The sequence below is a fragment of the Acidovorax sp. AC410 genome (genome assembly GCF_979253235.1).
The window spans coordinates 1831278-1885942 of the sequence record NZ_CEEDCG010000001.1 but is presented as its reverse complement, the minus strand read 5'-3'; the positions used below and the strand labels follow the sequence as shown (position 1 = coordinate 1885942).

The following is a 54665-nucleotide window of genomic DNA, read 5'->3' as shown; positions in this document are numbered from 1 at the left end:
GCCCCACCTGCTCGTGGTGCTCGATGACCACTGGGGCCCGCTGTCCGCCGCGCCACTGGCCATGGCTGCATCACTTCCCCCGCTGTGGCTGCATGTGGTGTCGGTCAGCAAGTTCCTTGGGCCCGATGTGCGCGTGGCGCTGGCCACGGGCAGCCCTGCCCTGCTGCAATCCATGCAGGCGCAGCAGGCCCTGGGGCCGCGCTGGGTCAGCCGCATCCTGCAAGGCCTGGCGGCCAGCCTGTGGCGGCAGATGCGCGACGGCAGCGCGCTGGTGCAGGCCGGCGGCTCGTACGCCGCACGGCGCCAGGGCCTGGTGCAGGCCCTGGCCGCGCAGCAGATCACCGTGGCGCCCGGCGAGGGCCTGCACCTGTGGTTGCCCGTGGCCGATGAGGCCGCCGTCGTGCAGTCCATGGCCTCGCGCGGCTGGGCCGTGCAGGCCGGCGGCCCGCTGCGCCTGGCCAGTGCGCCGGCCGTGCGCGTGAGCCTGGGCGGCTGCAAGCCCACGGACATGCCGCGCCTGGCGGCCGACCTCGCGCAGGCGCTGCGCGCGCCGGGGCGTGTGGTGTTCTGAAGCGCTGTCATCCAGTCCGGCGGCGGCGCTTCTAGAATCGCGCCCATCTTCACAAACCACACCGGAGACCACCCCATGCCCTACATGCTGCTCATCATGGAACCCCCAGGCCAGCGCGCCGAGCGTGGCCTCGCGGCCGGCCAGGAAGTCTATGCGCGCATGCAGCGCTTCGGCGCCGGCCTGCAGGCCCGCGGCCTGCTGCTGGGCGGCGAATCGCTGGCCAACGACACCGAGGGCGTGCGCCTGCAGGTGCGCGAAGGCCAGCCGCGCCTGGTGGACGGCCCCTTCGCCGAGACCAAGGAAATGGTCGGTGGCTTCTTCCTCGTGGACTGCGCCACGCGCGAAGAGGCCCTGGCCATCGCGCGAGAATGCCCGGCGGCCGAGTGGGCCACCATCGAGGTGCGCGCCGTCGCCCCCTGCTACGACGGCGCGACAGGCTAGGACAACCCCCTGAGTCGCTTCGCGCCTCGGTGCGTCCGCCGGAGGCGGCCGCTCTTCGTTGCCGTCCAAACCTGCGCAGGCAGGCTTGGAGCCGCGGCACTCAGCCCCTTCTCTCGAATGGCTGCGCCATTCGGGAAGGGGGACACCGCCAGCGCGGCGCGGCGGCCCTTGCGCGGCGGTCCTGGTGTGAAGCAGCACGTGCTCGACGAATGGCGGACGACTCAGCCGCACCTCTGAGCATGGCAGCTTGGACTTGTGCTCAGTCCTCGCCCTTCTCCTTGGCCTGGGCCGCGTAGACCAGGCCGATGCGCCGGTACATCCAGCGCCAGGCGAACACGTAGAGCATCACCACCAGGCAGGCCACGCCCAGCCCAGGCCTGAACGGCGTGGAGAACACAAAGCGCCAGGCCCAGTAGAGCTCCGAAAAGCCCATCAGCGCGAAGGTGCCCAGGCCCACCCAGGGACCTTCGGCGCGCCAGGCACCCACGGACACGAAGGCATGGGCGACCAGTGCTGCCAGGCCCAGCACCAGGTTGTTCACCATGGCCAGGAAGGGCCGCACCTCGAACCAGCCCGCCAGGCCCTTGAGCGTGGGCGTGTCGTCGGACTTGGCGCCCAGCATGGTCTTCACGATGAAGGCGGTGAAGAGGCCCTTTTGCTGCAGCCGGCCCGCGGCGGTCTGCTGGCTGCTGACCACCGAATCGACGAGCTTGCGCGTCAGCCAGTCGCTGGCCGATGACGAACCGCTGCCCGAGCCGTCTTCGTCCTCGTCGGGCGGCAGCTGCTTGATGGCATCCGGCACCTGCGTGCGCAGCGCCTCGGGCACATGCTCGATGGCACTGCTGCTGCGCCGCACAGCATGGGCGCACACGGTGAGCGTGCGCCAGGCTTCGGGCACGTATTCCAGGCGCCAGCCGCCGTCCTTCACATGTTCGATGCAGGCCTCTTCGCTCAGCATGGCCGGCGGTATCTGCTCGAACTGCTTGACGTTCTGGCGCAGCGCAAAGGCGTAGAGCGACGGCGTCATCAGCCGGCGTGGCACGAAGCGCACGGTGTCCTCGTCGGACTCCAGGGCTGCGTTCACCATGTCATGGGTGATGCGCTCGCGTGGAATTTTCGCCAGCGTGCGCGGGTGCAAATACAGTTGCTCCACCAGCGCGCCGTCATCGGCAGCGCCTGCATGCTCCTGCACCAGCGCCTGCAGCCAACGGGTGTCTTCGTCGTCGTTCCACTGCGCGCTGTACGGTGACTGCAGGGACAGCACGGTCGATGCCTCCAGCGCTGCCTCCGCTTCACGCCCGAGCTGCATGTAGGCGCTGGCCAGCACATAGTTCGCGTGCTGCTCGTAGCGCATCTGCGGCAAGCCCAGCTTCGCGTCGGCGATGGCGCCCTCGTAGTCCTCGGCCCAGAGCTTCACCCAGGCGCGGTAGCCGTGCCAGTGGCTGCCCTCGCGCGGCTCGCCATCCCTGCGCGCCTCGGCCAGATCGTCCTCGATCAGTTGCGTGGTGACGGCCAGGCGCAGGGCCTCGGGCACGTGCGGGAACACGTCCGAGCGGTCCTTGAGCGCGGCCACGCACACCGGCACGCTGCGCAGTGGCTCGGGCATCTTCTCGAGCGACAGGCCGTTGACACGCGCCGACACCAGGCACAGCGCGGGCGTGACCATCTCCGGCGGAATGACCTCGATCAGGGTGCCATAGTCGTGCCGCACGGCGCGTGCGGCCAGCTCCGGTGTGATCTTGCTTTTGTCGATGTAGCTGATGTTGTAGATGTCGGCCTTGAGCGCCGCCTTCTCCACCTCATCGGTGCGCAGCCAGTGCGCCAGGTCGCGCAGGGGGGCCTTGGCGCGCACGGCCTTGAGTGCCAGCTCCGGCGTGAGCAGGCAGCCCCACACATCGCACAGGCTGTTGTGGTCCCAGCTGGTGGGGATGCGGCTGTTGCGCTCGTCGCGCCAGTCCCATTCGTGGCGGTCGGCATAGAGCCCGCGCGCCAGCGCCAGGCCCTCGGCGGTCATGCACTCGGGCGGTATGCTCGCGGCCTGGTCCACGCCCCGGCGGATCAGGGCCTCCAGCCGCGCCGGCGTCTGGTACCGGCCGGGCACCCAGGCCAGCGCCTCCACGTCGCTGGCCAATGCCGCGTCCACCATCGCATCGTCGAGCCAGGGTGCGGGCACATGGGCAATGGCATAGCGGTCGCTGGCCACGGCCTGCAGCCATTCCTCGCGCGTCTGGGGCTTGGGGCGCTCCACGGGCGAACGCTCGTCCCCCTCTGCATCGCTCTCCTCATCGGCGCCATCGCTGTGCTGCGCTGCCAGGCTGTGTCGCGCACGCTGTGCGGTCTCCAGGGCGTCGAGGCTCGGAGCCACCATCAGCCACAGCTCCCACCAGGCATCGCCATCGCCGGAATCGGACGTCTTGTACAGCGTGAGCCACTGCTCGCGCGATTCGTGCACGGCCCCGGTATCGCCGGGCAGGGCCTGCGCCAGCGGCACCGCCCAGGCCTGCGTGCGTTCACTGCCGTGCCAGGGCGCTGCATGTTCGGGGTCCGGGTCGGCAGGGCCGTAGCGGGCCACCAGTGCCTGCAGCATCGCCTCGCGGGCCTGGTTCACCGCGCCGCTGAGCTCCGAGCACAGGAACTCGTAGGGCCCGTTGTGCTCCTCGCTGATGTAGGTGCGCATCACACGCCGCACCACCACCGCGCGGCTCGCCTGCACGGTGTCCTCGTCTTCTCCCTCGTCCTCATCGTCGTCGTCGTCTTCCTCGGCAGAGGATTCACGCTCAAGCGTTTCGCCCGCGGCCAGCCGGTGCAGCCGGGCCTCGCCATCGGCCAGCAGGGTTTCGACCAGGGGAAGGATGCCGTCCAGGGTATCGATGCCCTCAAGGTGGTCGGTGATGGGCGGCAGGAAGAAGGGATGCGGCGGGCGGCAGTTGCCGTCCTGCGCCTCGCTGCGCCACAGCGCCAGGCCCTGGGCATCGAGCAGCGTGGCGTGCTGGCCGTCGTACTGGGCGCGCCAGACGGCGGCACCGCCCTTGTCGAGGTAGGCGATCTCTCCATCGCGGGTGAGAAACGGCACCAGCGGGGTATCGTTCATCTCCTCCACCAGCCAACCATCGCCGTTGGTCAGGGGCTCGAGCAGGGGCTCTGCCAGGGTGACCACGCGGCCATCGGGGTGCAGCAGGCCCCAGGCGGCGGGTTGCTCTGCGCCACCCTTTGGGGCACGGGATCCGGACGTTCGCACCACCGCAAAGCGGCCCTCCGAGCGGAAATGGCTGCCATACACCAGCGGTGGTGTCTCCAGGGCCTTGCCATCCGCGCGCAAGAATCCGGCGCCGTTGTAGTCGCTGCACACCATGCCCGCGACCATGTGCTTGGACAGGTGCCTCTCACCCTTGATCACGACCCGGCCCTGGGCGTCCAGGTAGCCATGGCCGTTGTCCCAGGAGTTGGGTTCGTCGAAGTAGGCCAGCCCTGCCTGGTTGAACGCCTGGATGCTCGGGTAGCGCGGCTCCAGCACCCACCGCCCGCGCGCATCGATCAGGCCATAGGTTTCCCCGTCCAGCGATGCGGCGGTGGCGGGCTGCTCACCAAAAGGCAGTGCACGCTTGTACCGAGGCTCGATCACCCACTGGCCCTTGCCATCGACAAAGCCGTGGCCGAGCTGGTTCGTTCCCTTGATCTTGTGCGCCGCCCGCGACAGGCCGCCCGCGCCGAATGGGCTGAGTTCGCGAAAACTCTCCTCGCAGGTGAATTTTCCTTCCCGGTCGATGATGCGCCAGGCATTCTCGCCCACCAGCACCGCGCACAGCCCGCGGCGAAACGGCCGGGCGTCTTCAAAGGCCGGCGCGATCACCATTTCCCCCGCCAGGTTCACGAAGCCCCAGCGCCCGTTCTGGCAGAAGCGCGCCATGCCATCTTCCGAGAAGTCGCGGGCGTTTTCCAGGGTGGGTTGCACGCGCCAGTGGCCCTCGGCGTCGATGTAGCCCCATCGGCCGTCGCCCGCCATCGCGGCGGCGATGTGGCCGCCGTTGCCATCGGCGTTGAAGCGCATGATGGCGCGCAATCCCCCGGGCGGGGCGATGGCCCGGCCCGGGTGCATGATGAGCAGGGCGAAGGTCTCGCCGTCGGGTGACAGCGGGACGCTGGCAATCCAGGGTGCGGCAGCAGTGGTGTTCTTGTTCATGGTTTCCGGTTCCTCCGCGCTGGATCGTAAGGGCGGGCGATGGACCTCCCGGCCAGCGATCCCCCGCGTCGGGGAAAAGCCGGGCATTTGTCACGCTTTGCACCGACAGCCGTGTGCCTGGCGCGTGCGCGTGTGTATCAATCTGTCAGTGGACTGGTGTACCGAGTTCAGGTTCTGAGGGCCGCAGCCGCCCTGCGCACCGCCTCCATGAACTTCTGCGCCGCCGGGGTCGGCAGGGCACCCTTGCGGGTGATGGCGCTGATGGTCAGCGCGGGCAGGCGGGTCTGCACGGGGATGGCGCGGATGCCGTGGCGCGCCAGCTCCCGGTCCAGCGCCGGGCGCGCGAACACGCTGATCAGGTCGCCCCGGCCCACCAGCGCGCGCGTGATCTCCATCGAGCGGCTGACCACGATGCGCTCGGGCGCGGGCACGCCGCTGCCGGCGAACAGGTCTTCGACCATGGCCCGGTCCCAGCCCACCCATTCCTCGTGCTGCAGTGCGGCCAGGCTGCGCGCCCGGGCGCGCGGGTGGCCCACCCGTGCGCAGATGGCCAGCGGCGTGGACAGCAGCTCTTCGCAATCGAACTCGGGGCCGGTGCGCTCCACGCGGTGCTGTACCAGGGCCAGGTCCAGCAGGCCCTCGCGCAGCGCGGGCAGCACCAGGGGCGCCAGGCCTTCGCTGAACTCCAGCGCGGTGGCCGGCAGCTCGGCGCGGAACAGCGCCAGCGCCTGCGGCAGCAGCGCCATCGCCGGCACGGACGACACCGCCACGCGCACACAACCGAGCTGGCCATCGCGCATCTGGCGCAGCTCGTCGCGTGCGCGCTCGGCCTCCTGCTCCAGCAGGCGCGCGCGGCGCTCGAAGGCCAGGCCGTATTCGGTCGGGGTGACACCGTGGGCACTGCGCACGAACAGCGGCACCGCCAGGTGCTCCTCCAGCTCGCGGATCGCGCGCGAGATCGCCGGCTGGGTGATGTGCAGCGCATTCGCCGCCTGGCGGATGCTGTGCAGCTCCACCACGGCGAGAAAGGCCTTGAGCTGGTGCGGTTTCATGGAAGCCTCTGGTGCGCAGGGTGATGCATTCTGGTTTTCACAACAACGAAATTGTGACTGTTCGCGGCATGGGCTTGGTACTAGAGTTGCCCGTCGTTGTCCAACCCGAAGGTCCTTTCCATGAAACACCGGCTTCTGCCGCTGGCCGCGCTGCTCGCCAGCCTGGCCCTGTCCGCCCACGCCCAGACGGCGGCATCGCCCCTGGCCCAGCGCGTGCTCGCCCTGTCCGATGCGGCCGAGCCCCAGGTCATCGCCTGGCGCCGCCATATCCACCAGCACCCCGAGCTGTCCTACGAAGAGGTCCAGACCGCTGCCTACGTGGCGGCGGCATTGGCCAAGATGCCGGGCATCGAAATCCAGACCGGCATCGCCAAGACCGGCATCAAGGCCGTGCTGCGCGGTGGCAAGCCGGGCCCCGTGGTGGCCCTGCGTGCCGACATGGACGCCCTGCCCGTGCAGGAGCGCAACGACCTGCCCTTCAAGTCCACCGCGCGCGCCCAGTGGCGCGGCAACGAGACGCCGGTCTCGCACGCCTGCGGGCACGACACGCATGTGGCCATGCTGCTGGGCGCGGCGCAGGCCCTGTCCGCCGTGCGCAGCGAACTCGCGGGCACCGTGGTCTTTTTGTTCCAGCCGGCCGAGGAACTGGGCCCGGGCCCCGTGCCCAGCGGTGCCAAGGCCATGATGGAGGCCAAGGTGCTCGACAACCCCAAGGTCGACGTCGTGATGGGCCAGCACATCAGCGCGCGTGCGCCGGGCAACACCCTGGCCTACCGCGCCGGCAGCTTCATGGCCAGCGGCGATGTCTTCAACATCAAGCTCCAGGGCAAGGGCGGCCACGGCTCCTCGCCCTGGACGGCCAAGGACCCCACGCTGACCGCGGCCGAGATCGTGCTCGCGCTGCAGGGCATCATCAGCCAGCAGATCGACCCGCTCGATGGCCCCACCGTGGTCACCGTCGGCCTGCTGCAAAGCGGCAACCGCGTGAACATCCTGCCCGACACGGCCGAGATCGGCGGCACCGTGCGCTCGCTGTCGGCGCGCAACCAGAAGGTCGCGCACGACAGCATCCGCCTCAAGGCCCAGAAGATCGCCGAGAGCGCGGGCCTCACCGCCGAGGTCACCATCGACACCGGCTACGAGGTGGTGGTCAGCGATCCGAAAATCACCGCCGCCCTGGCCCCGGCCTTCGCGGCAGCGGCCGTCGGCGTCGACAAGGCCCGCGAGGTGCCACCCTCCATGGGCTCGGAGGACTTCGGCTCCTTCGGCGGCAGCGGCGTGCCCGTGGTGTTCTGGAACCTGTATGCCTCGCCGTTTGGCGACAAGTCGGGCGCACCCAACCACTCGTCCGAATTCGTGATCGACGAGAAGGCCTTGCGCATCGGCGTGCGCGCGCTCACCAGCGCCACCTTGGCCTATATGGCGCAGAACCCCGCGGCCAGGCGCTGACCGCTGCGCCTTCCTTGGCAAACAGCCATGCCGTGCCCGGCATGGGCTGTTTTCATTGGGGGATCGAAATTTTCTAGGTACAAACCCTGATTTTTCGGAATCCGTGTCGATTCCGGGGGTGCCTGTCCGTCGTGGAGGATGAGTGCAGGGAATTTCCATTCCCCTGCACAGCGACTTCCACCCACAGGAGATCTGCCATGCGATTCATGATTCTGGTCAAGGCCAGCCCCGAGAGCGAAGCCGGCGTGCTGCCCGGCGAGGACATGCTGGCCGTGATGGGCGCCTACCACGAGGAGCTGTCGCGCGCCGGCGTGCTGCTCGATGGCATGGGCCTCAAGGCCAGCGCCCAGGGCTGGCGCGTGTACTACGGCAGCGGTGGCCAGCGCACGGTGGTCGATGGGCCTTTCACCGAGACCAAGGAACTGATCGCCGGCTACACGCTGATCCAGGTGCGCTCGCGCGACGAGGCCATGGAGTGGGCGCGCCGCTTTCCCAACCCGCGCGGCGAGGGGCTGGCGGCCGAGATCGAGGTGCGCCCGGTCTTCGAGCTCGACGACTTCGCCCAGGGTGAAGGCGTGCAGCGCTTTCGCGACATTGAGGCCGCACGCGGCTGAACCCGATTTCCCCCGACCACCCAAGGAATCACCATGATCAAGACCATCGCCCTCATCGTGCTGGCCGCCCTGGCCCTGCTGCTGGCCTATGCGGCCACGCGCCCCGACAGCTTTCGCGTGGAGCGCAGCCGCGTGATCGAGGCCCCGCCCGAGCGCGTATTCGGCCTGATCCAGGACCTGCGCCAGTTCAACACCTGGAACCCCTACGAGCGCAAGGACCCCGGTGCCAAGGGCGAGTACAGCGCCGCCACTGCCGGCCCCGGCGCGCGCTATGCCTGGCAGGGCGACAAGGTGGGCACGGGCAGCATGGAGATCACCGAGGCCACGGCCCCAGCCCATGTGGGCATGAAGCTCGATTTCGTCGCCCCGTTCGAGGCCCACAACCGCGTGGACTTCACGCTCAAGCCCGAGGGCGGCAACGCCCCGGCCACCCGCGTCACCTGGGCCATGCACGGCCCCGTGCCCTACCTGGCGAAGATCATGCACCTGTTCTTCAACATGGACCGCATGGTCGGCAAGGACTTCGAGGACGGCCTCACCTTCCTCGCGGCCGAGGCCGCCAAGTGATCCTGCCCGGCTTTCGCATCACCCCCTGTTTTCCCCGTCCGTTATCCCTTATCGTTTCATCCACTCAGGAGACCGCCATGCAACACCAGATGATCTTCGTCAACCTGCCCATCCAGGACATGGGTCGCTCGCAAGCCTTCTTCCGCGCGCTGGGCTATGACTTCAACCCGCAGTTCACCAACGAGCAGGGTGCCTGCCTGGTGCTCGGCGAGAACCTCTTCGTGATGCTGCTCGTCGAGGAGTTCTACAAGACCTTCACCGACAAGGCCGTGGCCGATGCGCGGAAGACCTCCGAGGTGCTGGTCTGCCTGTCAGCCCAGAGCCGCGAGGAGATCGACACCCTGGTGGCCAAGGCCGTGGCCGCCGGCGCCACGTCACCGCGCGCACCGCAGGACCATGGCTTCATGTACGCCCATGGCTTCGACGACCTCGATGGCCACACCTGGGAGTTCGCCTACATGGTCGACGCCAGCAAGGCACTCGGCTGACCATGGCTGCGCCCAGCCCCGATGCCCTGCACCGCACCATCGAATCGGTATGGCGCATCGAGGCGGCCCGCATCATCGCCCGCGTGGCGCGCATGACGCGCGACGTGGGCCGGGCCGAGGAGCTGGCGCAGGATGCGCTGGTGGCTGCCCTGGAGCACTGGCCCTCCAGCGGCCTGCCTGACAACCCCGCCGCCTGGCTCATGACCACCGCCCGCAACCGTGCCCTGGACCACCTGCGCCAGCAGGCCATGCAGGCGCGCGAGCACGAGGCCCTGGGCCATGACATGGAAGCACTCGAAGCCCAGTACACGCCGGACTTCGTCGACGCCCTGGACGCGGCGCGCCAGGACGACATCGGCGACGACCTGCTGCGCCTGGTCTTCACTGCCTGCCACCCTGTGCTCTCCACCGAGGCGCGCGTGGCGCTCACGTTGCGGCTGCTGGGCGGCCTGTCCACCGTGGAGATCGCACGCGCCTTCCTCGTGCCCGAGGCCACCGTGGCCCAGCGCATCGTGCGCGCCAAGCGCAGCCTCACGGCCGCGCACGTGCCCTTCGAGGTGCCCGGCGCGGCGGAGCGCGCGCCGCGCCTGGCCTCGGTGCTCGAAGTCATCTACCTCATCTTCAACGAAGGCTATGCCGCCACCGCAGGCGACGACTGGATGCGCCCTGCCCTGTGCGGCGAAGCCCAGCGCCTGGTGCGCGTGCTCGCCGGCCTTACGCCCGACGAGCCCGAGGTGCAGGGCCTGGTGGCGCTGCTGGAGATCCAGGCCTCGCGCCTGCCCGCGCGCACCGATGCCGAGGGCCGCCCCGTGCTGCTTCTGGACCAGGACCGCTCGCGCTGGGACCCCCTGCTGGTGCGCCGCGGCCTGGCCGCGCTCGACCGGGCCGAGCAACTGGCCCGCGCCGGCCACCCCTGGGGGCCCTACGCGCTGCAGGGCGCCATCGCGGCCTGCCATGCGCGTGCGCGCCGCGCCGAAGACACCGACTGGCAGCACATCGTGGCGCTGTACGACGCGCTGCTGCAGGTGGCTCCCTCGCCCGTCGTGGCGCTGAACCGGGCCGTGGCCGTGGGCATGGCCGACGGCCCCGCCGCCGCTCTGCTGCTGGTCGATGCACTGGGCGCTGACCCCGCCCTGCGCGACTACCACTGGCTGCCCAGCGTGCGCGGCGACTTGCTGGCCAAGCTGGGCCGCAATGGCGAGGCGCGTGCGCAGTTCGAGCTGGCCGCTACCCTCACCCGCAACGCGCAGGAGCAGGCCCTGCTGCGGGCCCGCGCTGCGGACTGCGGCGCGTGAAAAGACGGGAGTGACAGGGTGCAGCTTTTGCCGTAACGTGCGGCCGTCCACGGAGTGATCGCCATGCAGTTCCCGTCCACGCCCCCGTTCCCGCTCGAAGGCGGTTGCGATTGCCACCATGTGCGCTACCGCATGGAAACGGCACCCCTGTTCGTGCATTGCTGCCACTGCCGCTGGTGCCAGCGCGGAAGCGGCGCCTCCTTCGCCCTCAACGCCATGATCGAGGCCGACCGCATCCGCCTGCTGGGCGGCCCGCCGGTGCTGGTCGACACCCCGTCGGAAAGCGGCCTGGGCCAGAAGATCGCGCGCTGCCCGCACTGCCATGTGGCCGTGTGGAGCCACTATGCGGGTGCGGGCCCGCTGGTGTCCTTCGTGCGCGTGGGCACGCTCGATGCGCCCGACCACCTGCCGCCCGACATCCACATCTTCACGGCTTCCAAACAGCCGTGGGTGGTGCTGCCGGCGGGTGCCATGGCGGTGCCCGAGTACTACGAGCGCGAGGACCATTGGCCACCCGAAAGCCTGGCGCGCCGCCAGGTGCTGCTGCCCAGGATCGCGGCCTACCGGGCGTCGATGGGCTTCGACCCTTTGTAAGCAGTCAAGACCGTGGCGGGGGGCTTTTGCGCTTCTTGCGCGGCAGGTCCCGCAGGGAAGGGTGTACCGAAGGCTTGGGCGGCGCACCCAGTGCCGCACGCGCCAGCGCATCGGCCTCGCCATTGCGGTGGCGTGCAATCCACTGCATTTGTACCTGATCGAAGCTTTTCAGCAGGGTGCGTGCAGCGGCGTACAGGGGTTCCAGGCGCTCAATGGGGGGATTGGCAACTGCGCCGAGCTGCTCCACCAGGACGGCGCTGTCACTGTAGACCTGCAATGTGGTGGCGCCTTGGGCCCGGGCTTCGTTTAGCGCCATCACCAGCGCACCCAGTTCGGCCTCGTTGTTGCAGCCGGTGGTGTGCGTCGCCTGCGACAGGGCGTGGCGCGTGCCGTCGGGCGCCACCAGCACGGCGCCCAGGCCCATGCGGCCGGGGTTGGGTATGGCGCTGCCATCGCAGTGGATCACCCAGGCCGCCGGGGCCAACCCGTCCATGGAATCGGCGGAAAAGGGCTTATTCAGGCTGGCGGTAGAAGGCTTCCACCGTGCCCTTGAGCTTGATCATCAGCGGCTGGCCCTTGCGGTCCAGCGTCTTGCCGGCGGGCACCTTCACCCAGCCTTCGCTGACGCAGTATTCCTGCACGTCAGAGCGGTCCTTGCCGTTGAAGCGGATGCCGATGTCGTGCTCGAACACGGCCGCGACATGGTGCGGGCTGCGCGGGTCGACGGACAGGTGGTCGGGCAGCGGTGGGGCTTGGGTGGTATCGGTCATGGGAAAAATGGTGTGGATCGGTTCAAGAAGGCAACCGCGCATTTTCGGTGATTCGCCGCATGCCCGTGCCAGCAAACAAGGGTTGCGGGCAGGGAGATCGGTCAGCAGGGCACCGGCGCCGCAGGCTTGGCATGCTGCGCGAGCAGCTTGCCGATCCCGGGCTTGGCGCAGCGCTGCAGCGCCATCAAGAGCGCATGGCCGGGCTCGGCCACGCCCCAGCGCTGGCGCAGGTCGTGCTGCATGCGCGCCAGCAACTCGGCGGCCATCTCGGCATCGGCCAGGGCCCGGTGGGCCTGGCCGGTGCGCGGCAGGCCGTGGTAGTCCACCAGCGTGCCGAGCTTGTGGCTCGGCGCCTCGGGGTACAGCCGGCGCGAGAGCAGCACCGTGCAGGCGAACGCGTGCGGCGCGGCCACGCCGGCCAGCGCCAGCTCCGCCTGCCAGAACTTGCTGTCGAACGCGGCGTTGTGCGCCACCATGGGCGCATTGCCCACGAAGCGGGCGGCGTCCTGCATCACGCCGGCGGCCTCGGGCGCGGCATTCACCATGGCATTGGTGATGCCCGTGAGCTGGGTGATGAAGGCAGGGATCCAGGCGCCGGTCTTCATCAGGCTCTGGAAGCGGTCCACCACTCGGCCGTTCTCCAGCAGCACGATGGCCACCTCGGTCGCACGGGCGCCCTGGCCGGGCGAGACACCCGTGGTTTCGAAGTCGATGACGGCAATGGGAGGCATGGATTGTCTGTGGGGCGGGCGAGGGCTGTGGTGCTTCATACGGATTTGCATTCAATCGTATAGCTAGGCGGACCAACGAAGTTAGACGGTTGAAGGCAAATCCGTACCAGTTGTCCATTGCGCTGCTCCACCCGCGACGCATGAAACTGGCGCGGCCAAGGCCAGTGCCCCCGCGCAAGGGCCGCCCCGCCGCGCTGGGGGCGTCCCCCTCCCAGATTGCGAAGCAATATGAGAGAGGGGTGAAGGCGCGAAGCGACTCAGGGGGTGTTTCATTTCAAGGGCTGTCATTGTGCGCGGCCGCGTGTTCGGCCGCTGACAGCACCACCGGTACCGCCACGGGCGCACCGGTCTTGGCGTCGAAGAACGGCGATTTCCGGTAGGCGCCCGTGAGCAGCGCCTTGGCGACGAAGCCCAGCATGCGCCCAATGCCCGCCAGCTCGCCCGAGCTGCCGAAACCGGGCGAACCCAGCGCACTCTGGACCTGGGTGCGCATGGTCATCGGGCCGAAGCTGTCGTCCAGCGAGGCGCCGCGCAGGCTGGTGTGGACCAGGCCGGTGAACCCCACGCGCCGGTCGGCCATGGTGTTGCCGATGGGCGTGTTGCAGCACGCGGCGTACCAGCGCAGCATGCCCTTGTCTGTCAGGCGCAGGCAGGCCAGCGACTCCTGGCCCTGGGTGAAGGTGACGTTCGCTGCAGGCACCTGGATGACCTCGGAGCCGCCGAACGCGTCCAGCACTTCGGCCTGTGCCCCCAGGTGCCGCGCAAACGCCCGGCAGTCGCTGCAGTAGCAGACGCAACGGGTGGCAGGGGCCGTGGGCTGGACGAGTCCGCGGACCTGTCCGCAGCGGCATTGGAGGGGGTGGCTGGTGGGCATGGCGAGGGAGTCCCGGGCTGGCGCACGGACCGTCCCGTGCGGGGGTGCAGGATAAACCAGGGCACGGTGCCCATCGCCCCAGCGGTGTCCGTGGGATTGCCGGTGTGCGGGCGGCCGTGGCCTACACTGCGCGACCCTTTTCATCGCAGCGACGCAGACCATGAAGAAGAACAGCGCCCCACCTGCCTGGCTCCCGGCCGCATTGGACTACCTGCCGCAGTGGCTCGGTTTCCAGCTCGAACGCTATCGCCAGCCCGGCTGCTCCGTGGCCATCGCGCGCGGGGGCGTGCCGTTGGCTGAGTTCGCCCTGGGCGTGGCCGATATGCGCACTGGCAAACCCTTGACTGCGCGGCACCGCCTGCGTATCGCCTCCCACTCCAAAACCTTCACCGCCGCGGGCGTGATGCTGCTGCGGGAACAGGGAAAGCTCGGTCTCGACGATCCCATTGGCCGGTACGTGACGGGCCTGCACAAGGACCTGGCGCGAGCGCGCATTGCTGAGCTGCTGTCGCATGGCGCCGGGATCACGCGCGACGGGCCGGACGCGGGCCAGTTCCTGGACCGGCGGCCGTTTCTCTCCCGCGAGGAGCTGCTGGCCGACCTGCGTGACAAGCCTCCATTGGAAGCGGGCGTGCAGCTCAAGTACTCCAACCACGGCTATGGGCTGCTGGGGTTGATGATGGAAGAAGTCACCGGCTGCGCGTACCCGGTGTGGATGGCGCAGCACGTGATCGCCGCCGCAGGCCTGGGCGAAACGGTGCCGGACATGCCTTGCCTGCCCCGAAAGGCGCCGATGGCCGTGGGCCACAGTGCCGAGCTTCCCTTCGGCCAGCGCCTGGTGGTGCCGGGAGACAACGTCTGCGATGCGATAGCGCCGGCGGGCGGCTTCGCCTCTACCGCATCCGATGTGGCACGCTTTTTTTCGCAGCTTGCGCCGGACAGTGCCGACAGCATCCTGTCTGCCGCCAGCCGGCGTGAGATGGCGCAGCGCCGCTGGCGCGACCCCTGCAGCGTATTCGAGGCGCACTATGGCCTGGGCACCATGCTGAGCGCGCCAGGGCCCAAGGAGTGGGCGGGGCACACCGGCGGCCTGCAGGGCTTCATTTCGCGTACCGCGCGTTTCACGGCCTTGGACCTCACGGTGACCGTGCTGACCAACGCACAGGATGGCATGGCCCACGAGTGGGTGGACGGCATTGCCAGCGTTCTTTCGGCGTTCCAGCAACACGGTGCTCCTGGCCGCAAGGAAGCCTCCTGGGCGGGCCGCTGGTGGAGCATGTGGGGCGCGGCCGACCTGGTGCCCATGGGCCAGGTGGTGTGCCAGGTGGCGCCTGCCATGCCGGTGCCGTTCAACACTGCCACCACGGAACTTGCCATCACCGGCAAGGATGCAGGGGTGATCCGCAAGACCTCGGGCTACAACAGCCCCGGCCAGACCGTGCGCCGTGTGCGCGATGCCAAGGGCGCGCCCGCCGAACTGTGGATGGGCGGCAGCAAGCTGGTGCCCAAAGATGTCCTGTTGGCAGAGGCGGCGCGTCGCTATCCCCAGGCCAGCAGCAACCCGCGCAAGGCCAGGGGTTGAGGAACCAGCTCAATCAGGCGGTGTAGGTGTAGTCCACCGGCACGGTGCGCTCGTAGACCGTCTGGCTGGCGGCGTTCTTCATCACCAGCCGCAGGCTGCCCAGCTGGCCCGGGTCGATCACGGTGAAGTGCCTGGGCACGACCCCCGTGCCGGTCTGCCTGCCCGTGGTGCCCTCGTAGGTCATGTTGGCCTCTGTCTCGGGGATGGCCCAGATGTCCAGGCCCTCCTCGGTGTTGATCGCATAGGCGATGTCCACGCCGATGCGGGTGCCGGCCTTCACCACGGCCGGCGAGGGGATGGACAGGGTGATGCCGGTGATCTCCGACCCCTTGCCGTCGTTCATCCACTCTTCGTCGACCTCGGTCTGCTCGTAGGTGAAGTCCACTGCCAGCGCCTGGTTGAAGACTTCCACGAAGTCCTGGTTCTTGGCCACGATGAACAGCTCGCGCACGCTGCCCGCTTGCGTCAGGTGCACCGAACGGCTGATCCGGCCCGTGCCGGGCTCCATGCGGTCGTGCGAACCCTCGTAGACCGAGTCGTAGGTGGTGTCGAGGATCTTTACCCAGACATACAGCGGCTCGCGGGGCGCCGAGTAGCGGTAGTCCAGCGCCACGGTGATGGGGGTGTTGGCCTGCAGCACGCTGCCTGAGGGCGGGTCGATGCGCACGGCGGTGATCTTCAGGTCGGTGCGGGTGTTGTCCTGGCGCCTGGCGCGCCGCACAAAGTAGACGACCAGCCCGATGGCCACCAGTCCTGCGATGGTTATGTAGACGTTTTCCACGGTGAATTTCCCCCCAGGTACCGCACCTTGCTGTTGGTATGGATGGGGCGGTGCGTGGTGCCCCGGGGGCAAATTATGGTGGCGCGCGGCCGGGGGTCAACAGCGGGGGTGTGCGAGGAAGAAGCGCAGCATCTCCTCGGTGGCCGACACGCCCCGGGGATCGGTATGGCTGCCGCGCGCATCGCCGCCGGCCCAGGCGTGGCCGCCACCGTGCAGCACCCAGTGCTCTGCCAGCGTGGTGCCGCCGCTCTGGTACAGGGTGCGCGTATAGCCCTGGCCGTGGGCCGACCGGCCGGTGGTCACGGCAGGGAGTACCTCGCCCTCGGCGGCGTCCAGCGCCGCCTCCACCAGTTGCTCGCCATTGCGCGCATGCACGGTGGCATCGGCATCGCCGTGCAAGACGATCAGGGGCAGCGCCGTGCCCAGCTGGATGACGGGGGGCGTAGTCGTCGCGAACGGGCTGGTGCTGGCGGCCTTGGCGCCGGTCTTCATCGCCGACAGCGCCGCCATCACGTTCTGCGCCGCGCCGGCCGACAGGCCCGAATGCACGCCCACGGCGGCAAACAGCTCGGGGTATTCGCGCGCCAGCAGGGCCGCCATGGCACCACCGGCCGAGAGGCCCGCCACATAGACGCGGTTGTCGTCCACCGGGTAGCGCGCCATCACCTCGCGCACCATGGCCACCAGCGTGGCCGGCTCGCCGCCGCCGCGCCGCTGGTCCTGCGGCCGGAACCAGTTCCAGCAGGCCTTGGGGTTGGCGCTGCCGGACTGGGCGGGATAGAGCACCAGGGCATGGGCCCGTGCCGCCGCGCCGTTCATGCCCGTGCCGGTGGCGAAGTCCTCGGGGTCCTGGGTGCAGCCATGCAGCATGAGCACCAGGGGCATGGGGGCACCGCTGTCGGCCCCGGGCGGCACATACAGGTAGTAGTGGTCCTGCGGGGCGCCGGCCAGTGCGAAGGCCACCCTTGTGAAGCTGTCGGGCGCCTGCGTGGCAGGGTGCCGGGCGCTCGCAGGGCCCGTGGCCGGGGAAGGCTGGGCGCGGGCGGGCGTGTCCTCCTCCAGGTCGATCACCACGGCGTCTTCGACATCGGCCTGCGCAAAGCCATTGCGCCAGCCTGTGCCGGATGGTGTGGACGCAGGCATGCCTCCCCGGCCTTCGCGCAAGGTGCCGGTGGCACCGGCATGGGGCGCTGTGGCGCCTGCCGCGCCCGCGGTGGCGGGTATTCCGCCCAGGGCCTGCTGGATGGCGCGGGTGGCATCGGCCAGCTGGCCTTTGCGCACCAGGTCGGTGGCAGTGCCGAGGAGTTGCTTGAGATTGTGGTTCCAGTCCATGGGAAGGTCCTTGGGGTGAGCTGGTAGGGCGTGCGCCGTTCATGGCACGGCCGCCCCTGGGCGGCTGGTGCCGTCGGTTTTTGTCTCGGAATGCCGCCGCTCGAAAGGGCCGGTCTGGAATGGAAAAGGAAAGAAATCGCCGTTGTGGTGCGCTGGGCACCCCGCCACGGTAGGCGCTTGTCTCAGCCGATGCGTCCCGCCAGCGCCGCCTTGACGGCCGGGCTGGCGTGGAACGCCCCGAGCACGGTGACCGAGGCGATCGTCGCCTGCGCCAGCGCGGGCGGCACGTCGTCTTCGATGCTGGCCAGGCCCAGCACGCGGATCTCCAGCCTCTGGCCCGCGGCCTGCACGGCCTCCAGGTCGGTGCGGCCAAAGCGCTGCAGTCCCAGCACGAGCATCTTGCGTGCCACCACCTGGCGCACCTCCTCGTTCTGGGTGCTCAGCTGGTTGCGGATGGCGGTGCGGATGAAATCCGTGCGGTTGGCGTAGAAGCCCTCCGATACGAGCAGATCGATGTGCCCCAGGTCCACATAGCCGAGGTTGATGGTGATTTTTTCCGAATCGGGGACCTTGCTGCGCAAGGCCAGGGAGGTGGTGGAAGTGGGGTTCATAGTGCCTTTTGGCCGTCTTGTGCCATCCATATGGATGGTAAATGGATGGTGAATCGGCGTTTTCAAGGGTCGGCCATCAAAAAGAAAGAGCCCAAGGGGCCCTTTCTGGTGCGTGGCGGCCGTGCGCGGGGTCAGCCCGCGCCGCGACTCCCGCCACCGCTGCTGCTGCCCGCGCCGCCTTGGCGCGACTGGCCCTGGTTGCCGCTGCCCAGGTGGGTGTCGCGGTCGCCACGGCTTTCGGGCGTGCGGCGACCCTGGTTGATCTGCGTGGTCTTGTCGCCTGCGCTGTTGTGGGCGTTGGCCACCTTGCCGCTGCCGTCGCTGGCGGCATTCAGGTCGTCGTCGGTCTGGTTTTCCTTGCTGCTCATGGCAATCTCCTGTGGTGCGGAAGTGAACGGTGCGCCCGACGGGAAGCGGGGCGCACCAGTGGGAGGCGCTGCCTCAGGACAGCGTCAGTTCCTTGTGCTCGCCCAGGTCGCGCGGCTGCTCGCCCGTGATGGCGGCCTTGGCCATCTTGAACAGCTGCACCATCTTGCTTTCCTTGACGTCCCAGTACTCGGCGTGGCCCAGGCGCACGGCCAGCAGCGCCAGGTTGGGGTCGGTGTGGCCCGCAGGGAACCAGGCCTTGGCCATGGGCGACCACAGGGCTTCCTTCTGGGCCATGTCTTCCACGAAAGTGGCCTGGCCCGACAGGGACACATAGCTGTCATCGCCCGGGTCGGCATACGACACGTTCACCTGGCCATCGGTCAGCAGGCGGCCGTAGAGCTCGCCATTGCGCGGGATGAAGAAGTACAGCAGCGACTGCTCGTCGATGCTGCGGTTCTGCGTGGTCAGCGGGTGTGCGTGCAGCATGCCGTTGGCATGGCGGTGCGTGAGCATGCCGAATTTGATGTCCTTGATCAGCTTCCACAGCGTCTCGCGGGCAGGGGTGTCGTGTTCCATGGGGGTGCCTCCGGCAGATGGTGAATGGGTAAAAATTCACTGTAGGCGGCATGGCGCGTGGCGGGCGTCGTCCCCCGGCCCGGCTTGGGGAGGGCATTGTCTGACAGCAGCGCCTCGCAGTGCTCTGCCTCAGCCGGAATCGATCACGCCTTCTTCAGGAACTCCGACTTCAGCAACATGCTGCCCAGGTCCGTCGTGCAGTCCACGTTGTGACCATCGGCGCCGTCGACCAGGCGGATGCCCTTGATCTTGGTGCCCTTCTTGAGGGTGGATGACGAGCCCTTGACCTTGAGGTCCTTTACCAGGATGACGGCGTCGCCCTGGGCCAGCGGATTGCCATGGGCATCGCGCACGGTGCCGTCACCCCCGGCCTCGTCGGCTTCTGCCGCTTCGGCCACCATGGGCCATTCAAAACTGCAGTCGGGGCAGGCATGGCTGCCGTTGCCATCGGGGTAGGTGTTCTCCAGGCCGCATTGGGGGCAGGCGGGGATGGCGCGGGTCATGGAAGGCTTTCTGTCTTTTCTGGAGAGAGGGTCGGAGCCGCATGGCGGCAAAGGGGGGCGCTGCTCAGCGCGGCTTGCGCTGCTCCAACGCAAACGGCGGCAAGCCCTTGAGCAGGCGCTGCCCGTACGAGGTGTTCATGAGCCGCTTGTCGTAGCAGTACACATGCGCCTGGTCTTCCTCGGTGCGGATGGCGCGGCCCACCCACTGGGCCAGGCGGATCGCGGTGGCGGGCACCACCAGCTCGCTGAAGGGGTCGCGCCCTACCGCGCGCAGCCATTCGGCACGGGCTTCGCCCACCGGGTCGTCGGGCGGGGCGAAGGGCAGCTTGGTGATGAACACCGACTCGCACAGCCGCCCCGGCAGGTCCAGCCCCTCGCCAAAGGACTGCATGCCGAAGATGACCGAGGGCTGCCCCTCGGCCACGCGCTCGCGGTGGCGCTTGAGCAGCTGCGTGCGCGGCAGTGCGTTCTGCACCAGCACCACGCTGCGCATGGCGGTGGGCAGGGCCTCCACGGCCTGGCGCATCTGCTCGCGCGAGGTGAACAGCACCAGCGCGCCGTATTCCACATTGGCGATGTCGTAGAGCAGCGCGTCCACCATCTCCGCCGTGAAGGCGGCAGCGTTCTTGGGGTCGGCATGGGTCTCGGCCGCGATCAGCGTGCCTTGGGCGGCGTAGTCGAAGGGGCTTGGCACCTCCAGCGTGGTGGCCGCCGCATCGCCGTGCAGGCCCGACTCGCGCATGAAGAACTCGAAGTGCCCGCAGCTGGTGAGCGTGGCCGAGGTCAGCACCGCGCCGCGCACCGCGCTCCACAGGTGGTTGCGCAGCGTGGTGCCGGGCAGTATGGGGCTGGCATGCGCCTTGACCACGATGAAATCGCCCTCCACCTCCAGCGTGAACCACTTGGCCGCCGGCACCGCGCCCTCGGGCGCGTCCTGCAGCAGCAGTTGGGCGGTGGCGTGCAGCTCTTCCAGGCGTGGCGCCAGCATGCCGATCTGCGCGTACAGGGTGGACAGGCGGCGTGCCTCGTCGGGCTTGTCGCGCATCTCGGCGCGCAGGGACTTGGAGATGGCGCGCAGCGCTTCGAGAAAACCGTCGGCGCTGGCGGCCAGCAGGCCCAGCGGTGCGATCAGCGGTTCGGGCAGCACACCGCGCGGTACGCGCACGCGCGCCGGACCCCAGGCGTCCTTCTGGCTCTTGAGGGCCGTGCCGTACACGTCCATCACGATGCGCGCCAGGTCCTGCAGTGTCTGGCGCAGCTGGCCCGAGTGCTTGGGGATATCGGCGATCTCCTCCACTTCGAGCAGCGCGCCAATGCGCAGGCCCCGGCTGGCCAGGCGCTCGATCCAGGTCACGCGGCTCAGGTCCATGCTGCAGGCGAACTGGTCCAGCGCCGTTGCAGGCAGGTGGTGCGCCTCGTCCAGCACCAAGAGGCAGTTGTCCAGCTCGGGCAGCACGCGTGCGCCCAGGGAGGACAGCAGGAGGTCGTGGTTGGCGACGATCACCTGCGCCCCCACCAGCTCCTTGCGCTTGTCGTAGTAGGTGCATTGGCTGAAGGCCGGGCAGTGCTTGCCGGTGCAGGATGCACCCTCGGCCGCCACGGCGCTCCATACCTCGGGCTCGGGCGGCGTGTCCAGGCTGTCGCGGTCTCCGTCCCACCCGCCCTTGCCCAGGGTCTGCGACATGGCCGAGTAGAACTGGATGCGCGCCTCGGTCTCCTGGCGCGGGCGTTTGGCGCGGGCGGCGGCCTCTTCCTCGGCGAACAGGTCGTCCTCCATGGCCTCCTCGGCCTCCCCGGTGCCGGCCAGGCGGTCGAGCTTGAGCTTGCACACATAGCGGCCACGCCCCTTGGCCAGCGCGAACTTGAAGGGCTGGGGCAGCAGCTTGGCCAGTGCGGGCAGGTCCTTGTTCACCAGCTGCTCCTGCAGCGCCACCGTGGCGGTGGATATCAGCACCCGCGTGCCGCGCGACAGCGCCATGGCAATCGCCGGCGCGCAGTAGGCCAGAGACTTGCCCACGCCGGTGCCGGCCTGGATCACGGCAATCGACCGGGTGGGCGCGGCCTCGCCCGCTTCCTCGTCCACCTTGCCCAGCGTGGCGTGGCTGAAGGTGTGCGCCACCTGCTCGGCCATGCGCCGTTGCCCGCCGCGGCTGCGAAACCCCGGCGTGGCCTGCACCACCGCGTCGAACGACTGCAGGGCCGCCTGGGCCCACTCTGTTGAAGACATAAGGACGAGAGTGTGGCATATGGTTGGGCATACAGTGTTTTGCGTGCCTCTCATCCTGTCATGCACATGGGAAATGGGCCTACACCGCCCCGTGCCGGGCGCTCCTACGATGGGCTGCGACCCACTTGCGCCGCTGTGGCGCCCAAGGAAGAACCCATGCCCACGACCGCCGATCCCCGCACGACCGAAGCCTCGGTGGACACCACCAGGCGCCAGACCGCGGCCACCCCTACCCGCGGCGACGCCGACCCGGCCAACCCCGCCCAGGAAGAAAACCCCAAGCTGCCGCACGAGCGTGACCAGTCGGTCGACATGACCCACGGCAAGCCCGACGCACAGGTACAACAGGCCTACCGCGACGTGCAGCGCGGCCTGCAGGACACGGACCGCGGCCCCCCGGCCGACAAGGCCTACCAGAAGCAGAAATAGCACAGCGCGGCGCCTGCTGCGCCGCCAGGCCGGTGCATCGGCGCAACACCTGGGAACCGCCCGCCACGGGCGGCGCGTTGCGGCGTGGCAATCAATGGTTGCCAGCGCAACCCATTCCCCTATACTGAAAAACACTGAAACGGCACCCCCGCGCGAAAGTCGGGTCCGCAAAGCCACCGGTCTACCGGCACCGAGACCTGCCTCGGGCCCAGGACAGCGGGGCTGCCACGTTGTATCCAGGGTTGCTCAGGGGAGCCGCCGTCTCAGTGGTCGTCACACCCAACCGAGAGGCCGCCCCAGCGATGCAACACCGCCCAGGTCCCGCACTCGCCGTTTCTGCTCCTGTTCTTCCTGCATCGAGCGCGGGCCGGGCCATCCATGGCCGCCTTCACGGGCGCCATCCTGCTGCACAGGGGGCTTGACGGTATGGGCGACGGGCTGGTCATCGGTACCCAGGACATTGCGCAGAAAGACCAACTGGTGCTGCGCGCGCTGGTGCGCCTGCTCGAAGGCGGGGTGAACATCCGCGCGCGCTTCAGCGAGCAGCTGGCCGAGTGCAATGTGGTCTTCGTTCCCGGCCACTGGCCTTACCGCTTCCATGCCCCCTGCATCACGGTGCGCGTGCTCGACCCCGACGACACCGGAGCGGCGCTGGAGCAGACGGCCGACCTCACCGTGGCTACGCCGCTGCGCATGACGAACGTCATCGCCGTGCTGCAGTCGGCCACCCAGCGGGTGCATGGCGCATCGCAGTTTGATCCGGTCAAGGGCCAGCGCGCCCTGTTCGAGCTGCTCGGCGAGCGCACCCGCACGGCCGAGCGCCGCCGCGCCGTGGTGCCCATGAGCGCGGGCCAGCAGATCGTGTTCGACTTCGTGCAACAGCTGGTGCATACCTCCATGCCGATGGAGGTGTTGCTCTCGGGCGCCTATACCCTGGGCGAGCCGCACCGGGTCAGCCCGGTGGAGGAAGAGCTCATCCGCTCCGTGCCCGCCCACAGCCTGCGCCACCTGCTGTGGAGCCTGGCCATGCGGCTGGCGCAGACCGGTGCCAGCGCCCCGCTGCGCCCCGGCCACTACCGGCTGCTGCGCTGGCCCGATGCGATCGGCCTCACGGCCGCAGGCCACCCGCGTCTGGCGGCGTTGCTGACCAGCCGGGCCCTGAGCTACGAGCAGGTCTGCGCCAAGAGCGGCGTGCCCGAGGCCACCGTGCGCTGGTTCCTCGAAGCCTGCCTGGCGCTGGGCCTGGCGGTGGACGAGGGCAGCGCCGAGGCGGCGACGGCCGCCCCCGCCCATGGGGCCACCGCGAAGCCTTCCCATCCACCGGCCGCAGCCACCCCACCGGGCTGGCTCGGCAACCTGCGTGAACGGCTCAAGCTATGGTGATGCCCACCCCTGCCCCTGCCGTGACTGCGGGCACCTCGCGCGACCTCAAGATCGTCTTCACGGGGCCCATGGGCGCCGGCAAGACCACGGCGATCCGCGCCATCAGCGATGGCGAGGTCCTCTCCACCGACGTGCCCATCACCGGCGGAGCCGAGCTCTCCATGCCCGGCAAGACCATGACCACCGTGGGGCTCGACTACGGCGAATGCCGCCTGGGCGACCAGTGGGTGCTCAAGCTCTTCGGCACGCCCGGGCAGGAGCGCTTTCGCTTCATGTGGGACATCCTGGGGGCCGGCGCCTTCGGCCTGATCGTGCTGGCCGACAACTCGCAGCCCGACCCCGTGGGCGAGGTCGCGCGCTACCTCACGGCCTTTGCGCCCCACGTGCCGGCGCGGCGCACCGTGGTCGGCGTGGGCCGGCTCGACACCCACCCTTCGCCCAGCGTCGCCGACTACTGCGAGCAGTTGGGCGCTCTTGGATACAACCCCCCGGTGCTGGAGGTGGACGTGCGGCGCGATGCCGACGTGCGCCTCCTGCTGTCGGTCCTGGTGAGCATGGCGGAGATCGAACATGAGTAGCAGCAGCAACCTCAGCGGCACCCCGGGCCTGGTGCCTGTCGCCACGTCCTTGCGCCTGGTCACCATCGCGCAACTGGCCGGGCTGCTCGGTGAACTGCAGCGCGGCACCCCCGGCATCCTGAGCGCCACGCTGGCCAGCGCCGACGGCTTCACGGTGGCCTCCACGCTCTCGGACAGCCAGGACGCCGACAAGCTCTCGGCCATGTCCGGCTCGCTCAGCGCGCTGGCCGGCGCCATGACGCGCGAGGCCGGCCACAGCGCGCCCGAGCGGCTGATCCTCGAATCGGGCAGCGGCCACATCGTCTCGATGAACGTGCCCGTGCCCTCGGGCGACCTGGTGCTCACTGTGGTCACCAACGAATCCTCGCTGCTGGGCAAGCTGCTCTGGAGCTGCCGCAACACCGCCGACCAGGTGCTTGCCGCCTGCGCCGCAGCGCCGCAGCCGGGCTGATCCCTCTTTTTGCCGTTCCCGTTCCCTTGTTCCACCACCACCGGAGACCCCGCCATGGCATTCACCCCCAAAGAACTCCTGAACCAGCTGATGCAGACCGAGGGTGCCCTGTGCGCCGCGCTGGTGGACTACAACAGCGGCATGCTGCTCGAATCCGTGGGCAGCGGCCTGGACCTGGAGCTGGCCGCCGCGGGCAACACCGAGGTTGTGCGCGCCAAGATGAAGACCATGAAGTCGCTGGGCATGCAGGGCGCCATTGAGGACATCCTGATCACGCTGACCCAGCAGTACCACATCATCCGCCCTGTGGAAAAGCACGACGGCCTGTTCATCTACTACGTGCTCGACCGCAGCCGCGCCAACCTGGCCATGGCCCGCCGCAAGGTGCTCGAAGCCGAGGCGCAGACCGCCATCTGATCGGTTCAGGGAGCCCCAAACCAAAGGGGCATCTGCGGCAATGCTTCCTCCAGCGAGCCCAGCACGGCCAGGCAGGCCTGCGCCACCTCGGGTGCGGGCTGCAGCAGGTCCGGCACCACCACCAGGCCCATGCCCGCAGCCAGCGCGGCGCAGGCGCCGTTGTGGCTGTCCTCGAAGGCCAGGCACTGTGCCGGCGCCACGCCCAGGCCCTGGGCGGCCAGCAGGTACAGCGCCGGGTCGGGCTTGCCGCGCAGCACCTCGTTGCCGCCGGCCACGGCCGCGAAGTGTGGCAGCACGCCCACGCGCGCCAGGCGCTGCGCGATCTCGTCGGTGCGCGACGATGAGGCCACCGCACACGGAATGCCTGCGGCCTGCAAGTGCGCGAGCAGCGCTGCCGCACCGGGCTTGAGCGGGAACAGCAGCTCCTTGCCCTCCCCTTCCTCCAGCGCGGCCCGCACCGCCACCATGGCCTGCTCGAACGGCGCCACCCCGCCCAGGTGGGCCTGCAGGATGGCGTGCGAGTCCTGCGCGGCCTTGCCCACCACCTGCAGGTAGTCGCTCTCGCGCAGCACCACGCCCAGCGCCAGGGCCGCCTCGGTCCAGGCGCGCAGGGTCGCGCGCTCGGAATCGACGAGCAGGCCGTCCATGTCGAAGATGGCGGCGGTGAAGGGCGGGCGGGGCATGCCGGTCAGCCCCGCTGCTGCAAGGCCCGCTCGATGCGATTGCGCTGCACCGTGGTCTTGGGCACCTTGAAGGGGAACCAGCTGCGCACGTCCTCTTCGAGGCCGATGCCGTGCATGTAGTTGTAGATCGCCTTCTTGAGCGCGCCGCCCAGCGCGTCGTGGTCCACGCCCGTGGGGTCGTGAAAGCCGATGTCGTTCTTGGCAAAGCTCACCGGTGGCAGGGGCTGCAGCGTCACGCCGTACTCCTCGGGCGCCTTGCCCACGGGCGAATGCACGGTGCAGGCAAAGCGGTGGAAGAAGCCGCTCTGGATGCAGCCGTTGGCGAACAGCTGGCGCACGTACTCCAGCGCATCCACCGTGTCCTGCACCGTCTGCGTCGGAAAGCCGTACATCAGGTAGGCATGCACCAGGATGCCCGCGTCGGTGAAGGCCCGCGTGACGCGCGCCACCTGGTCCACCGAGACGCCCTTCTTCATCAGGTCCAGCAGCCGGTCCGACGCCACTTCGAGCCCGCCCGAGACGGCGATGCAGCCGCTGTCGGCCAGCAGCCCGGCCAGTTCGGGCGTGAAGGTCTTCTCGAAGCGGATGTTGCCCCACCACGAGATGCCCGCGTTGCGCGCGATCAGCTCGGTGGCCAGGGTCTTGAGCGCCTTGGGTGGCGCGGCCTCGTCCACGAAGTGGAAACCCGTCTGCCCCGTCTCGCGCACGATGGACTCGATGCGGTCGGCCAGCACCGCAGCCGAGGCGCCCTCGTAGCGGCTGATGTAGTCCAGGCTCACATCGCAGAAGCTGCACTTCTTCCAGTAGCAGCCATGGGCCACGGTGAGCTTGTTCCAGCGCCCGTCGCTCCACAGCCGGTGCATGGGGTTGAGCATGTCCAGGAGCGACAGGTACTTGTCCAGCGGCAGCCCGTCCCAGGTGGGCGTGCCCACCTCGGCGAAGGCGATGTCCGCCTCCTGCATGTTGATATAGCGCACGGCCTGCGTGTCCGCATCGCGCACGAAGGTGCGCACCAGGCGCTGGCGCCCGCGCTGGCCCTGCACGTGCTCCAGCAAGGCCAGCAGCGGGCGCTCGCCCGCGTCCAGCGACACGTAGTCGAAGTAGTCGAACACGCGCGGCTCGGTCAGGTCGCGCAGCTCGGTGTTCACGAAGCCGCCGCCCAGCACGGTGACGATGTGCGGGTGCGCCGCCTTGATCGCCTGCGCAATGCGAAACGCCGCGTACACCGCCCCTGGGAAGGGCACCGACAGCAGTACCACCGTGGGCGCATGGCGCTCCACCGCGGCCAGGGCCAGCGTGCGCAGGGTCTCGTCCACCAGGTTCATCGGCCCGGCCAGGGCCGCAGCCAGTGGGTCGAACGTGGGCTGGCTGCCGGCCAGCGACTCGGCATAGCGCACGAACTCGAAGCGCGGATCCACCGCGTCGCGCAGCACGTCGGCCAGGTCGTTCAGGTACAGCGTGGCCAGGTGCTTGGCGCGGTCGTGCAGGCCCAGGGCGCCGAAGGCCCAGCCCAGCGGGTCGCCACCCTCGTCGTCCACGTACACGTCGAGCGTGGCGAAGCGCGGCCCCTCGGGCAGGAAGTTGCGGCCCACGATGCGGTGCGCCAGCGTGGTGTCGCGCCCCTGCAGGAAGGCGATGGTGGGTGCGATGGTCGCCAGGTAGCGGTCGCGCTGCGCCGCAAAGGCCTGCACCGCCGGGCTGTGCTTCTTGGCCGGCAGCGCAGCCACCTTGGCTGCCACGGCGCGCAGCCCTTCGGGCGAGAGCAGCTGCAGCACCAGGGCCAGCGCCAGGTCCTCCTGCACCGCCGTGATCTCGCGCGAGCGCAGGAACCCGGTGAGGTAGGCCGTCGATGGGTAGGGCGTGTTCAGCTGCGTCATCGGCGGGATGACGGACAGGACGCGGAGCGGTGGGGCGGACATGGTGGGGGCGGCCAGGGCGATGCAGTGCCGCCTCATGGGGAATCGTGGAAGTACCCGATTATCCCGCCAGGCCCTTAACCTTGGGGGGCACCAGACTCCCCCGGGGTATTACATCGGCTGGGGCGGCACCACCGCCGCATCCGGCGTGCCCGCCAGGTAGTTGTTCTTTACCCGCACATAGTGCTCGGCGGAATAGCGCAGGTAGGCGATTTCCTTGTCGGTCAGCGCACGCTGGCGCACTGCGGGCCGGCCGATGTAGAGGTAGCCGCTCTCCAGCACCTTGCCGGGCGACACCAGGCTGCCGGCGCCCAGCATCACGCGGTCGCCGATGACCGCGTCGTCCATCACTATGGAACCCATGCCGATCAGGCATTCGTCCCCTATCTGGCAGCCATGCAATATCACCGCGTGGCCGATGGTCACATGGCTGCCGATGATGAGCGGCGAGCCCTCGGGCTTGCTGGCATTGCGGTGCGAGACATGGCCCATGCTCAGGTCCTGCACGTTGCTGGCCTCACCCACCACGATGCGGTTCACGTCGCCGCGCAGCACGGCGTTGCACCAGACCGAGGCGTCCTTGCCGAGGGTGACGTCGCCGATCACCTGGGCCGAGTCATGGAGGAAGACGCCGGTGCCGAGCACGGGCGCGGTGTCGAGGTAGGGAGCAGTGGGCATGGTTTTCGGGGGCTCAGGATTGCAAAGCGCCGAGCGTAGTGCAAAGTCAGTCTCGGCCGTTCAGGTGCGCTGCGATCAGGGGCGCTACCTGCGCTGCATGCCGGTTGGCGAGGTCGTGCGCGCCGCCAGGCACCACGTGCAGCCGGCTCTGGGGCAGCAGAGCCTGCAGGCGCCGGCCCACGCCTACGGGGCTGATGGGGTCGGCATCGCCCCACAGCAGCAGCGTGGGCGGCGCCAAGGTGGCCAGGGCGGCGCTCAGGTCCTCGCGGTAGTCGGCGAACCAGGGCGGCACCGTGGGGTGGGCCTGGGCGAAGGCCGGCCGCCAGTCCTGCGCGCCATGGGCGGCCATGTCCACGCCGCCCGAGGTGGCGGTGAGCACCAGGTGCGTGACCTGCCCGGGGCGCCGCAGCGCGGCCTGGACGGCCACGATGCCGCCCATCGACTGGGCGACGAGTGCCGTGGGCCGGTCGATGGCGTCCACCACCCGCGCCACCAGGTCCTCCATCCCACGCACGCCGGGGTCGGCCGGCACCGGGCCAAAGCCCGGCCAGCCCATCAGCCGGCGGGTGGCCGGGTGGTCCAGCAGGCCCGACACGGGTTGCCAGAACTGCGGGTCACCCCCGACGCCCGGGAGAAAGAGAATCTGGGAGGGTTGTTGCTGCGCTTCCATGGTCCGGCAGCATACGCCGCGCGCGCCAATTGATCAGCCCGGCGCGGCCACCGCGTAGAAGCCCAGGAACATGTCCACCGCATCCTCCAGCACCTGCTGGCGCAGCGCGGGCGCCAGCGGCGGCTGCCCCATGGCCAGTTGCGGCCAGAAGGCGAAGGACTTGACCAGGCCGTGCAGCTGGTGCGCGGCGTACTGCGGGTCCACCCCGGCGCGCAGGCGGCCATGCTGCTGGGCGGCGCGCAGCCACTGGGGCAGGCCCTCTTCCTTCTCGGACAGGCGGTCCACCAGCGCACGGGCGCGTTCGGGCGTGTGCATCAGCTCGGCCATGGCCACGCGCGACAGGTCGATGAAGCTCGTGTCGTCCAGCATCTGCATCTTCTGCTCCAGCACCGCCAGCAGCTGCGCGCGCAGCGGGCCGGCCGCGTCGTAGTGGATCTCGGCCTGCGCATGGCTGCGCTCCCACATCTGGGCGAGGATGGCCTCGAACAGCTCATCCTTGCTCGGGAAGTGGTTGTACACCGTGCGCTTGGAGACATCGGCCGCCGCGGCCACCCGGTCCATGCTCGTGCCGGCAAAACCGTTCTCGCGGAACTCCGCGATCGCGGCCTGCACGATGGCCTCGCGCTTGCGGTCGGTCAGGCGGGTGGGGGCGGTCAGGGCTGCAGACGGGGCTATCGGGCTCATAGGCGAAATTTTACACCGGGTAGTTTACTTTTTTTAAAACAACACTACACTGTGCAGTGCACTTTTCAGAAAAGGCAGTCCCCATGTTCCGCCGCGTGCCCCGCATCCTCCTCCTCCTCACCGCAATCACCGCCATGGCCTACAGCATCATTTCCTGTGCCACCCTGCCCTCGGGTTCGTACGAGCAGTCGCCCCAGTACGTGGACGGCAAGTTCCGCAACGTCGCGCCGCGCCAGGCCCCAGGCTTCTTCAAGACCGTGGCCATCTTCTGGCGCTTTGCCACCGACAAGCCGGCCAACACCGTGCCCGCCAAGCCCATCGAGGTCAAGCCGCTGACCCAGGCCGACGTGCTGGCAGCGCCCGACCAGAGCCTGTGGCGCCTGGGCCATTCGACCATGCTGCTCAAGCTCGACGGCAAGTTCTGGCTCACCGACCCGGTGTTCTCCGAGCGTGCCTCGCCCTTCCAGTTCCTGGGGCCCAAGCGCTTTCACGCGCCGCCGCTCACCATCGATGAGCTGCCGCCCATCACCGGCGTGGTGCTCTCGCACGACCACTACGACCACCTGGACTTCGACGCCATCCAGAAGCTCGCGCCCAAGGTCGAGCATTTCCTCACCCCGCTGGGCGTGGGCGACCGCCTCATCGCCTGGGGCGTGCCCGCCGCCAAGGTGCAGCAGTTCGACTGGTGGCAGGGCACCAGCGTGGGCGGCGTGAAGTTCGTCGCCACCCCGGCCCAGCACTTCTCGGGCCGCAGCCTGTCGGACGGCAACCGCACGCTGTGGGCCTCCTGGGTCATCATGGCCGGCGACACGCGCATCTTCTTCAGCGGCGACACCGGCTACTTCGACGGCTTCAAGGCCATCGGCGAGCGCTACGGCCCCTTCGACCTGACCATGGTCGAAACCGGTGCCTACGACGCCCAGTGGCCCGACGTGCACATGCAGCCCGAAGAAAGCCTGCAGGCCCACCGCGACGTGAAGGGCCGCCACATGATGCCCATCCACAACGGCACCTTCGACTTGGCCCTGCACCCCTGGCACGAGCCCTTCGATCGCATCACCCAACTGGCCGCGGCCGGCAACGTGCCCCTGGTGGCGCCGGTGATGGGCGAGCGCCTGGACATCCGCAACCCCGCCCCGTCGCAAGGCTGGTGGAAAAGCGCGCAGTGATCAGGCGCCTGGCAGGCGCTGGGCGAGCTTGCCCACGATGCGGGCTGCTGACTTGATCTCCGGCACATCAAAGCCCGCGTAGCCAAACAGCCAGCCCCGCCGCTGCGACTCCATCGCATAGCGCGACAGCGGCGCCAGCATCACCCCCGCCGCCTGGGCCTGGCGGCACAGGGTTTCGTCGTCGCTGCCGGGCGCGCGTTCGCACAGCAGGTGCATGCCGCGGTCGCTCGCGGCCAGCTGCAGCGCGCCGTCGCTGGCATCGGCCAGCGCATCGCGCAGGGCCTGCTGGCGCGCCTGGTAGAGCTCGCGCATCTGGCGCAGGTGGCGCAGCAGGTGGCCCTCGGCAATGAACTGCGCCAGCACTGCCTGCGCATCGCCGGGCGCATGCCGGTCGGTGATGGCACGCGCCATGGCAAAAGGCTGCACCAGCGCCGGCGGCGCCACGATGAAGCCCAGGCGCAGCCCCGGGTGCAGCGTCTTGGAGAAGGTGCCCACGTACAGCACCCGCTCCGAACCCGGCAGGCTGCACAGCGCCGGTACCCGCTGCGCGCCGTACTGGAACTCGCCGTCGTAGTCGTCCTCCACCACCCAGGCATCGTGTGTGCGCGCCCACTGCAGCAGCGCCTGGCGCCGCGCCAGGCCCATGCGCACGCCCGTGGGGTACTGGTGCGTGGGCGTCACCACCGCCATGTGCGCGCCGGGCCAGCGCTCGGTGGCCTCGGCAATGCAGGCGCCCTCACCGTCCATGGCCATGGGCCGGGCCCGCACGCCGTGGCCCAGCAGCGCGGCGCGTATGCCGGGGTAGCCGGGGTCTTCCACCAGCACCTCGTCATCCACGTCCAGCAGCAGCCGTGCGATCAGGTCGATGGCCTGCTGCGAGCCCGAGCACACCACCACCTGCGCCGCATCGCAGCGGATGCCGCGCGATGCCCACAGCCACTGTGCCACCGCCTCGCGCAGCTGCGGGTCACCGGCCGGGTCCAGGTACTGCGCGCGCGCCGCGCGCTGGCCGGGGCCGGCTTGGCGCGCCAGGCGGTCCCACACCGCGTACGGAAACGTGTCCACCTCGGGTGCCCCCATGCGAAAGGCCCGCGCCACCGCCACCGGCGGGTTCCAGCGCGCCGCCGTGTCGGCGATCAGCTGCCCGCGCCGCGACAGGCCGCGTGGCGGCGCCACCAGTTGCTGGCTGCGGGTGGTGCCCCCGGCCGCCTGCGAGACATAGGTGCCATCGCCCACGCGCGCCTCCACATAGCCCTCGGCCTGCAGGCGCTGCACGGCCCACAGCACCGTGTTGCGCGACACGCCCAGCGCCGCGGCATGCTCGCGCGATGGCGGCAGCCGCGTACCCGCGCGCAGGCTGCCCTGCTCGATGGCGCCGCGCAGGCGCTCGTAGACCTGCTGGCGCAGCGTGGTGCTGAGTGTCGGATTGGCTCTGGCAATCGGCATGAATTGGCCCCCTGGATGTGGTAACACTGCCATAAACTGAGGAACCATTGTAGGCACCCCCCACGAGAAAGCACCCCCATGGCAGAGCACTACGCCACCATCACCTGGCAACGCGGCAGCGACGATTTCCTCGACAAGCGCTACCACCGCGCCCACACCTGGCAGTTCGACGGCGGTGCCAGCGTGGCCGCATCGTCCTCGCCGCATGTCGTGCCCGTGCCCTACTCCGATGCGACCGCGGTCGACCCCGAGGAGGCCTACGTCGCGTCGTTGTCGAGCTGCCACATGCTGTGGTTCATGGACTTCGCCAGCCGCGCGGGCTATCGGCTCGACAGCTACAGCGATGCGGCGGTGGGCACCATGGCCAAGAACGAGGCCGGCCAGCTCGTCGTCACCCATGTGCAGCTCAAGCCGGTCACCCGCTTCGATGCGGCCCACGCACCCAGCGCCGAGCAGCTGGGTGACCTGCACCACAAGGCCCACACCTCGTGCTTCCTGGCCAACTCGGTCAAGACGCAGATCGACTGCGCGCCCGTGTTGCAACTGAGCGAAGGGGGCTGAGCCATGGCCAATGCCAACCGCCAGTTCCGCGTGGCCGATGCCGCCGTGCTGCAGTCCCTGGTGCGTGCCCAGCCCCTGGCCACGCTGGTCATCACGCACCAAGGCGCCCTGCACGCCAACCATGTGCCGCTGTACCTCGACCCCACGCGCGGCGAGCACGGCACGCTGGTCGGCCACGTGGCGCGCGCCAACAGCGTATGGCCGCTGCTGGCGCAGACCGCAGTGGCCATCTTCCACGGGCCGCAGGCCTACATCTCGCCCACCTGGTACCCCTCCAAGGCCATTGACGGCAAGCAGGTGCCCACCTGGAACTACGCCACGGTGCACGCACACGGCACGCTCACCGCCCTCAAGGACGACCCGGCCACGCTGCGCGCCATCCTGCACACGCTGAGCGAGGCGCACGAAGCGCACCGCGCCGAGCCCTGGCGCCTGGACGATGCGCCCCCGGCGTACATCGAGCAGATGATGCGCGCCATCGTCGGCATCGAGCTCGCGGTGGAGCGCTGGGAGGGCGTGTGGAAGGTCAGCCAGAACCGCACCGAGACGGACCGCGCAGGCGTGGTGGCCGGCCTCACGGCCGAAGGCACGCCTGCGGCGCTGGAGATGGCGGCGCTGGTGCAGCAGGGCGCACCCGCCTGATTCCTCTCTAGGCGTCGAGCATCTCCACGCGCAGCGTGGTCACCGGCCCGGCCACCGCCGGGTGCGCCGCCAGCGCATGCACGGCCAGGTCCACCGTGGCCTGGGCCACCGCATCGGTCAGCACCAGCACCTGGGCGCCACTGCCAGGGGGCAATGCCTTGTCTGCTGCCAGCGCCACCTGCGCCACCGGCACCTGCTGGGCGGCCAGCCAGGCGCCCACAGCGCCGATGTCCTGCGCCAGGTGCACGGGCACGCGCAGGTAGTGGCGCGTGTGCACAGCGGCGCGCGGCAGCACGGCCAGGTGTTCGTCCACCGCATGGGCGTGAAAGCCCAGGTGCGGCACGCGCTGCGCGGCGTGGGTGCCATCGAGCCGCGCCACGTCCACCAGGTCGGCAATCACGGCCGATGCCGTCTGCTCCGACCCGGCCCCCGCGCCGTAGTACATCGTCACCCCGGCCGCATCGCCCTTGACCAGGATGCCGTTCATCGACCCGTTGACATGCGCCAGCAGGTGCGTGGCCGGCACCAGTGCAGGCTGCACGCGCAGTTCCACGCCATCCGACCGTTTTCGCGCCACGCCGAGCAGCTTGATGCGGTAGCCCAGCTGTTCGGCACACGCCACGTCCAGCCCCTGCAGCGCGGTGATGCCCTCCACCTGCGCATCGGCAAAGCGCACCGGCATGCCGAAGGCATTGGCCGCCAGCAGCGTGATCTTGTGCGCTGCGTCCACGCCCTCGATGTCGAAGGCCGGGTCGGCCTCGGCATAGCCCAGGGCCTGCGCCTGTTCCAGCGCCTCTGCAAACCCCAGGCCCTCGTCGCGCATCTTGCTCAGGATGAAATTGGTGGTGCCGTTGATGATGCCCGCCACCCACTCGATGTGGTTGGCCGTGAGGCCCTCGCGCAGCGCCTTGATGATGGGGATGCTCACGGCCACCGCGCCCTCGTAGGCCAGCGCCACGCCATGCTGGCGCGCGGCGGCAAACAGCTCATTGCCATGCACCGCCAGCAGTGCCTTGTTGGCCGTCACCACGTGCTTGCCCGCCGCCATGGCCGCCAGCAGCCACTCGCGCGCGGGGCCGGTGCCGCCCGCGGCCTCCACCACCACGTCCACGTCGGGGTGGGTGGCGACCTGCATCGGGTCGTTGGTCAGCGCCACGCCCGTGCCCACCACGCCGGCCGCGCGCGCCAGGTTGCGCGCGGCCACCACCACCACCTCGATGCCGCGCCCCGCACGCCCGGCAATGGTGGCCTGGTTGCGCGCCAGCACGCGGAAGGTGCCCGCACCCACGGTGCCAATGCCGATCATGCCCACGCGCAGGGGGCGGGTGGCAGCCGGCATGGCCATGGCGCTGGCAATGCGGTCGTGCTGCTGGGGCGCTAGGGACTGAACGGGATCGCGGTACATAGGACTTCCTTCTCCGGGTTGCTGGCTGCCAGGCAGCCAAAAAACAAACAAAACAAAAACCCAGCTGCCAGAGCTGGGTTTCATTCGTTCATTCCGGGGAGGAGGGGAGAGCGATCACCAGGTGGCTGCCGAAACGGCCACCTGCGCGTGCTCAGGTGGCCGCGGGGGTAATGGTGGTAATCATTCGTGCACCCATCGCCCGCGTGAACGCAGGCAGCATCATGCAGGTGCCCATGGGGGCAGCGGCAGCACGTGCGGTGTGGATGGAGGTGTACGACATGGCTGCCAGTGTAGCGGATTGGGCGTGGGGGCCGTCAAGGGGGGTGTGGCGCACGCACTGTGCAATACCGCTACGCCCCGCGTTCCGCCTCGGGCCACAGCTTCGGAAAGTAAAAGCGCAGCGCGTGCTGCGGCACGCCAAAACGCAGCTTGCCGTGTGGCGAATCGGTCTCCAGCAGGCCGCGCTGCAGCAGTGCGCTGATCTGCGTGGTGGCCATGCGCTCGCCCAGCCCCAGCATCGCCTTGAAGTCCCGGCGCTCCAGGGCCCCCTGCGTCACGAACAGGTAGTGCAATGCGCGCAAGGACTCGGTGCGAACCCCCTGTTTGACCACATGCTCCTCGAAGCCCAGGCAGGCCGCGATGCGGTCCTGCATGTCCTGTGGCGCCAGCAGGCCGGTCATCAGCTGCACCTGTTCCGCGCACTGGGCCAGCACATAGCCGATCCACGCCTCCAGGCCGCGGGCATCGGTGGCCGCAGCCAGGTGGGCGCGGTAGGCATCCTGGCTGCGCGCGAACCCGCGCAGCGGCGACCACAGGCCATTGGTCAGGCCCAGGTGCCCCAGCACCAGATGGGTGTGCAGCCCGGCCACGCGGCCACTGCCCTCGCGGAACGGCTGTATCCCCAGCAGGCGCTGGTGCGACGCGGCCATGGCCAGCACCGGCATGCCGCCCCCGTGGACGCCGCCGTAGAAATGGCCCCACTGCTCCAGCAACGCTCGTACTTTTGCGGGCCCGGATTGCAGCGCACCGGGCCGCAGCGTGGCGCCCCCTTTCAAGGCCCGGTCCGCTTCGGGCAGGCGCGCGTACACATCCTGGTGGATGTCGCACACCATCTGGGGCGACCACACCGTTTTGGCATCCCACGCGGGCCACCGCATTTCCAGCTGGGCCTCGGTGGCCATGTGCGCCAGCGCCAGCCGCTGGCGCCCGGCCTTTTCCGGATCGGCGGCCCGCTCGCCGCGCAGGGCCTGCTCGATCTCCAGCGGCTGCATTTTCAGACCCTCGAACTTTTGGGCGTAGTACGCATTCATCGCCCGCAGCAATCCGCGCAGCCCGCCCAGGGCCCCGGGCTGGCACAGGCCCGACAGCCGGTCGGCCCCGCGGACCAGGCCATGCGCCTGCTCCAGCAAGGGGCCCAATCGGCGCGTTGCTGGCAGCAGGGGTTGCATCTGTGAAGGGTGGGTGTACTGCGAAAAATATTGCGACTTCAAAAGCATCGCCAAGTCTATGACTTGAAAAGGCTTTCTTCAGGAAATGCGACCCATTTTGCGCATCTCGTCGCGGTATTTTTTTCGCAGTTCACTGCGCAGACTGTGGTAGTGGTCCAGGGTCGGTGCGCACCATGCGTATCGCATCGAACGGGCAGCGCACCGCACACAGCGCGCAGCCCGTGCAGCCCGCCTCGTCGTGCAGCGTGGAGCGCTTGGGGCCCCAGGGTTGCGGCCCCTGCACCTGCAGCGACAGCACATGCGGCGGGCACACGCCTATGCACCAGCCGCAGCCAGTGCAGCGGTCGGTGTCGATGGCCGGTAGGGCCTTGCGTGCAGTCATGTGGGGCAGTGTGCGCCCGGCGTGCCCACCCTGCAAGGCTCGCGGTACAGTGCCCCCATGAATGAAGAAACCATCACCCGCCACCTGTTGATCACCGGCCATGTGCAGGGCGTGAGCTACCGTTGGTCCATGGTCCAGGCCGCCGAGCGCCTGGGCGTGCAGGGCTGGGTGCGCAACCGCAGCGATGGCCGGGTGGAGGCCTGCGCCTGGGGCACCCCGCAGGCCGTGCAGGCCCTCGTCGACTGGGCGCACCAGGGGCCCGCGCAGGCGCAGGTGGATCGCGTGGTGGTGGGCAACGTGCCCGATGGCGGCGAAGCGCCGCAGGGCTTCACGCAGCGCGAAACCGTGTAGGCCTCAGGCGCGCAGGCCGAGCTGCTTGATCAGCTCCATGGCCCCTGCCGGCGCCCGCTCCTTCGCGCCGTTGATGAAGTACACGAACACGTCGCGCGGGCGCTCGCCGCCGGTCCAGCTGCGCACGCCCTGGGCCCACTGTGCAATCGCCTCAGGCGTGTAGCCGGTGGGCACGTCGGCCTGGCTGCGCATCAGCCGCAGGTAGGCAAAATCGGCCGCGCCATCGGCAATGGCCGGGAATTTTTCCGAATCGGTATGCACCGGCACACAGCCGTACCGGCGCGCCAGTGCGATGAAGGCCGGCGTGGCAAAGCTCTCGTGCCGCACGTCCAGCACATGGCGCAGCTTGCGGCCATCCACGGCCTTGGGCAGCAGGGCCAGAAAGGCCTCGAAATCCCCCGGCTCGAACTGCTTGGTGGGCATGAACTGCCAGACGATGGGGCCGAGCTTGTCCTTGAGCTCGGAGATACCGCTGTCGACAAAGCGGCTGATCGAATCGCCCGCCTCCGCCAGCACGCGCCGGTTGGTCGCAAAGCGGTTGGCCTTGAGCGAGAACATGAAGCCCTCGGGCGTGTCGCCATGCCACTTGGCAAAGGTCGGCGGCTTGAAGGTGCTGTAGTAGGTGCCGTTGACCTCGATGGCCGTGAGCTGGCGGCTGGCGTAGTGCAGCTCCTTGGCGTGCGACAGGCCGGCGGGGTAGAAGTTGTCGCGCCAGGGCTCGAAGGTCCAGCCCCCGATGCCGATGCGGATGTGCTGCTGCTGCTTGCTGTTGCTGCTGTCTGTCATGGCGTTCCCTGTCACGAGTCAATCCACGGAAAGGGCACTGTACCAGCGTGGCCTGGCGGCAGCGCTACCCCGGCAGCTCGACCCGCGCTTCCAGCCCCTCGCCGCCATCCTCGCGCGGCGCCAGCACCAGGCGCCCGCCCAGCGCCTGCGCCAGCTCGTTCGCAATGGCCAGGCCCAGGCCCGTGCCGCCGGTGCCGCGGTTGCGCGAATCCTCCAGCCGCACATAGGGCTGCAGCACGGTGGCCAGGTCCGCCTGGGGTATGCCCGGGCCGCGGTCCAGCACGCGTACGCACCAGGGGCCCTGTGTTCCGGCTTCCACCGCCAGCTCGGCACTGCCCGCGAACTTGAGCGCGTTGTCCACCAGGTTGCACAGCAGCCGGCGCAGCGCCTGTGGGCGCGTGTCGCAGATGCCGTCCACCGCGAGCAGCACGCGCACCGGCATGCCCGCGTCGGCGTAGTCCATGGCCAAGCTTTCCACCAGCGCGCGCAGGTCCACGCGCTGCAGCGGCTCGCGCACGGCCTGGGGCGAGCGCGCGTAGGCAATGCCCTCCTCCACCAGCGACTGCATCTCCGCCAGGTCGGCGTGCAGCCGGTCGCGCAGGGCCGTGTCGTCCAGCAGGTCGGCGCGCAACCGCAGGCGCGTGATGGGGGTCTGCAGGTCGTGCGACACCGCCGCCAGGATCTGCATGCGCTCCTGCAGGTGCGCCTGTATGCGCTGCTGCATGCGGTTGAAGGCCGCGGCGGCGCGCACCACCTCGCGCGGGCCGTCCTCGGCCAGGGGGTTGGCCGGCTGCGCGGGGCCCAGCGCGTCGGCGGCGTCGGCCAGGGTGTTCAGCGGGCGCGTGGCCGCGCGCACGGCCCAGGCACACAGGCCCACCAGCACCACCAGTTGCAGCGCCAGCGCCGCCAGCACCCAGCGCGACACCTGCAGCCGGGGCTCATCCATGTCCACCGCCAGCGGCGTGCCGTCGGCCAGGCGCAGCTGCAGCCGCAGCTCGGTGCCGGGCACGCCGGGGTCCACCACCTGCACCGTGCGCCCCGGCGGGAGCGCGGCGGCCACGGCGCCCGCCACCATCACGGCCAGGGCCGACTGGCTGGCAGGCACCGGCAGCGGCTCGGCCAGCACGAAGCGGTAGTTGCGCCGCGCCAGGCGCGTGAGCCATTGGGGGCGCTCATCGGCGGGCAGGCGCTCCAGCACCGCCGCCGAGCTGGCCACGTCGCTCGCCAGGTAGCCCACCATGGCGTTGCGCATGCTCATGCTGCGCTCGGTCACCGCCAGCATGAAGGTCAGCGCATGCGCCAGCGCCAGGCCCAGGGCCAGCACCAGCAAAATGCGCCCAAACAGCGAGCCCGGCCACCAACGCGTCATGCGGCAGGCCCTGCGTTCGTCGCTACGGGCTGCACCGCGGCGCAGAACACATAGCCCTCGTTGCGCACCGTCTTGATGTAGCGCGAGCCGCGCACGCCGTCGCCCAGGCGCTGGCGCACGCGGCTCACCAGCAGGTCGATGGAGCGGTCGAACACCTCGGCATCGCGCCCCTGCGTCAGCTGCAGCAGCTGGTCGCGCGTGAGCACACGCTGCGGGTGGTCCAGCAGCACGCGCAGCAGCCGGTACTCCGCACCCGACAGGGCCACCACCGCGCCGCTGGCATCGAGCAGGTGGCGCGCCGTGGTGTCCAGCCGCCAGTCGCCAAAGGCCAGCTCGCGCACCGGCTCGGCCGCCGCCAGATTGGGCGGCAGCATGCGCGTGCGCCGCAGCACCGCGTGGATGCGCGCCAGCAGCTCGCGCGCGGCAAAGGGCTTGGTCACATAGTCGTCGGCGCCCAGCTCCAGGCCCAGGATGCGGTCGGCCTCGTCGCTGCGCGCCGTCAGCATGATGATGGGCAGCACCGGCGCCCCGGGGCCGCGCAGCTCGCGGCACAGGGTGATGCCGTCGGTGCCGGGCAGCATCAGGTCCAGCACCAGGAGGTCGATGCGCGTGCTGGCCAGCACCGCGCGCATCTGCCGCCCGTCGGCCGCCACGCTCACCTGCAGGCCCTGCTTGCGCAGGTACTGGGCCGCCAGCTCGCGGATGCCGGCGTCGTCGTCGACGATCAGTACGTGGTCTTCAGGCGGATGCGGGTGCTGCATGGGCTCGATTCTCCAGGCAATGCGGGCGCGTCTGCACAGGGTTTGTATCCCAACTTGTCCGCCCGCAGCGGCGACACCTGCGCACACCAAAAGCCCTCGCCAGGACAAATGCCCGATACCTGGGCTGGGTTCAATGCAGTCTTCCTGAACTTCATCACGAGGGCTCCTCCATGACACCGCAGTCTGCCACCGCCTTCCACTTGCTGGCCGCGCTGACCCTGTACGCCGCACTGCCACCCGCCGGTGCCCAGCAGGCCGGCGCCGAACCCCGGGCTCCGCTGGGCCGCTGGGTCACCGAAAGCGGCAACCTCGAAGTGGAGGTCGCCCCCTGCAGCAGCGGCAGCGCCACGCTGTGCGGCAAGGTCGTCAAGGTCATGGCCAACCGCTCCATGGCCGGCCCCGGCCAGGCCAGCGAGTTCGCCGACAAGCGCCCGGCCCTGGGCATGACCCTTCTCTCGGGCTTCAAGCCAAGCGGTGCCAACGAACACCAGGGCGAGATCTACAACCGCGAGAACGCCAAGACCTACAGCGCCACCCTCACCCCCGTCGGCACCGACCAGCTGCGCGTGCACGCCTACGTGGGCATCGCGCTGTTCGGCAAGACGCAGGTATGGCGCCGGCCCTCGCCCGCAGGGCCTGCGCCCGCCATGGCCCAGCAATGACCCTGCAGTGAGCCGACCCCCTCCCGCCCAAGCCGCGCCCCTTCATTTTCCCCGTCGCCCCTCCTCCCCTGTCCAACCCTTCCTTCCCCTGGAGAACTCCACCATGCACCCTCCCCGCCGCGCCCTGTCGCTGGCCGTTGCCACCGCCCTCCTCGCCCTGGCCCAGGCCAGCCACGCGCAGCCTGCGTTGCCGCCGCCCGACGCCACCGACCCCGTGGCGCTCAAGTTGATGCAGGGCTTTCCGCCCGCGCCCGACAAGCAGGTGCGGCTGGGCACCATCCTCAAATACCCCAACGCCCGCTGGGCCCTGCACCACCTGCGCGAACTGGGCCCCACCGCCAACATAGCGCGCGGCCCGGGCCCCGCAAGCGAACTGCAGGCCACGCCGCTCGAACTCGAGGGCCTGCCCTTCCTCGACGACAAGGGCGCCAAGACCACGCTGGCCAACTGGCAAAAGGCCACCTATACCGACGGCCTGCTGGTCATCCACCAGGGCCGCGTGGTGTACGAGCGCCACTACGTCGGCAACCAGCCGCACGTGCCCCATGTGCTGTGGTCCATGAGCAAGTCGCTCACCGGCCTGCTGGCCACCGAGCTGATCCACGAAGGCCTCATCGACCCTTCCGCCCTCGTCACCCGCTACCTGCCCGAGCTGGCCAGCAGCGCCTGGGCCGACGCCACCGTGCAGCAGACGCTGGACATGACCACCGGCGTCAAGTACGCCGAGGACTTTGCCGATCCCCAATCGGGCATCTTCCAGTACCTCATCGCCGCCGGCCTGGTGCCCGCGCCCGCCAACTATCCCGGTGCCAAGGCCATGCTCGACTACCTGCCCACCGTGCAGAAGGAGGGCGAGCACGGCAAGGGCTTCAACTACAAGTCGGTGGACACCGAGGTCATCGGCTGGATCCTGCAGCGCGTAACCGGCAAGACCTTTGCCACCCTGCTGTCCGAGCGCCTCTGGACCCCGCTGGGTGCCGAGCAGGACGGCTATGTGTGGGCCGACCCCACGGGCGCGCAGTCCACCAGCGTGGGCATCAACGCCACGCTGCGCGACCTGGGCCGCCTGGGCGAAATGCTGCGCCGCAACGGCCACTTCAACAGCAAGCAGATCATCTCCACCGCCACCGTGGCCGAGCTGCGCAAGGGCGCCGACCCCGAGAAGTTCAAGGCCTCCGGACAGACCATGCGCAACGGTTACTCGTACCACAACCACTGGTGGCTGCCGCACGACGTGGACGGCAGCTACGAGGCCAAGGGCCTGATGGGCCAGCACATCCACATCAACCCGGCCGCCCAGCTGGTGGTGGTCAAGCTCTCGTCGCACCCCATCCCCAACACGGCCTTCACGCACAACTATGACCGCCTGGCTTTCGCCGCGCTGGCCGGCGCCTTGCGCTGAGTGCTGACCCATGCGCAGCCCCGCATGGCCGGGGCTGCGCTTGTCCACAAGAAGACACCGCTCAAGGAGACCTCCCCCATGCACCCCCAACCCTGGCTGGCCAGCTACGGCACCATCCCCGCCCACATCAACGCCGACGCGCACCGCTCCATCGTGCACCTGCTCGACGTGGCCATGCTGCGCTACGCCCACCACCCGGCATTCACCTGCCTGGGGCAGACGCTGACCTATGCCGACGTGGACCACCTCTCGCGCGCGTTCGCAGCCTACCTGCAGAACGTGCTGCAGGTGCGCAAGGGCGACCGCATCGCCGTGATGTGCCCCAACCTCCTGGCCTTCCCCATCGTGCTGTTGGGCATTGCCCGGGCCGGCGCTGTGCAGGTCAACGTGAACCCCCTGTACACCCCGCGCGAGCTGGAGCACCAGCTGCACGATGCCGGCGCCAAGGTCCTCGTCATCTATGCCGGCGCCACCGCCACGCTGGCAGCCATCCAGGGCCGGGTGGACCTGCACAGCATCGTTACCGTGGCGCCTGGCGACGGTAGCCCGGCCGCGCTGCCCGGCCCGCCGGTGGATGCTGGCCTGGCGCTGCCCACCACCGCGCTGGGCAAGGCCCTGGCACAGGGCGCTGGCCTGGCCTTCAAGCCCGTGCGGCTGGCGGGGGATGACCTGCTCTTTCTGCAGTACACCGGCGGCACCACGGGCCTGTCCAAGGGGGCCATGCTCACGCACCGCAACCTGGTGGCCAACGTGGAGCAGTTCAAGGCCTTCATGCCCGATGCCCTGCGCCCCGGGCAGGAGTCCATCGTCACGGCCATACCGCTGTACCACATCTTCGCGCTGATGGTGAACCTAGTCACCTACTTCTCGGTGGGCGCGCACAACTGGCTGGTGCCCACTCCGCGCGACCTCGACGCCCTGATCGGCGTGATGAAGGCCGCGCACCCCAGCGTGTTCATGGGCGTCAACACCTTGTACGCAGGCCTGACCGCGCACCCGCGCACGCAGGAGATCGACTTTTCCAACCTGCGGCTGGCGGGTGGCGGGGGCTCCGCCATCATCGCCTCGGTCTCTGCCCGCTGGCAGGCCCTCACGGGCCAGTTCATCCGCGAAGGTTATGGCCTCAGCGAGACCAGCCCCGTCGTCACCTTCAACCCCGCCTATGTCAGCGAGTTCACCGGCACCACCGGCCTGCCCCTGCCGTCGACCGATGTGCAACTGCTCGACGACAACGACCAGCCAGTGCCCGTGGGCGAAGCAGGAGAAGTGTGTGTAAAAGGCCCGCAGGTCATGTCCGGCTACTGGCAAAAGCCCGAGGCCAATGCCGCCGCCTTCACGGCGGACGGGTACTTTCGCACAGGGGACGTGGGGCAAATGGACGAGCGCGGCTTTCTCAAGATCGTGGACCGCAAGAAGGACATGGTGCTCGTCTCGGGCTTCAACGTCTTCCCCAACGAAGTGGAGGCCGTGGCCACCGCCTGCCCCGGCGTGCTCGAATGCGCCTGCATCGGCGTGCCCGACGACAAGACCGGCGAAGCCCTGCGCCTGTACGTGGTGCGCATACCCGAGGTGCGCGTGAGCACACAGGACATTGCCGAGCACTGCCGCCGGGAGCTCACCCCCTACAAGGTGCCCCGGCAGATCGTGTTTGTCGATGCCTTGCCCAAGTCCAGCGTGGGCAAGATTTTGCGGCGCGAGCTGCGCGATGGCGTGGCGCAGCCCGCCCGCGCCCAGCTGCACCGCGTCACGGCAGTAGTCAGTGGACTAACGTCGCCGTCAGCGTGATCTCCGGCACCGCGGCCAGTGCCTTCGACAGCGGGCAGTTGGCCTTGGCATCGGCCGCCAGCTTCTGGAAGGCTGCGTCGTCCAGCCCTGGCGCCTTGGCCTTGAGCGTGAGGGCGATGCGGTCGATGACGAAGCCATCGCCCTCCTTGGTCAGTCGCACCGCCGCCGTGGTGTCGATCACCTCGGTGGCAATGCCCGCCTTTTCAGCCGCAAAGGCAAACGCCATGGTGAAGCACGAGGCATGCGCCGCCCCCACGATCTCCTCGGGGTTGGTGCCCTTGCGGTCATCGCCAAAGCGGCTGCCAAAGCCATAGGGGTGCTTGTCGAGCGCACCGGTCTCGGTGCTCACCTGGCCCTGGCCGGTCTTACCCGCACCTTCCCAGTGAACGCTGGCTTTCTTTTCAGACATGGTTTGGCTCCTATCAATGCAAAGGGTCTATCGGACCATGTCCGGGCCGATCGGCCGGTCGGATGCGGCGGGCAAAGCGGGTGCGCAATGTCCTACAGGCGGATACCGGCGCGCAATGAGAGAAGGGCCCTTGCGGGCCCTTCGATGGATGGATGGTGGCCTGCCCTGGTCTGTCAGGGCGCGCTCAGCACCTGCTGGCGCTTGGTCTCGTACTCACCCGACGAAATCAGGTTGGCATCGCGCATCTGCTTGAGCCACTGCAGGCGCGATTCCTTCTTGCTGGCGGGCATGGGCGCGGCGGCGGCAGCCGTTGCTGCAGGTGCGGGCCGGGCAGGGCTTGCCACGGCCACAGTAGCGGTGGTGGGCACGCTTTGCGCTGCAGGGGCTGCTGCGGGTGCTGGCGGGGCGACACGGCCCACTGGCTTGGAGTCTGGCACGAACGGCATCGACACGGTGGCGCCTGCCGGGGCCGCGGGTGCCGCTGGGCTGGCCGTCACGGGCGCCGGGGCTGCCGCAGCAGGCGCTGCCACGGCGACAGGCGCCGGTACGGGTGTTGGCGCTGCGGCAGGGACCGCAGACAGGGTTGTCGACGTGGTTTGTGCCGCGGGGGATACGGGCGTTGCGACAGCGGGCGCCATGGCGTGCGCTGGTATGGCGGCCCCAGGGAACATCTGCGTTGCGAGCATCTGCACGCACTCCTGCGCGATCAGTTCAAGCTCCCTTTTCGCGACCGCTGCCTGGTCAGCCCAGAGCTCGTCATAAGTGGGCGCCTTGCTGTTGGCCTCAGGCGTGCGACGGCAATACCCTTGCGCGACGACGGCTTGGGTGTCTACATTGATCAGCCGTGCTATCCCCCAATAGTTGACCCGGTATCGCCCCCAAACCGTCGGAAAGTAGGAGGCATGCCAACCGGTCGTCTTGACATCGAGTACGAACTTGGCCTTGCCCTTGCCAGCGGCTGCGATTTGCGGGGCCTCGACGACGTCCGTTGCTAATGCGGGAGCTACAAGGCGCGTGCCCTGATGGTTCTCCAGCACCCTCGCCAGACCAAGGGAGATGGGTACGGCCGGATCTTGCAGGTTGTGGTCTGCAACAAGCTTGTTGCCCGCACTGATCATGATCAGCCCACCGATCAGTCCGCCCACCATGGCCGAGCCCGGCGTAAGCATGCCAAAGTCAGATTTCTCCCGGGCGGTCGAGGCCAGGGTTTGGTTCTTCAGGCTCTCCAGTTGCTTGCCGTCAAGGGCTTGCGGGGTGATGGTGCCGCAACCCACCAGGGCCAGCACGGTGGTGCCCAGGGCGAGGGCACTCAAGAATCTTGTCAAACGCATGGGTATTGATCTCGGAATTGGGGTTGCTGAAGTTCCGCGCGCAGGCAGCCGAACCCCAGGGGGTCCTCCTGCCCGGAGGAAACACTGACTTGAAAGATCGGTAGATCGGTAGACCGATCAGGGCGCGCTCAGCACCTGCTGGCGCTTGGTCTCGTACTCGCCCGACGAGATCAGGTTGGCATCGCGCATCTGCTTGAGCCACTGCAGGCGCGATTCCTTCTGGCCGGCCGGCATGGCAGGGGCCGCAGCGGTCGTGGTGGGGGCTGGCGCTGGCCGTGCGGGCTGGGCAGGGCCCGCCACGGGCACGGTGGCGGCGGTGGGCACGCTTTGCGCGGCGGGGGCTGCTGCGGCTGCTGGTGCTGCTGCTGGCCCGGCGACGCGGCTCCTAGGCTTGGCGTCGGGCACGAAATGCGGCATCGACATCGCGGCGGTTGCCGTAGGTGACGCGGGCCTTGGCCCTTGCGCTGCAGGGCGTGCCACCGGTGCGGGTGCCGGCGCCTCCGGCGTGCTGCCAGCTGCCGGGGCGACGCCAAACGCGCTGGGGCGCACCTTGGTGGTCAGCAGCTTGCTGGCCAGCACGCCCTTTTGGCCCTGGGCCTCGTTCACCAGCGACACCTGGGCGCGCGCCGTGCCCGAGCCCATGCTCATCGTGACCTTCTGCCACACGTAGTAGCTCTTGCCCGCCTCGGCGTCGACGGTGACTGTGGAGGTGTTGTCGGCCGACGAAACCACGGTGTAGCTTCCCGGCGCCACCTCCAGGTGGTAGTAGGTGCGGGCGTTGGTCTTGCCCAGCGACTGGTTGTTGACGCTGACCGTCATCGGGGCGGATGCGCCGGTCATCTCGCTGCGGTAGATGTAGAGCGAAGCCGTTTCGGCCTGGGGCGTGAACTGCTTGGCCTTGAGGTCGGCGTCCGGCTTGGCCCGAGGCGCGGTGCAGCCCACCAGGGCCAGCGCAGCGGTGATCAGAACCAGCGCGCGGAAGTATCTCGTCAGGAAACGCATGATGGATGTTGGACTCTTTGTTGGGTGGTACTGCGCTCCCCACGCAGGCGGGCGAACCCGCCCGCGCACTCTAGCATCCGGTTGCAAACGCTTACAGCGCGGTGCAGCAACTTAGGTGCGGGCACCTATGGCCTGTGCGGTGGGCGCAACACCCACCTCTTGGCGATTGACGAGGGCCCGTTAGCCGCACCGCATCTGCTCCACCCACCGTGCCGGCGCCACGCCCACCTGCCCCTTGAAGCGCCGCGTCAGGTGGCTCTGGTCGGCAAAGCCGCAGGCCGCCGCCACGTCGGCCACCGCGCCACCCTGCCGCAGGGCGGCCTGCGCCTGGCGAACGCGCACCATGTTCAGGTAGGCGTGCGGCGCCATGCCGTAGGTGGCGGTAAACGCCCGCGTCAGGTGTGCGCGCGACAGGCCGGCCTGCGTGGCCAGGGCCTGCACCGTCACGTCGTCGGCAAAGTGCGCATCCAGGTACTCGCGCACCAGGGCCATGCGGGTGCGGCCCGCGTCCTGGCTGGTGGCCGCCCAGGGCCGGCGCAGCTCGCCATGCCGGCCCAGCAGCGCCACCATGGCCGCGGCCGTGCGCTCCTCACCGTGCAACGACTCCTGCCGCTCGGCCACCGCCGCCACGGCCTGCTGCAGCAGCAGCGCGCCCTGCGGGTCGTGCACCAGCGGCGCCTTGAAGTAGCGGGTGGCCATGCTGCTGCGGTCGTGCGCGCCGCCACCGGCCGCGCCACGGTCGCCCATCCACGCATGCACCAGCGCGGCATCCACGTACAGCATGGAATAGCCGAACCCCGCCTCTGTGCCGCGGCTGCCGTCGTGCGGCTCATCGGGGTTGAACAAGATCACATCGCCCGCCAGGCTGGCATGGCGCGCGCCCCGGCACGCAAAGGTCTGCACCCCCGAGCGCGTGACGCCAATCGAATACGTCTCGTGGCTGTGCCGCTCGAACCGGTGCTGCGTGAAATGCGCGTTGAGCAGCGTCACCCCGCCCGACGCCAGCGGCCGCATCTCGGCCCAGTCGCGCGGGCTGGGCGACGCGGGAGACGAAGAGGAAGAGGAGGAACTTGGGTCCCCGGCATGCATGCAACAAATGTACAAGACCGCCCCGCGCCCGGTGGAGACACTTCAGGCAACCCGCCCATCCACGCGGTAATGCAACCAAACAAAGTCACCCCCATGCCTGACACCACCCACATCCCCACCGTCGTCCCCGCCATCGACCTGGCCCACAAGCTCACCCAGTTCACCGACCACTGGTCCCCGCGCACCGTGGCCGAGTTCAACGGCCACGACATCATGGTCGCCAAGATCGCGGGCGAGTACCAGTGGCACAGCCACCCCGACACCGACGACTTCTTCCTGGTGCTGCAAGGCACTGTGGAGATCGACCTGCCCGACGGCGCCCTGGTCACCCTGCACCCCGGCCAGCTCTACGTGGTGCCCAAGGGCGTGCAGCACCGTCCGCGCGCGAGTGCCGAGGCGCATATCCTGCTCATCGAATCGACCGGCACGCCCAACAGCGGCGATGTGGCCACGGCCGCGCCGCGCAGGGTGCTGTAGGTAGGCCCTGCCCTCTGGCACGGCATTGGGCCGTTTGCCTACGCCACGCCAGCGCGGGCCCATGGACCATGGAGTTCCACCCGACAACACCAGGAGCACACCATGGCCCGAGACACCATCAACCCAGACCTCAACCCTGATCCCATCACCGGCGCACCCGGCGCCCACCCTGTCGGCACCGGCATCGGCGCGGCGGGTGGTGCGGTCACCGGCGCGGCTGTTGGCTCCGTCGGCGGCCCCATTGGCACTGCCGTGGGAGCAGTTGTCGGCGCCGTCGTGGGCGGCCTGGCTGGCAAGGGCGCGGCAGAAGCCGTCAACCCCACGGCCGAAGACGCCTACTGGCGCGACGCCTATGGCCGGGAGCCCTATTACTCCGATGCCTACACCTACGAAGACTACGCGCCCGCCTACCGCCACGGTTACCAGAGCGTGATCGACGGGCGTGGCGACTGGGACGAGGCGCGCGGCCACCTGCAGACGCGCTGGGAGTCTGACCGCGAAACCAGTCGCCTGGATTGGAAGGACGCCGAGCCCGCAGCCAAGGCAGCTTGGGAGCGCGCCGACCGCATTTGGAAGCAAACCAAGCAAGAATAAGCACGGCTTTGCCTTCGACCGCCTGCCGTCGTTGGGGCGCCTTGCCGTGCTACAGCACTGTCTGCGGCGTCCCGCCTAGTCACACGGTGGAATGCAAACCCATTTGGGGTATCCGCGCCTGGGGTCGATTGGCTGCCAGCCACGCAGCCGTCGGCCACAGCGTGTTATGAACTGAAAGGCTGATTGATCAGCCGATCACATCGACGACCTTGCCCGTCGAATCCTTGATGGTCGTCTTCTCCACTTGCCACTGCACCCCAGGCAGCAGCGGCAGCACATAGGTGCCCGCGCGCGGCTGCAGCGTTTGCTGTAGTTGCTGCACCGTGGCGTTGGTCAGGTGCAGCACGGCGCCCTCATCGTCTGCCAGCCACTCCACCGCATTCTCGGTTTCAGTCGGCTGCAACAGCAGTTGCCACTGGTGCCCCGCCACGCGCAGCGTGCGGCCAAACGGCAGGCGCAGTGGCAGCAGGGCCACCAGCTCATCCACCTGTCGGGCACCCACTGTGATTTGCGTCAGCGGCTTGCGCAGCAGCCGCTTGGTCTGCGCCAGGCCCAGCACATCGGTAAACAAAAATCCGCTCGACGACCCGTCGCGCTGCGACCCCTCGACCACCAACTGCTTCACCACCGGGTTGGCCAGCAGCGAGCTGCGCGCCAGGTCGGTCACCCACAGCGGCATGTGCGGGGCCAGCACGTCCAGCAGGTTGCGCGTGCGCCACTGCTTGGCCGCGCGCTCCTCATCCAGCGTCAGGCCCACCACCTGCAAGAATGCCACCGCGCCATTGGGCGTGGCCAGCGGCTCCGCCAGCTCTGGGTCGGTAGCAAAGCCCATCGAGCAGATCTGCGTGGCCTGCCCCAGCGCAATGGGGCCGTTGGCCGTCATCCAATCGCCATCGCGAAACACATTGCCGCTCTGGAACACATAGCGCGCCAGGTTCTGCAAAAAGCTCAGCGCCCACATCGGGGGCTCGGCATCTGCATCAGCAGCCTCAGTGGAACCGGGCGCTATCGCCAGCCGAAAGGTCAGCTCAAACCCATAGCCGCTCACCAACGGGTCGTCAGACTCCTTGGCGTACAACTCGCTGAACCCATAGGTCACAAAGTGCCAGTGCGGCACCGGGTCCGTGCGCCGCCACGCGCTGATGCCGTCCAGCGGGTCTGGCCCGCCCATCATGTGCGAGATCAGGGTGCCAAAGTGCTTGGGCTCCTGGCCGGGGTAAAGCTGGTCCAGGCGTGCGGAGATGGCGTCCCAGCCGGGGGAAGCATCGTCGGTATCGTCGTCAGTGGTCATGTTGGTGTGCCGGACGGACTGATTTCAGTTGAAGCTTGCGCGATAGGTGATCGGGTCAAATGAACAGTGTTGCTGAAGCGATCCCACTAAAGCAAACAAGCGGGGAGTTTTTTTAACTTAAACAGGCGGCATAGGTGGAGTTGGTCTTTGGTCTGAGTTGACGGAGTGCGCTCGCCCCTCAAAACAAAGAACGGTGTGTCCTTTCCGAATGTCGTGGTCTTGGCCTCCACGAATCGCTCCCGAACACATCAAACCATAGTCCGGCACAGCAATCTATGGCTGGTCGGAGGATGGGGTTAAACCTTTTTCGTGGCGCTTGGCGCCTTGAGGATTTCCAGTTATAGCCCGTGCTGCAAGCAGTTGCTCAGGTGCAACAGACGGCGAGAAAGCTCTGTTCCCGCCTCTTGAATCGTTGGCTGGCGATGGTGAGCGTGCCTTCTCACAAAGGGGCTTTTCCCTTTGAATCAGGTGCGTAGGTGCTGCATTTTGGCTCGCGCCAAAGTTAAGCTGCAGTTTCGACTAGAACTACCCGGGTTGGGCTCTCCATAGGAGCCGTTAAACTGTAGAGTTTTCTAAATTGAGCCATGTTCCGCTTGTCAATGTCGAGCCCTTGTTGCGCCCCCCGTCGGGCAGTTCGATGGTTCCATGACCTAAACACGAGACAAACTAACGATGGCGCGGCGCAGTGAAATTCCAGTGATCGACTTGTTCGCTGGGCCGGGAGGGCTGTGCGAAGGCTTTTCGTCTATCTTTGACGAGACCGGCGCGCGGCGCTTCGCTGTCAAGGTCTCAATCGAAATGGACCTCATCGCCCATCGGACTCTGCTGCTGAGATCGATCTTCCGAAAATTCGCCAAGGGCAAGGTCCCGAACTGTTACTACGACTACATCGGCGGGAAGATCACGCGCGAAGCGTTCATAGGCCATCCCGACATCAAGGACGCAGCCGAGCAGGCTGCCAAGGAGGCGCGTTGCGCGGAGCTCGGCGTCGTCCCAGCCAAGGAGGTGGATGGCTGGATTCGAGACGCGCTTGGCAATCAGACTGACTGGGTGCTCATTGGCGGCCCGCCGTGCCAAGCCTATTCGCTCGCCGGGCGCTCGCGCCTGCGCAGCAAGGACCCTAAGAAGTTCGAAGCTGACGCCAAGCACTTCCTCTACACCGAATATCTGCGGATCATTCAGCAGTTCGCCCCTGCCGTCTTTGTGATGGAGAACGTCAAGGGGATGTTGAACTCCACGAACTCGGGCAAGCGCATCTTCGAGAAAATTCTCGCCGACCTCAAATCACCGCGAGAGAACCTGAGCTACGAGGTTCGGTCGCTGGTGGTCCACAGGGCCGAGGGGGAAGAGTTCGACCCCAACGACTATGTGATCGAGGCTGACGACCATGGCATCCCACAAAGCCGCCATCGCGTCATCCTCTTCGGCATCCGCTCCGACGTGGCAGAGGCCACTCCAGCTCTCGCCGAGAACCCCGAACGTTTCCTGCTGACGAAGGTCAATAAGAAGGTGGGCGTGAGCGCCGCGCTCGCGGGCCTACCGGAGCTTCGTAGCCGTTTGTCCAAGGAGCCAGATTCACAAGCGGCTTGGATGAAGGCCCTGCGGGAGTCTCCCCTGGCCCTCAAAGGGTGGCACGTTCCAGTACGTATCGCCATCGAAGCGGCCATGGAAAAGTTCATTAAGAAGGCCGAAAAGCACGCCACCTATGGCTCGACCTTTATCCCCATGGCTGTCGATCCGGGGGATGCAATGCCCAAGCCCTTGCGCGAGTGGTATCTGGACTCCAAGGTGGGCGGCGTTCTCCAGCACGAGACTCGCAGTCATATGCGGTCGGACCTGCACCGCTACATGTTCGCGGCGTGCTTCGCTGCCACACAGAAATACGCCCCGAACCTGCACAACTTTCCACCGAAACTTTTGCCAGAGCATGGAAACGTGGGCGGCGAAACCATCCCGTTCAAGGATCGCTTCCGAGTGCAGATTGGCAAGTTCCCATCGTCCACGGTGGTGGCCCACATCAAGAAGGACGGGCACTACTACATCCATCCGGACCCCGCGCAGTGCCGGAGCCTTACGGTGCGCGAGGCCGCGCGGTTGCAAACCTTCCCTGACAACTACTTCTTTGAGGGGAATCGCACCGAGCAATACGGGCAGATCGGCAATGCAGTCCCGCCACTTCTTGCTAGGCAGATCGCTGAGGTCATCTACGATTTCATGTCCTCACCTCGCCAGTGAGGCCGGCGAGGGCGGGGCCTTCCCGGACAAGGCACCAAGGGCTTTGGTTGGCGGGCAACAGCTCAATTCCGCGACGGCGTTCCGATCTGGCCAAGTAGCTCGCCGCCCTCGATCCAGGCGCTCATGGCCGCTTGCAGGCCTGCTGCAGTGTCGGCTTGGCGCGTTGAACATTCCCATATGCACAGCACTCGCCAGCCCAACGCCTGGAGCTTCTCGACCGCCCGGCGGTCGCGCTCGACATTGGCTTCGAGCTTGGCCTTCCAGAACTCGGGCCGCGTGGCGGGCATCTTTGAGAATCGGCAGCCTTGGTGCATGTGCCAGAAGCATCCGTGGACAAATATTGCGACCTTGCGACCAGGCATGACGATGTCAGGCGCGCCTGGTAAATCACGCCGATGCAGTCGGAAGCGGTAGCCCGAGGCGAAGAGCATCCGGCGGACGATCAACTCGGGCTTGGTGTTTTTGCTCTGGATGCCAGCCATCATCCGGCTGCGGTTCGCAAGGGAAACGATATCAACCATGGTGGGCGAGTCAGGCCGTCCAACCCTCGTCGACGGCCTTGGTAGCCACCTGAAGCAACTTTACGGACTGAGGCCCCGTAGGGATCATCCTCGGCATTCGCGCGGCGACACGCAGCACATCCACCTCTGACGGTGTCATCACCGTCCCCGCTTCCGCCCATCGCAGCAACAGTTGCCAGTAGGGCGACCCGCGGTTCACCACCAGCGTCTGTGCCTCGACCTCGTTGGTGACTTTCTGCTCCTTCCGCGCACCGCGACGACCCGACGTTGCGGCTTCTGACGACACAAGGTCTGCGTCCAAGTCATCAAACAAGCTGGTGTCGACGTGCGCCTTGAGGTCCTCCCAGCAACGCTCACGCTTGCACCATTCCGTGACGTTCGCAATGCCGGACTTCGCCGCAGTCTCGACGATCCGATGATTGACCTGTGCCCCGACCGCCAACAGCGCAGTAAGCAGCTTGCTGGACGGCGCTTGGCGTTGCCAAGTGCGTTCGAAGTCCAACACCTGCCCTCCCTTGCCGAGGTGGTGCTGCATCAGGGCAATGGCGTAGGTAACGATCTGCGCCCTGTAGCCTTGCGAATACCAGTCTGCCTTCTGCACACTACGTTCGAGGGCACGGAAGATGAGCGTGCCGGCCACAGCGTGCCGGAACCAGGCGTCGTTGAAGTCGATGCCCTCATCCTTCCAAGACTCGCCGACGAACTCGGCGAACTGCATGAAGTTCTTCTGCGAGCCGAAGCAGACGATGTTTGGCTTGCCGCGGAACGTCATGACCACTTTGGCCAAGTCAGTCTTGGTCATTACCTGCCCGCGTGGATTTTGGAGGTCGAACTCCCGCTTTTTTGCCGGCGTCAGCCACGCGCTGGCATTCGCGTACTGCCCTCTGGCCCGCTCATAGAACCAGTGCGTCTGGGTCAGCACGCCCTCTGGTGCCGGAGCCCAGAGCCTGCGAGAAATGCCCTCGATGCGGACATGGAACGGGTGGTTGGAGAAGAAGTCTGCGTCGCTGACCTTGTTCTGGCTGTTGGCATACTGGGAGATGCGGGGCACCATCTCATCGACCAACTCGGGCTTGATGACCGACAGCTTCATCTGGACGCGGATGCGGTCTAGGTTGACGCCCTTGTCCTTCTTCATCACGTTGAAGATCGACGCAGTGGTCTGGCCGCCATTGACGATCTGCAGGTGCCGCAGCTTCTCCAGCCGAATAGCGCCATCCTGCTCGGCAAACTCAGCTTGGCTTGCAGTTGCCGATATGCCGTTGTTGTAGGCGAAGAACAGGTCGGGCTCTTCGAGGATGGTCTTGCGGATGCCTTTGTTCACCTTGCCCTTTGCCTGCAGGAACGTCCGCACGTTCTGCTCCAGTAGCCGACCAGACCACCGGTCGTAGATTGCCGCAAGCCAAGCACCCGGGATGACGGTCAGGTAGGAGGCACTACCCTCCCCACCCGAGTTGGCGGCCAAGCACGGCAGCGACTCGCCAAACATCTCCACCAAGTTTATTTCGATTTCTTCCGGTTCGGACGATGCCATAAGGCGTCGGATAGCCCTGAGGTCCCATACGCGATACGTCAGCTCGCGACCACCGTCCTGCTGGGAAGGAATCTCCTTGACCGCACCTGACAACACCTCGTCTGTGAGCACGTGGAAGCGCACCCGGCTGATGCCGGGCAACTGATCGCTAAGTTGGCGCGCAAACCCCCAGGCCGGGTGGCTGACGTCGATGGTGTCGCGGAATGCAGATTTCGGTGCCTGGAGCAAGAACTTCTCGACCCGGCGGAAGCACGGCTCCATGGCCGTCTTGGTCAGCGTCTGGACCACTTCTCCGCCATCGAACTCAGCGACGATCAGGTCAAGGGTCAGACCTTCGTCCGCAAACCCGTAGCCCTCTATGCGGATGCTGCCGTTGGGACTCTTGAACGGTAGCGGCACGAATTCCTGGATGGCACCAGAATCGACGAGGGCCTCGGCGACAAGCTCCGTGAACGCTGCGACAGAGAAGTCCGCCGTGGCCGCTGCGCGCGCCGCCACCATCTGCATGAGCTCAGCG

The 54665-nt window shown here is 68.3% G+C and carries 55 protein-coding genes, 1 pseudogene and 1 riboswitch (2 of these 57 cut by a window edge); of the genes and pseudogenes, 24 read left to right on the top strand and 32 right to left on the bottom strand.

Annotated elements, in window-relative coordinates:
- Both AC0IZS_RS08720 and AC0IZS_RS08715 read left to right on the top strand, forming a co-directional pair.
- Positions 1-571: the 3' portion of an aminotransferase class I/II-fold pyridoxal phosphate-dependent enzyme gene (locus AC0IZS_RS08720; RefSeq protein WP_471635268.1), read on the top strand. Its footprint begins 740 nt before the window's first position; only the last 571 of its 1311 coding nucleotides appear in the window; the start codon falls outside the window, past its left edge; its stop codon occupies positions 569-571.
- Positions 572-646: 75 nt separating this feature from the next.
- A complete protein-coding gene (locus tag AC0IZS_RS08715; protein ID WP_471635267.1) occupies positions 647-1012 on the top strand; it encodes a YciI family protein in 366 nt (121 codons plus the stop codon).
- A gap of 259 nt (positions 1013-1271) precedes the next feature.
- On the opposite strand, the gene AC0IZS_RS08710 is transcribed toward AC0IZS_RS08715, so the two are convergent.
- Both AC0IZS_RS08710 and AC0IZS_RS08705 read right to left on the bottom strand, forming a co-directional pair.
- On the bottom strand, positions 1272-5192 hold the full coding sequence (locus AC0IZS_RS08710) for a WG repeat-containing protein (protein ID WP_471635266.1): 3921 nt from the start codon (positions 5190-5192) through the stop codon (positions 1272-1274).
- A gap of 167 nt (positions 5193-5359) precedes the next feature.
- Positions 5360-6244, bottom strand: a complete 885-nt coding sequence (locus tag AC0IZS_RS08705) for a LysR family transcriptional regulator (RefSeq protein ID WP_471635265.1) — start codon at positions 6242-6244, stop codon at positions 5360-5362.
- A gap of 120 nt (positions 6245-6364) precedes the next feature.
- On the opposite strand from AC0IZS_RS08705, the gene AC0IZS_RS08700 reads away from it, so the two are divergent.
- From AC0IZS_RS08700 to AC0IZS_RS08675, 6 genes are all read left to right on the top strand, one after another.
- Positions 6365-7693, top strand: coding sequence for a M20 metallopeptidase family protein (locus AC0IZS_RS08700; protein ID WP_471635264.1), 1329 nt, complete (start codon positions 6365-6367; stop codon positions 7691-7693).
- Positions 7694-7890: 197 nt separating this feature from the next.
- A complete protein-coding gene (locus AC0IZS_RS08695) occupies positions 7891-8307 on the top strand; it encodes a YciI family protein (RefSeq protein WP_471635263.1) in 417 nt (138 codons plus the stop codon).
- Positions 8308-8340: 33 nt separating this feature from the next.
- Positions 8341-8874: an SRPBCC family protein gene (locus tag AC0IZS_RS08690; RefSeq protein ID WP_471635262.1), complete on the top strand. Its 534-nt coding sequence runs from the start codon at positions 8341-8343 to the stop codon at positions 8872-8874.
- Positions 8875-8951: 77 nt separating this feature from the next.
- Positions 8952-9362: a VOC family protein gene (locus tag AC0IZS_RS08685; protein WP_471635261.1), complete on the top strand. Its 411-nt coding sequence runs from the start codon at positions 8952-8954 to the stop codon at positions 9360-9362.
- Between the two features lie 2 nt (positions 9363-9364).
- Positions 9365-10657 carry an RNA polymerase sigma factor gene (locus AC0IZS_RS08680; RefSeq protein ID WP_471635260.1) on the top strand — a complete coding sequence of 431 codons (1293 nt, stop codon included), beginning with the start codon at positions 9365-9367 and terminating at the stop codon, positions 10655-10657.
- Positions 10658-10720: 63 nt separating this feature from the next.
- Positions 10721-11251, top strand: coding sequence for a GFA family protein (locus AC0IZS_RS08675; RefSeq protein WP_471635259.1), 531 nt, complete (start codon positions 10721-10723; stop codon positions 11249-11251).
- A gap of 4 nt (positions 11252-11255) precedes the next feature.
- Here AC0IZS_RS08675 and AC0IZS_RS08670 read toward each other — a convergent pair whose 3' ends face one another.
- The 4 genes from AC0IZS_RS08670 to AC0IZS_RS08655 all read right to left on the bottom strand — a co-directional run bounded on the left by AC0IZS_RS08670 (position 11256) and on the right by AC0IZS_RS08655 (position 13626).
- A complete protein-coding gene (locus AC0IZS_RS08670; RefSeq protein WP_471635258.1) occupies positions 11256-11744 on the bottom strand; it encodes a ribonuclease HI family protein in 489 nt (162 codons plus the stop codon).
- A 19-nt stretch (positions 11745-11763) separates the two neighbouring features.
- A complete protein-coding gene (locus AC0IZS_RS08665) occupies positions 11764-12021 on the bottom strand; it encodes a DUF3297 family protein (RefSeq protein ID WP_057200448.1) in 258 nt (85 codons plus the stop codon).
- Between the two features lie 101 nt (positions 12022-12122).
- The gene (locus tag AC0IZS_RS08660) at positions 12123-12752 is read right to left on the bottom strand and encodes a 3'-5' exonuclease (protein WP_471635257.1); all 630 of its coding nucleotides are present in this window, start codon (positions 12750-12752) and stop codon (positions 12123-12125) included.
- Between the two features lie 274 nt (positions 12753-13026).
- Complete coding sequence (locus AC0IZS_RS08655) at positions 13027-13626, bottom strand: DUF6151 family protein (RefSeq protein WP_471635256.1); 600 nt, start codon at positions 13624-13626, stop codon at positions 13027-13029.
- 160 nt (positions 13627-13786) lie between these two features.
- Between AC0IZS_RS08655 and AC0IZS_RS08650 the strand changes: the two genes are divergently transcribed.
- Entirely contained in the window at positions 13787-15208 is a 1422-nt protein-coding gene (locus AC0IZS_RS08650) for a serine hydrolase domain-containing protein (RefSeq protein WP_471635255.1), read from the top strand.
- Between the two features lie 13 nt (positions 15209-15221).
- Here the strand turns inward: AC0IZS_RS08650 and AC0IZS_RS08645 are convergent, their stop codons facing one another.
- From AC0IZS_RS08645 to dinG, 7 genes are all read right to left on the bottom strand, one after another.
- Positions 15222-15989 carry a hypothetical protein gene (locus tag AC0IZS_RS08645; protein WP_471635254.1) on the bottom strand — a complete coding sequence of 256 codons (768 nt, stop codon included), beginning with the start codon at positions 15987-15989 and terminating at the stop codon, positions 15222-15224.
- Between the two features lie 96 nt (positions 15990-16085).
- Positions 16086-17321 (bottom strand): extracellular catalytic domain type 1 short-chain-length polyhydroxyalkanoate depolymerase, encoded by a 1236-nt coding sequence (locus AC0IZS_RS08640; RefSeq protein ID WP_471635253.1) that lies wholly within the window; start codon positions 17319-17321, stop codon positions 16086-16088.
- A gap of 182 nt (positions 17322-17503) precedes the next feature.
- Complete coding sequence (locus AC0IZS_RS08635) at positions 17504-17932, bottom strand: CopG family transcriptional regulator (RefSeq protein WP_471635252.1); 429 nt, start codon at positions 17930-17932, stop codon at positions 17504-17506.
- A gap of 131 nt (positions 17933-18063) precedes the next feature.
- Entirely contained in the window at positions 18064-18300 is a 237-nt protein-coding gene (locus tag AC0IZS_RS08630; protein WP_305744276.1) for a hypothetical protein, read from the bottom strand.
- A 73-nt stretch (positions 18301-18373) separates the two neighbouring features.
- Positions 18374-18877 (bottom strand): pyridoxamine 5'-phosphate oxidase family protein, encoded by a 504-nt coding sequence (locus AC0IZS_RS08625; protein WP_471635251.1) that lies wholly within the window; start codon positions 18875-18877, stop codon positions 18374-18376.
- A gap of 143 nt (positions 18878-19020) precedes the next feature.
- A complete protein-coding gene (locus AC0IZS_RS08620) occupies positions 19021-19380 on the bottom strand; it encodes a zinc ribbon domain-containing protein YjdM (protein ID WP_471635250.1) in 360 nt (119 codons plus the stop codon).
- Between the two features lie 64 nt (positions 19381-19444).
- Positions 19445-21607, bottom strand: coding sequence for an ATP-dependent DNA helicase DinG (gene dinG / locus AC0IZS_RS08615; RefSeq protein WP_471635249.1), 2163 nt, complete (start codon positions 21605-21607; stop codon positions 19445-19447).
- A 156-nt stretch (positions 21608-21763) separates the two neighbouring features.
- Between dinG and AC0IZS_RS08610 the strand changes: the two genes are divergently transcribed.
- The 5 genes from AC0IZS_RS08610 (at position 21764) to AC0IZS_RS08590 (ending at position 24865) form a co-directional block, all read left to right on the top strand.
- Positions 21764-22036 (top strand): hypothetical protein, encoded by a 273-nt coding sequence (locus AC0IZS_RS08610; RefSeq protein ID WP_471635248.1) that lies wholly within the window; start codon positions 21764-21766, stop codon positions 22034-22036.
- Between the two features lie 131 nt (positions 22037-22167).
- A riboswitch (cyclic di-GMP riboswitch) is annotated at positions 22168-22266 on the top strand.
- Between the two features lie 148 nt (positions 22267-22414).
- Positions 22415-23419, top strand: coding sequence for a hypothetical protein (locus AC0IZS_RS08605; RefSeq protein WP_471635247.1), 1005 nt, complete (start codon positions 22415-22417; stop codon positions 23417-23419).
- Positions 23419-23997 (top strand): GTP-binding protein, encoded by a 579-nt coding sequence (locus AC0IZS_RS08600; protein WP_471635246.1) that lies wholly within the window; start codon positions 23419-23421, stop codon positions 23995-23997. Before AC0IZS_RS08605 ends, AC0IZS_RS08600 begins: the two co-directional genes overlap by 1 nt.
- Complete coding sequence (locus AC0IZS_RS08595) at positions 23990-24448, top strand: roadblock/LC7 domain-containing protein (RefSeq protein ID WP_471635245.1); 459 nt, start codon at positions 23990-23992, stop codon at positions 24446-24448. Before AC0IZS_RS08600 ends, AC0IZS_RS08595 begins: the two co-directional genes overlap by 8 nt.
- A gap of 54 nt (positions 24449-24502) precedes the next feature.
- Positions 24503-24865, top strand: coding sequence for a hypothetical protein (locus AC0IZS_RS08590; protein WP_322590832.1), 363 nt, complete (start codon positions 24503-24505; stop codon positions 24863-24865).
- A gap of 5 nt (positions 24866-24870) precedes the next feature.
- Here the strand turns inward: AC0IZS_RS08590 and AC0IZS_RS08585 are convergent, their stop codons facing one another.
- The 5 genes from AC0IZS_RS08585 to AC0IZS_RS08565 form a co-directional block, all read right to left on the bottom strand.
- On the bottom strand, positions 24871-25548 hold the full coding sequence (locus tag AC0IZS_RS08585; protein ID WP_471635244.1) for an HAD family hydrolase: 678 nt from the start codon (positions 25546-25548) through the stop codon (positions 24871-24873).
- A gap of 5 nt (positions 25549-25553) precedes the next feature.
- On the bottom strand, positions 25554-27467 hold the full coding sequence (locus tag AC0IZS_RS08580) for a B12-binding domain-containing radical SAM protein (protein WP_471639488.1): 1914 nt from the start codon (positions 27465-27467) through the stop codon (positions 25554-25556).
- A gap of 108 nt (positions 27468-27575) precedes the next feature.
- Entirely contained in the window at positions 27576-28142 is a 567-nt protein-coding gene (locus tag AC0IZS_RS08575; RefSeq protein ID WP_471635243.1) for a gamma carbonic anhydrase family protein, read from the bottom strand.
- A 46-nt stretch (positions 28143-28188) separates the two neighbouring features.
- Positions 28189-28812 carry an alpha/beta fold hydrolase gene (locus AC0IZS_RS08570; protein WP_471635242.1) on the bottom strand — a complete coding sequence of 208 codons (624 nt, stop codon included), beginning with the start codon at positions 28810-28812 and terminating at the stop codon, positions 28189-28191.
- Between the two features lie 33 nt (positions 28813-28845).
- A complete protein-coding gene (locus AC0IZS_RS08565) occupies positions 28846-29496 on the bottom strand; it encodes a TetR/AcrR family transcriptional regulator (RefSeq protein WP_471635241.1) in 651 nt (216 codons plus the stop codon).
- 134 nt (positions 29497-29630) lie between these two features.
- On the opposite strand from AC0IZS_RS08565, the gene AC0IZS_RS08560 reads away from it, so the two are divergent.
- Positions 29631-30665, top strand: coding sequence for an MBL fold metallo-hydrolase (locus tag AC0IZS_RS08560; RefSeq protein ID WP_471635240.1), 1035 nt, complete (start codon positions 29631-29633; stop codon positions 30663-30665).
- Here AC0IZS_RS08560 and pdxR read toward each other — a convergent pair whose 3' ends face one another.
- On the bottom strand, positions 30666-32111 hold the full coding sequence (pdxR, locus tag AC0IZS_RS08555; protein WP_471635239.1) for a MocR-like pyridoxine biosynthesis transcription factor PdxR: 1446 nt from the start codon (positions 32109-32111) through the stop codon (positions 30666-30668).
- A 78-nt stretch (positions 32112-32189) separates the two neighbouring features.
- Here pdxR and AC0IZS_RS08550 point away from each other — a divergent pair, with 78 nt between their 5' ends.
- Together AC0IZS_RS08550 and AC0IZS_RS08545 are read left to right on the top strand one after the other, a co-directional pair.
- Positions 32190-32672 (top strand): OsmC family protein, encoded by a 483-nt coding sequence (locus AC0IZS_RS08550; RefSeq protein ID WP_471635238.1) that lies wholly within the window; start codon positions 32190-32192, stop codon positions 32670-32672.
- A 3-nt stretch (positions 32673-32675) separates the two neighbouring features.
- Positions 32676-33314: an FMN-binding negative transcriptional regulator gene (locus AC0IZS_RS08545; RefSeq protein WP_471635237.1), complete on the top strand. Its 639-nt coding sequence runs from the start codon at positions 32676-32678 to the stop codon at positions 33312-33314.
- 7 nt (positions 33315-33321) lie between these two features.
- Here the strand turns inward: AC0IZS_RS08545 and AC0IZS_RS08540 are convergent, their stop codons facing one another.
- The 3 genes from AC0IZS_RS08540 to AC0IZS_RS08530 form a co-directional block, all read right to left on the bottom strand.
- Entirely contained in the window at positions 33322-34719 is a 1398-nt protein-coding gene (locus AC0IZS_RS08540; protein ID WP_471635236.1) for a homoserine dehydrogenase, read from the bottom strand.
- 350 nt (positions 34720-35069) lie between these two features.
- Positions 35070-36167, bottom strand: coding sequence for a Fic family protein (locus AC0IZS_RS08535; RefSeq protein WP_471635235.1), 1098 nt, complete (start codon positions 36165-36167; stop codon positions 35070-35072).
- Positions 36168-36297: 130 nt separating this feature from the next.
- Positions 36298-36549 carry an ATP-binding protein gene (locus AC0IZS_RS08530; protein ID WP_471635234.1) on the bottom strand — a complete coding sequence of 84 codons (252 nt, stop codon included), beginning with the start codon at positions 36547-36549 and terminating at the stop codon, positions 36298-36300.
- A gap of 57 nt (positions 36550-36606) precedes the next feature.
- On the opposite strand from AC0IZS_RS08530, the gene AC0IZS_RS08525 reads away from it, so the two are divergent.
- The gene (locus AC0IZS_RS08525; protein ID WP_471635233.1) at positions 36607-36900 is read left to right on the top strand and encodes an acylphosphatase; all 294 of its coding nucleotides are present in this window, start codon (positions 36607-36609) and stop codon (positions 36898-36900) included.
- 3 nt (positions 36901-36903) lie between these two features.
- On the opposite strand, the gene AC0IZS_RS08520 is transcribed toward AC0IZS_RS08525, so the two are convergent.
- From AC0IZS_RS08520 to AC0IZS_RS08510, 3 genes are all read right to left on the bottom strand, one after another.
- Positions 36904-37686, bottom strand: a complete 783-nt coding sequence (locus AC0IZS_RS08520; protein ID WP_471635232.1) for a DUF72 domain-containing protein — start codon at positions 37684-37686, stop codon at positions 36904-36906.
- Positions 37687-37750: 64 nt separating this feature from the next.
- On the bottom strand, positions 37751-39055 hold the full coding sequence (locus tag AC0IZS_RS08515) for an ATP-binding protein (protein WP_471635231.1): 1305 nt from the start codon (positions 39053-39055) through the stop codon (positions 37751-37753).
- Positions 39052-39816 (bottom strand): response regulator, encoded by a 765-nt coding sequence (locus AC0IZS_RS08510; RefSeq protein ID WP_471635230.1) that lies wholly within the window; start codon positions 39814-39816, stop codon positions 39052-39054. The genes AC0IZS_RS08515 and AC0IZS_RS08510 overlap by 4 nt, the downstream gene beginning before the upstream one ends.
- Positions 39817-39986: 170 nt before the next feature.
- Here AC0IZS_RS08510 and AC0IZS_RS08505 point away from each other — a divergent pair, with 170 nt between their 5' ends.
- The 3 genes from AC0IZS_RS08505 (at position 39987) to AC0IZS_RS08495 (ending at position 43665) form a co-directional block, all read left to right on the top strand.
- Entirely contained in the window at positions 39987-40478 is a 492-nt protein-coding gene (locus AC0IZS_RS08505) for a DUF2147 domain-containing protein (RefSeq protein WP_471635229.1), read from the top strand.
- A 103-nt stretch (positions 40479-40581) separates the two neighbouring features.
- On the top strand, positions 40582-41880 hold the full coding sequence (locus tag AC0IZS_RS08500; protein ID WP_471635228.1) for a serine hydrolase domain-containing protein: 1299 nt from the start codon (positions 40582-40584) through the stop codon (positions 41878-41880).
- A 78-nt stretch (positions 41881-41958) separates the two neighbouring features.
- Positions 41959-43665, top strand: coding sequence for an AMP-binding protein (locus AC0IZS_RS08495; protein WP_471635226.1), 1707 nt, complete (start codon positions 41959-41961; stop codon positions 43663-43665).
- Here the strand turns inward: AC0IZS_RS08495 and AC0IZS_RS08490 are convergent.
- The 4 genes from AC0IZS_RS08490 to AC0IZS_RS08475 all read right to left on the bottom strand — a co-directional run bounded on the left by AC0IZS_RS08490 (position 43637) and on the right by AC0IZS_RS08475 (position 47496).
- Positions 43637-44074: an OsmC family protein gene (locus AC0IZS_RS08490; protein ID WP_428003007.1), complete on the bottom strand. Its 438-nt coding sequence runs from the start codon at positions 44072-44074 to the stop codon at positions 43637-43639. The genes AC0IZS_RS08495 and AC0IZS_RS08490 overlap by 29 nt on opposite strands.
- Before the next feature lie 173 nt (positions 44075-44247).
- Complete coding sequence (locus AC0IZS_RS08485) at positions 44248-45387, bottom strand: hypothetical protein (protein WP_471635225.1); 1140 nt, start codon at positions 45385-45387, stop codon at positions 44248-44250.
- 135 nt (positions 45388-45522) lie between these two features.
- Positions 45523-46407: a DUF2846 domain-containing protein gene (locus tag AC0IZS_RS08480; RefSeq protein ID WP_471635224.1), complete on the bottom strand. Its 885-nt coding sequence runs from the start codon at positions 46405-46407 to the stop codon at positions 45523-45525.
- Between the two features lie 180 nt (positions 46408-46587).
- Positions 46588-47496, bottom strand: coding sequence for an AraC family ligand binding domain-containing protein (locus tag AC0IZS_RS08475; protein WP_471635223.1), 909 nt, complete (start codon positions 47494-47496; stop codon positions 46588-46590).
- 93 nt (positions 47497-47589) lie between these two features.
- On the opposite strand from AC0IZS_RS08475, the gene AC0IZS_RS08470 reads away from it, so the two are divergent.
- Both AC0IZS_RS08470 and AC0IZS_RS08465 read left to right on the top strand, forming a co-directional pair.
- Entirely contained in the window at positions 47590-47973 is a 384-nt protein-coding gene (locus AC0IZS_RS08470) for a cupin domain-containing protein (protein ID WP_471635222.1), read from the top strand.
- A 102-nt stretch (positions 47974-48075) separates the two neighbouring features.
- A pseudogene (locus tag AC0IZS_RS08465) lies at positions 48076-48394 on the top strand (hypothetical protein); the annotation flags it as partial.
- Positions 48395-48754: 360 nt separating this feature from the next.
- On the opposite strand, the gene AC0IZS_RS08460 reads toward AC0IZS_RS08465, so the two are convergent.
- Complete coding sequence (locus AC0IZS_RS08460; protein WP_471635221.1) at positions 48755-49858, bottom strand: suppressor of fused domain protein; 1104 nt, start codon at positions 49856-49858, stop codon at positions 48755-48757.
- Positions 49859-50530: 672 nt separating this feature from the next.
- Between AC0IZS_RS08460 and AC0IZS_RS08455 the strand changes: the two genes are divergently transcribed.
- Positions 50531-52093 (top strand): DNA cytosine methyltransferase, encoded by a 1563-nt coding sequence (locus tag AC0IZS_RS08455; RefSeq protein ID WP_471635220.1) that lies wholly within the window; start codon positions 50531-50533, stop codon positions 52091-52093.
- A gap of 62 nt (positions 52094-52155) precedes the next feature.
- Here AC0IZS_RS08455 and AC0IZS_RS08450 read toward each other — a convergent pair whose 3' ends face one another.
- Positions 52156-52614, bottom strand: coding sequence for a very short patch repair endonuclease (locus tag AC0IZS_RS08450; RefSeq protein WP_471635219.1), 459 nt, complete (start codon positions 52612-52614; stop codon positions 52156-52158).
- Between the two features lie 10 nt (positions 52615-52624).
- On the bottom strand, positions 52625-54665 hold the 3' portion of the coding sequence (locus AC0IZS_RS08445) for an AIPR family protein (protein WP_471635218.1). It continues 20 nt past the right edge of the window; the window shows 2041 of its 2061 coding nt (coding positions 21-2061); the start codon falls outside the window, past its right edge; its stop codon occupies positions 52625-52627.

Bases quoted from the DNA above. Each gene is read 5' to 3' on its own strand.
- AC0IZS_RS08715 (WP_471635267.1), top strand. From the start codon at position 647: ATGCCCTACATGCTGCTCATCATGGAACCCCCAGGCCAGCGCGCCGAG.
- AC0IZS_RS08710 (WP_471635266.1), bottom strand. From the start codon at position 5,192: ATGAACAAGAACACCACTGCTGCCGCACCCTGGATTGCCAGCGTCCCG.
- AC0IZS_RS08705 (WP_471635265.1), bottom strand. From the start codon at position 6,244: ATGAAACCGCACCAGCTCAAGGCCTTTCTCGCCGTGGTGGAGCTGCAC.
- AC0IZS_RS08700 (WP_471635264.1), top strand. From the start codon at position 6,365: ATGAAACACCGGCTTCTGCCGCTGGCCGCGCTGCTCGCCAGCCTGGCC.
- AC0IZS_RS08695 (WP_471635263.1), top strand. From the start codon at position 7,891: ATGCGATTCATGATTCTGGTCAAGGCCAGCCCCGAGAGCGAAGCCGGC.
- AC0IZS_RS08690 (WP_471635262.1), top strand. From the start codon at position 8,341: ATGATCAAGACCATCGCCCTCATCGTGCTGGCCGCCCTGGCCCTGCTG.
- AC0IZS_RS08685 (WP_471635261.1), top strand. From the start codon at position 8,952: ATGCAACACCAGATGATCTTCGTCAACCTGCCCATCCAGGACATGGGT.
- AC0IZS_RS08680 (WP_471635260.1), top strand. From the start codon at position 9,365: ATGGCTGCGCCCAGCCCCGATGCCCTGCACCGCACCATCGAATCGGTA.
- AC0IZS_RS08675 (WP_471635259.1), top strand. From the start codon at position 10,721: ATGCAGTTCCCGTCCACGCCCCCGTTCCCGCTCGAAGGCGGTTGCGAT.
- AC0IZS_RS08670 (WP_471635258.1), bottom strand. From the start codon at position 11,744: ATGGACGGGTTGGCCCCGGCGGCCTGGGTGATCCACTGCGATGGCAGC.
- AC0IZS_RS08665 (WP_057200448.1), bottom strand. From the start codon at position 12,021: ATGACCGATACCACCCAAGCCCCACCGCTGCCCGACCACCTGTCCGTC.
- AC0IZS_RS08660 (WP_471635257.1), bottom strand. From the start codon at position 12,752: ATGCCTCCCATTGCCGTCATCGACTTCGAAACCACGGGTGTCTCGCCC.
- AC0IZS_RS08655 (WP_471635256.1), bottom strand. From the start codon at position 13,626: ATGCCCACCAGCCACCCCCTCCAATGCCGCTGCGGACAGGTCCGCGGA.
- AC0IZS_RS08650 (WP_471635255.1), top strand. From the start codon at position 13,787: ATGAAGAAGAACAGCGCCCCACCTGCCTGGCTCCCGGCCGCATTGGAC.
- AC0IZS_RS08640 (WP_471635253.1), bottom strand. From the start codon at position 17,321: ATGGACTGGAACCACAATCTCAAGCAACTCCTCGGCACTGCCACCGAC.
- AC0IZS_RS08635 (WP_471635252.1), bottom strand. From the start codon at position 17,932: ATGAACCCCACTTCCACCACCTCCCTGGCCTTGCGCAGCAAGGTCCCC.
- AC0IZS_RS08630 (WP_305744276.1), bottom strand. From the start codon at position 18,300: ATGAGCAGCAAGGAAAACCAGACCGACGACGACCTGAATGCCGCCAGC.
- AC0IZS_RS08625 (WP_471635251.1), bottom strand. From the start codon at position 18,877: ATGGAACACGACACCCCTGCCCGCGAGACGCTGTGGAAGCTGATCAAG.
- AC0IZS_RS08620 (WP_471635250.1), bottom strand. From the start codon at position 19,380: ATGACCCGCGCCATCCCCGCCTGCCCCCAATGCGGCCTGGAGAACACC.
- dinG (WP_471635249.1), bottom strand. From the start codon at position 21,607: ATGTCTTCAACAGAGTGGGCCCAGGCGGCCCTGCAGTCGTTCGACGCG.
- AC0IZS_RS08610 (WP_471635248.1), top strand. From the start codon at position 21,764: ATGCCCACGACCGCCGATCCCCGCACGACCGAAGCCTCGGTGGACACC.
- AC0IZS_RS08605 (WP_471635247.1), top strand. From the start codon at position 22,415: ATGGCCGCCTTCACGGGCGCCATCCTGCTGCACAGGGGGCTTGACGGT.
- AC0IZS_RS08600 (WP_471635246.1), top strand. From the start codon at position 23,419: ATGCCCACCCCTGCCCCTGCCGTGACTGCGGGCACCTCGCGCGACCTC.
- AC0IZS_RS08595 (WP_471635245.1), top strand. From the start codon at position 23,990: ATGAGTAGCAGCAGCAACCTCAGCGGCACCCCGGGCCTGGTGCCTGTC.
- AC0IZS_RS08590 (WP_322590832.1), top strand. From the start codon at position 24,503: ATGGCATTCACCCCCAAAGAACTCCTGAACCAGCTGATGCAGACCGAG.
- AC0IZS_RS08585 (WP_471635244.1), bottom strand. From the start codon at position 25,548: ATGCCCCGCCCGCCCTTCACCGCCGCCATCTTCGACATGGACGGCCTG.
- AC0IZS_RS08580 (WP_471639488.1), bottom strand. From the start codon at position 27,467: ATGTCCGCCCCACCGCTCCGCGTCCTGTCCGTCATCCCGCCGATGACG.
- AC0IZS_RS08575 (WP_471635243.1), bottom strand. From the start codon at position 28,142: ATGCCCACTGCTCCCTACCTCGACACCGCGCCCGTGCTCGGCACCGGC.
- AC0IZS_RS08570 (WP_471635242.1), bottom strand. From the start codon at position 28,812: ATGGAAGCGCAGCAACAACCCTCCCAGATTCTCTTTCTCCCGGGCGTC.
- AC0IZS_RS08565 (WP_471635241.1), bottom strand. From the start codon at position 29,496: ATGAGCCCGATAGCCCCGTCTGCAGCCCTGACCGCCCCCACCCGCCTG.
- AC0IZS_RS08560 (WP_471635240.1), top strand. From the start codon at position 29,631: ATGGCCTACAGCATCATTTCCTGTGCCACCCTGCCCTCGGGTTCGTAC.
- pdxR (WP_471635239.1), bottom strand. From the start codon at position 32,111: ATGCCGATTGCCAGAGCCAATCCGACACTCAGCACCACGCTGCGCCAG.
- AC0IZS_RS08550 (WP_471635238.1), top strand. From the start codon at position 32,190: ATGGCAGAGCACTACGCCACCATCACCTGGCAACGCGGCAGCGACGAT.
- AC0IZS_RS08545 (WP_471635237.1), top strand. From the start codon at position 32,676: ATGGCCAATGCCAACCGCCAGTTCCGCGTGGCCGATGCCGCCGTGCTG.
- AC0IZS_RS08540 (WP_471635236.1), bottom strand. From the start codon at position 34,719: ATGTACCGCGATCCCGTTCAGTCCCTAGCGCCCCAGCAGCACGACCGC.
- AC0IZS_RS08535 (WP_471635235.1), bottom strand. From the start codon at position 36,167: ATGCAACCCCTGCTGCCAGCAACGCGCCGATTGGGCCCCTTGCTGGAG.
- AC0IZS_RS08530 (WP_471635234.1), bottom strand. From the start codon at position 36,549: ATGACTGCACGCAAGGCCCTACCGGCCATCGACACCGACCGCTGCACT.
- AC0IZS_RS08525 (WP_471635233.1), top strand. From the start codon at position 36,607: ATGAATGAAGAAACCATCACCCGCCACCTGTTGATCACCGGCCATGTG.
- AC0IZS_RS08520 (WP_471635232.1), bottom strand. From the start codon at position 37,686: ATGACAGACAGCAGCAACAGCAAGCAGCAGCAGCACATCCGCATCGGC.
- AC0IZS_RS08515 (WP_471635231.1), bottom strand. From the start codon at position 39,055: ATGACGCGTTGGTGGCCGGGCTCGCTGTTTGGGCGCATTTTGCTGGTG.
- AC0IZS_RS08510 (WP_471635230.1), bottom strand. From the start codon at position 39,816: ATGCAGCACCCGCATCCGCCTGAAGACCACGTACTGATCGTCGACGAC.
- AC0IZS_RS08505 (WP_471635229.1), top strand. From the start codon at position 39,987: ATGACACCGCAGTCTGCCACCGCCTTCCACTTGCTGGCCGCGCTGACC.
- AC0IZS_RS08500 (WP_471635228.1), top strand. From the start codon at position 40,582: ATGCACCCTCCCCGCCGCGCCCTGTCGCTGGCCGTTGCCACCGCCCTC.
- AC0IZS_RS08495 (WP_471635226.1), top strand. From the start codon at position 41,959: ATGCACCCCCAACCCTGGCTGGCCAGCTACGGCACCATCCCCGCCCAC.
- AC0IZS_RS08490 (WP_428003007.1), bottom strand. From the start codon at position 44,074: ATGTCTGAAAAGAAAGCCAGCGTTCACTGGGAAGGTGCGGGTAAGACC.
- AC0IZS_RS08480 (WP_471635224.1), bottom strand. From the start codon at position 46,407: ATGCGTTTCCTGACGAGATACTTCCGCGCGCTGGTTCTGATCACCGCT.
- AC0IZS_RS08475 (WP_471635223.1), bottom strand. From the start codon at position 47,496: ATGCATGCCGGGGACCCAAGTTCCTCCTCTTCCTCTTCGTCTCCCGCG.
- AC0IZS_RS08470 (WP_471635222.1), top strand. From the start codon at position 47,590: ATGCCTGACACCACCCACATCCCCACCGTCGTCCCCGCCATCGACCTG.
- AC0IZS_RS08460 (WP_471635221.1), bottom strand. From the start codon at position 49,858: ATGACCACTGACGACGATACCGACGATGCTTCCCCCGGCTGGGACGCC.
- AC0IZS_RS08455 (WP_471635220.1), top strand. From the start codon at position 50,531: ATGGCGCGGCGCAGTGAAATTCCAGTGATCGACTTGTTCGCTGGGCCG.
- AC0IZS_RS08450 (WP_471635219.1), bottom strand. From the start codon at position 52,614: ATGGTTGATATCGTTTCCCTTGCGAACCGCAGCCGGATGATGGCTGGC.